Raw genomic sequence first — 56,003 nt, 5'->3', positions numbered from 1 at the left:
GAGTGATCTCGTCGACCTCGACGAAGGACGTCACCTTCTGTGCCTCGGTGTCGTCGCGGCTGTAGCAGACCTTCGGTGTCACCTGGAGCGCGCCGAACTGCACGGTCTCGCCGATATAGACGTCGAAATTGGTGATGCGGCCAGTGATCTTGTCGATGCCGGAGAAGACGGCGACCGGGTTCTCGACGCGGGCGGCTTCCGCAGCCACAGGCAACAGCGCCGCGCCTGCGGCGGCCACGGCAAGCGCGGCGACAAGAAGCCGCCGTCCGGCGTTTGCCGAGAAAAACCCTGATGTCATGAATGCCGTCTCCTGCGAACCGCTCCGGCGTTCGCCGGTCGCTTGGAGCTAGCGGCGAAATGTGGCCAAATCGGTATCAGTTGCCCGGCGTCCAGGCGTCGTAGTCGCCCGTCACGCGCGGACGTTCGCCGGCGGCGGCAAGCGAGCCCGGCGGACGATAGGCCTGGGCGGTGCCGGTCGGGTTCTGGCGGTGTGGCTTTTCCCAGTCGCGGGCCTGATACTTTTCATCGGCCGGGGAAACATCGGTGCGATGGTGCATCCAGCCGTGCCAGCCCGGCGGGATGGCGGAGGCTTCGGCATACCCGTTGTAGATCACCCAGCGGCGCGTGCGCCCTTCGGAATCCTTCGCGCCGCCCTGGTAGTAGACATTGCCGAGTTCGTCCTGGCCGACCCGGGTGCCGAAGCGCCAGGTGTGAAAACGGGTGCCGATCGTCTGACCGTTCCACCAGGTAAAAATCTGCTTGAGAAGGTTCATGGGCTGGCGTCCTTGGCAGGGCCGTGCCGGAAGCGCGGCCCGAGACTGTTGGGCCGCCCGCAGAAAGCGGGCGATCTTTCTTCCGCTTATGGCGCGGCAGCGCTGGAATGTCCAGCGATTCCCGCCCCTTCGCCCACGGCTTTTCGCCGCGGATCAGCCGCCGAGCGGCTTCTCATAGACATCCAGCGGCACACCGGAGATGTTGTCGGCGGTGTGCTGCGCCTCGCCGACCTTGGCAAAGCCGTGCGCGTAGTAGAAGGCGACCGCCGCATCGTTGCGCGGGTCGACCTCCAGCAGCATCGTCGTGGCATCCGGGAAGCAGGTTTCGAGTTCCGCGAACATGTCGCGGCCGATGCCCTGGCGCTGATAGCGCGGCAGCACGTAGAGCTGGTGCAGGAACGCCACCTTCGGCCGATCCCTCGCCATGGCGACATAGCCCATGCCGGCAAGCTCCTTGCCGTTGTCGGCGACGACGAACTCGCTGTCCTTGCGCTCCAACCGGGCCTTCAGCGCCGGCACGGAATGCCAGCGCGCGGTAATCTCGCGCACCTTGTCCGCGCCGTAGAGCGCGTCATAGGTGGCGTGCCACGTCTCGGCCAGAAGCGCGCTGACCTTGGCCAGGTCGCGTTCGGAGGCCGTGCGGACGAAGAACATGGGAAGTTCCTTTGTTTTGAAGCAGTTCCAGACGGAAAACCGCTTCACATTTTTCCTGGAATTGCTTCCTAGTCCTCGATTCCCAGCTTGGCCTTGACGAGGGCCTGCACGGCCTGCGGGTTGGCCTTGCCGCCCGTCGCCTTCATCACCTGGCCGACGAACCAGCCGGCAAGCGTCGGCTTGGCGAGAACCTTGGCGACCTGATCGGGATTGGCGGCGATGATTTCATCGACGGCCTTCTCGATGGCACCGGTGTCCGTCACCTGCTTCATGCCGCGGGATTCGACGATGTCGGCCGGGTTGCCGCCTTCGGTCCAGACGATTTCAAAGAGGTCCTTGGCGATCTTGCCGGAGATGGTGCCGTCCTTGATGAGATCGATGATGCCGCCGAGCTGGGCGGGCGAAACCGGAGTCTCTTCAATGGCTTTGCCGTCCTTGTTCAAGGCACCGAGCAAGTCGTTGATGACCCAGTTGGCGGCCGTCTTGCCGTCGCGGCCGGCAGCCACGGCCTCGTAATAGTCGGCAATCGCCTTCTCCGAGACGAGCACCGAGGCGTCGTAGACCGAAAGGCCGAGATCCTTGACGAAGCGGATCTTCTTGTCATCAGGCAGTTCCGGCAGGTCGGCGAGCAGCTTGCCGACGAATTCGTTGTCGAACTCCAGCGGCAGCAGGTCCGGGTCGGGGAAGTAGCGGTAGTCGTGCGCGTCTTCCTTCGAGCGCATGGAGCGCGTCTCGCCCTTGCCCGGATCGAAGAGGCGGGTTTCCTGGTCGATCGAACCGCCATCCTCCAGAATGCCGATCTGGCGGCGGGCTTCGTATTCGATCGCCTGGCCGATGAAGCGGATGGAGTTGACGTTCTTGATCTCGCAGCGCGTGCCGAAACCTTCGCCAGGGCGGCGCACGGAGACGTTGACGTCGGCGCGCATGGAGCCCTCGTCCATGTTGCCGTCGCAGGTGCCAAGATAGCGCACGATGGAGCGCAGCTTCGTCATATAGGCCTTGGCCTCATCAGACGAGCGCATGTCCGGCTTGGAGACGATCTCCATCAGCGCGACGCCCGAACGGTTGAGGTCGACATAGGACATGGTCGGATGCTGGTCGTGCATCGACTTGCCGGCGTCCTGCTCCAGGTGCAGGCGCTCGATGCCGATCTCGATGTCTTCAAAATTGCCCTGGCGGTCGGGGCCGAGCGAGATGACGATCTTGCCCTCGCCGACGATCGGGTCCTTGAACTGCGAGATCTGGTAGCCCTGCGGCAGGTCCGGATAGAAGTAGTTCTTGCGGTCGAAGATCGAGCGGTGGTTGATCTGCGCCTTGAGGCCGAGGCCGGTGCGCACGGCCTGCCGGACGCATTCCTCGTTGATCACAGGCAGCATGCCGGGCATGGCCGCATCGACGAGCGAGACGTTGGCATTCGGCGCCTTGCCGAATTCGGTGGAGGCGCCGGAGAACAGTTTCGAATTCGAAAGGACCTGCGCGTGCACCTCCATGCCGATGATGACTTCCCAATCGCCGGTGGCGCCGGGGATGAAGCGTTTCGGATCGGGGGTACGGACGTCGACGAGGGTCATTTTCGGCTCTTGCTGTGGTGTCTTCGGTGCTGTCTCGGTAGAACATATGGGCAGGCGGTGCAAGGTTTTCAGCGCATGAGGCCGACCCTCGTTAGCCAAGCCGCAAGGATGATCGACTAAACTGATGCCATGGGTACGACGACAACGCTTCTCATCATCTTCCTTCTCCTCAACGTCGTAACGTTCTGCCTCTACTGGTGGGACAAGGAAGCTGCGCGTGACGGCCATTGGCGCGTTTCCGAAGCGCGGCTGCTGCAGTTCGCCCTCTTCGGCGGCAGCCTCGGCGCCGTCGCCGCGCAACGGCTGCTGCGGCACAAGACGCGCAAGGAGCCCTTTCGCACGCAGCTGATGGCAATCCTGATTCTGCACGCGGCGCTCGTGCCGGCGACGCTGATTTTCGGCCCTGCCCTCGTCCGCACACTGCGCGCCGGCTGACACCTGCTTCGCCGGCATGTTGACAGACGACAAGATTCGTAACCATTATTGTTACATGAAAAGAAACAGCCGTCTTTCCGCCGTGCTCCACGCACTCATGCACATGGCCGAACGCGAGGCGCCGATGACCTCGGACGACCTTGCACTCTGCCTCGACACCAATGCCGTCGTCGTCCGGCGCACCATGGCAGGCCTTCGCGACACCGGTATCGTGCAATCCGGCCGCGGCCATGGCGGCGGCTGGCAATTTGCCCGGCCGCTTGCGGACATCTCGCTGCTCGACATCTACAACGCGCTCGGCGAGCCGATCGTCTTCCAGATCGGCCCGGCGACGGAAATGCCGGGCTGCGTGATCGAGCAATCCGTCAACCGGGTGATCGGCGACGCGCTGAAGGACGCCGAGGCGATCCTGATGGCGCGCTTCGCCGGCACGACGCTTGCCGACCTCGCCGCCGATTACCGGGTGGCGGCGAAACGCCGTCGGACCGATACCGGCTAAACGGGAACGCCTTCCCGATACTCCGCATCGAACGACCGATACCCATCGGGCGAACGATGCCGCGCGCTCCACAGAAAGGATGAACCATGACCGAAGATGCCATCATCATCGGCGGGGGCTTTGCCGGCCTTTCCGCCGCCCTGCAGCTTGCCCGCGCCCGGCGCCGCATCACCATTCTCGACACCGGCGAGCCGCGCAACCGCTTCGCCGCCCATTCGCACGGCTTCCTCGCCCAGGACGGCCGGCCGGGCCGCGACATCCTTGCCGATGCCCGCCGACAGCTGGCCGCCTACGCGACGGTCACCTTCCGTGACGTGCCGGCCGAACGGCTGGACGGGGAGAAGGACGCCTTCTCCGTCGTCACCGGCGACGGCGGGCGGATTGTGGCGCGCCGCGTGCTGCTTGCCACCGGCTTCGAGGACCAGTTGCCCGATATCCCGGGCCTTGCCGAGCGCTGGGGCAAGACGGTGCTGCATTGCCCCTATTGCCATGGCTACGAGGTGGGCGGTGGACCGGTCGGCGTGCTGGCGCGCACGGCCGAGGCGGCGCGCTTTGCGGCGGTGGTCGCCGACTGGGGCAATGTCACGCTCTTTACCAACATGGCGCCGGAGCCGGACGACGCGGCCCTTGCCGTGCTCGCCGAGCGCAATGTGAAGCTCCGGCCGGGCCGCGTCACCGCCATCGCCGACGGGCCGGATGGCCTCTTGTCCGTCGAGACCGGTCCGGGCATCCCGACCCTCGTGAAGGCGCTCTTCGTGATGCCGGAGGCGCGGGTGCGCAGCACCATCCCGGCCGGGCGCGGCCTGACGCTGAAGGAAACGCCGATCGGCAGCATCCTCCACACAGACGACACGGGCCAGACGTCCCTGCCCGGCCTCTATGCAGCCGGCGACATCGCGCTCGGGGCAGCCAACATCTCGCTCGCCTCGGCCAACGGCGTGAAGACCGCCGTCTTCCTGCACCATTCCCTGATCTGGCCGATGCATTGACCTTTGCGGATGCCCCGGCTATTCCGGGGCATCCGCAAATGGAGTTTTGATGTCTAACTCGTCTGAGACCTGCTGAAGACCCTGCCCGCGACAGCTTGCGCGCAGGGTCTGGAAAAACGATGAGCCCTGCCACCTCGTAGGTGGCGGAACGTTTTTTCGCGTTCATTCGAACGCCGGACGGATTCTCAAGACAATGGACATTTCGCGCGCCGAACAGCGCATTCTCCATCTGCTCGCCCAGGGCGGCAGGATCGACATCGAAAAAGACGACAACCGGAAGATCATGACGGTCGCCTGCATCACGCGGGACGGCTGGCGAGCGAGCGGCCTCGACATCGACCTCTTCCGGAAACTGAAACGCCGGCGGTGCATCGCCTCCTCCGGCGGCAGGCCCTACCGCATCACGCACCGCGGCCTGGAGCTGGTGCGGGCCCAGCTGGACAACCAGTAAACCGGCGGGAGGCGTGGCGAAAGCCCGCCTCCCCTCAGAACCCGCCCGGCCCGTAGCCGGGCGGCTCGTCCGCAACGAGCTGCCGGCGCAGGCCGACCGACTCGACATCGCGGTCGAGGCGTTCGGAATAGTCGATAGACAGCCAGTTCACGCTATAGCCGTGCTTCTGGAAGAAGCCGACGGCGGCCGTGTTGCGGGCATGCGTCTGCAACCGCGCCGCCTCGAAACCCGCTGCGACGATCTCCGCCTCCATGGCGGAGAGCAAGGCGGAGCCGAGCCCCTTCTTCTGCTGGGGCGGGTCGATCCAGAGGTCGCTGATCTCGTCGTCCAGCGCCTCGCGCGCCGCCCATCCGGCCGTCCGGCCCTCGGTTTCAGCGACGCTCACCCGCAACCAGTGGCGGGCAAGGAACTGCTGGAAGGCGTTGCGGGCATAGTCGCGCCGCACCTGCAGGTCGGCGACGCCGACGACGGCCTGTTCCCAGGCCCGAACGCCGATGTCGACGAGAGCGGGAACATCGTCCTCACGGGCATTGCGAACGGTGATCATGCGGGCGGCCCTTTCCGACACCATGAAAGCATTGCCGGAAAGGCTTGGCGAGGGAGACGAAGGACTATCCACGGAGATGATGGAGAGAGGGAAGCGAATACCCGCCGAAACGGAACCGCCCGGCCTTCCGGCCGGGCGATCCCCTACTTGTCGCGAAGCTGGACGAGGTCGTTCATCAGGCCCGCCGTTCCGTTGTGGATCGTCAGGCGCTCGACCTTGCCGGCGATGGCCTCCAGCGCTTCCAGCTCCTTCAGCCGCAGCATGACCGGGTTCTCCGCCATCACCTTCGCCGTGTTGAGGAGCGAACGGGTGGCGTTCGTCTCCTCGCGGCGGCGAATGACATTGGCCTCGGCCTGCTTTTCAGCGGCGACAACCTGGTTGAGGATGTCGCGCATCTCGCCCGGCAGGATCACGTCCTTGAGCTCGATGGCCGAGACCTCGACCCCGATCGCCGCCATGTCGGTGCGAACCTTCTCGGCCGCCTCCGCATGGACCGTCCCCTTGCGCTCAAGGATCTGGTCGAGCGTCAGCGTGCCGAGCGTCTGGCGGAAGGCGAACTGCAGCGCCCGGTAGAGGGCATCCGCAAAATCCTTGACCTCCGAGACGGCCTTCAGCGGTTCGACGACGCGGTATTCGGCAGCGATGTTCACCCGGATCGTGACCTTGTCGCGGGTGAGCAGCTCCTGACCGGTGACGTCGAGCGACTGGCGCTTGAGATCGACCACGCGCACCTGGATCGTCCGGCCGACATTCCAGAAGGCGTGGACACCCGGCTCCAGCATGCGCTGGTGCGTTCCGTCGATGACAAGCAGGCCGACCTGCCCGTCATTGACCAGGAAGGCCGTGACGAGTTCCAGGCGACGCGCCCGCGTCAACCGGCGCATCAGCTCCGGATCGACATCGAGCCCGCCGGCCAGGTCGACACGCGTCTCCGTCCACGGACCTGCCGCGTTCCAGACCACAAGCTTCTGGTTCGGTGCAAGAACGGCGTGAAGCTCACCGTCACGTTCGACGACAGCCACCTCGCGGGCATTCGTGCGAAAGACCGTCAGCTCGCGCTGCGCGACCGCCGGGAGCCCATCGAACAACGGCTTCTCGTAGGCCGAGACGAAGGTCGGCCGGTTCACGTCGTGACGTTCCAGCTCCAGCATGCCACGGCGGTTCGGCAGGCTGTGTTCACCCGCGCCGAATATGCCGAGGACTTCTCCCCTGTAGAGGGCGAGCACCCGTTCGTTTGCCTTCACGAGGACGCGTGTGCGCCCCAGGATCGTATCGAGAAATATCGTCATCGTTCTGCTCCTTCGGTCATACGCTACGTCATGAACCGATCGTCCTTTCGTCGTTGGTTTCTGTTGGCATCGGCGGCGGGATGGTGCGGACCACAAACACGGTTCCGGTTCCGTTTCCCTTGCCAGTTCCCGGTGAGCCCCTTTTCGCCCGGGGAACCTGCGGGCGGGGTATGTTTCAACAGGCATGATCCGGGAACCGGCTGACGGCCATCGGCGGCGGGTTTTCGGGAGAGGGCCGCGCGGCCTTCAAGCGGGCTTGGATGCCGCGGCACCCTTGCCGGCCGGAAGGCGGCTTGACCGTCACCGCGAACCGGACCGCGAATGTCCGGCGTCGGGTTTTCCACAAACGCGCCTTTCGGCCCACTTGCGGTCTACCGTCCGCAGTCCGGTCCCCGGACCGGAGGTAAGACAGCTTGGAAGGCTGTCGCTGATTTTGAGTCAGCGCTTTGGAGAAGGATTCGAACCTTCCACAGTCAGAGTAACAATCTGATGCTCTACCACTGAGCTATCCAATGGAGCAGACAACGGGAATCGAACCCGCGACCTCCGGAGGAACATCCGGTGCTCTACCGCTGAGCTAGGTCCGCAATACCAGTCTTCTCGGTGCGGCATCCGTACACGGCGACGGCAGGGCCGCCTCGCGCGGGAGGAGCGGAAAACTCCATCCGTTGACATCCGCACCGGCTGAACGACCGGGACGGCGCGTTTATTCTCGACTTCGGAAGGGATCAAGCAAAAAAGACGCGGACACGCCTGTCGTAACGGCAGGTGTTGCCGTTACGACACGATCTGGCGATTGAAACCGTACGCCCGCAGTGCAGGCAGAAGGGGCTGAAGGCCCCTTACCACCACCTGGCCGGCGTGAAGCGGCCGGCGGCCTTTTCGATGACATGCGCCGTCTTGAAGAGGACCTCCTCCTCGAAGGGCTTGCCAATGAGCTGGAGGCTGAGGGGCAGGCCCTTGTGGTCGAGACCGGCGGGCACGGAAAGGCCCGGCAGGCCGGCCATGTTCACCGTGACGGTAAAAATGTCCTGCAGGTACATCTTGACCGGGTCGGATGCGAGATCCTCGTCGGCGATGCCAAAGGCGGAGGACGGCGTCGCCGGGGTCAGGATCGCGTCAACACCGGCGTTGAAGGCGAGCTCAAAGTCGCGCTTGATCAGCGTGCGAACCTTCTGCGCCTGGAGGTAGTAGGCGTCGTAGTACCCGGCCGACAGCACGTAGGTGCCGATCATGATGCGGCGCTTGACCTCCTGGCCGAAACCGGCAGCGCGCGTCTTCTCGTACATGTCGACGATGTCCTTGCCGTCGACGCGCAGGCCGTAGCGCACGCCGTCATAGCGGGCGAGGTTCGACGAGGCTTCGGCGGGCGCAACGATGTAATAGGCCGGCAGCGCGTACTTGGTGTGCGGCAGGGAAATGTCGACGATCTCGGCACCGGCCTCCTTCAGCCAGGCGATGCCCTGCTGCCAGAGCGCCTCGATCTCCTCCGGCATGCCCTCGACACGGTATTCGCGCGGGATGCCGATACGCATGCCCTTCAGCGACTGGCCGAGCGCGGCTTCGTAGTCCGGCACCGGCAGATCGACGGAGGTGGTATCCTTGGCGTCGACGCTTGCCATGGACTTCAAGAGGATCGCCGCATCGCGCACGTCGCGGGCGATCGGGCCGGCCTGGTCGAGCGAGGAGGCGAAGGCGACGATGCCCCAGCGCGAGCAGCGGCCATAGGTCGGCTTGATGCCGACGGTGCCGGTGAAGGCGGCGGGCTGACGGATCGAGCCGCCGGTGTCCGTCGCCGTCGCACCGGCGCACAGGAACGCGGCAACGGCCGCGGCCGAACCACCGGACGAACCGCCCGGGACGAGATCGGCGTTGGATCCGTTCGCGCGCCACGGGTTCTTGACCACGCCGTAATAGGAACTCTCGTTGGAGGAGCCCATCGCGAACTCGTCCATGTTCAGCTTGCCGAGCATGACGGCGCCATCGGCCCACAGGTTCCCGGTGACCGTCGATTCGTATTCCGGCCTGAAGCCGTCGAGGATGTGGCTGCAGGCCTGGGTATGCACGCCCTCGGTCGCAAACAGGTCCTTGATGCCGAGCGGGATGCCCTCAAGCGCACCTGCCTTGCCGGCGGCGATGCGGCCATCGGAGGCCTTCGCCATATCGCGCGCCTTTTCCGGCGTCACGGCGACATAGGCGTTGATGACAGGGTTCGCCGCCTCGATCGCGCCGAGATAGGCGTCCGTCAGCTCGACGGCGGTGATCTCCTTGGCGCCGAGCTTTTCGCGGGCTTCGGCAATGGTCAGGCGGGTCAGATCGGTCATGGGTGCGGTCACTTCGGGTCAGGCAGCAGGAAGCTGCTTTTGATAGAATATGGAATAGGGTGAATCCGGATAGTCGAGCACGGGGCCGCAGCGGGTGAACCCGGCCTTCTCGTAGATCGCCCAGGCAGCCGGGTGCTGGTCGCCTGTTTCGAGCACGAGCGTTTCCAGCTTCTCCCGTTCGGCGGCAGCCTGGATCTCGCCAAGGATGCGCCGGCCGATGCCCTGCCCCTGCCAGTCCGGCCGGGTGAACATGCGCTTCACCTCGCCCACCGCCGCGGAATGGCGCTTCAGCGCACCGCAGCCGACGACGGTTCCCTCGTCACGGGCGATCCAGACCGTCACGGCCGGCTCGGCCATCTGCTCGACGGTCAGGTGGTAGCAGGCCTCCGGCGGCGAGAGCGCGAGCAGCACGATGTTCAGTTCGGCGACCAGCGCGCGAACCTCATCGCTAAGCGGGCTCTCGATGGCGAGGGTGACGGCCAAGGATTACTCCATCACCTTCGGAACCTGGAAGAAATTACGGTCGGTGGCCGGCGCATTGGCAACGATGGCATCCGCCTTGTTGCCGTCATTGACGACATCCTCGCGCTTCTTCATCTCCATCGGCGTGACGGAGGTCATCGGCTCGACGCCGTCGACATTGACTTCGGACAATTGCTCGACAAAGCCGAGGATGCCGTTCAGCTCGCCGGTCATGCGGTTTGCCTCTTCCTCGCTGACGGCGATGCGGGCAAGACGCGCGACGCGCTTCACGGTGGCTAGATCTACGGACATGGGTGGTCTCCGCTCAGAAATTTCTACCCGCTATACTGACCAAGCCCAAGGGGCGCAACGGGGGAATGGTCCCTTCCACGCCCCCTCGCCCGTTTTCCGGCCGCTCAGCGCGAGACGACACCGCCGGCGCCCGGCACCTCGATCTTGGCCGAAGCACCGTCCATCGCCTGCACGAAGAGGTCGGCCGTCGGCGCGATGATGCCGAAGGAACCGTAGTGGCAGGGGATGACCGTATCGAAATTGAAGAAGCGCTGGCAAGCGAGCGCGGCGACGGCGCCGCCCATGGTGAAGCGGTCGCCGATCGGCACAAGGCCGATTTCCGGCTGGTGCAATTCGTGGATCAGCGCCATGTCGGAGAAGATGTCGGTATCGCCCATGTGATAGAGCGCCGGCTCGTCTTCGAAATGCAGCACAAGGCCATTGGCGTTGCCGAGCGAATGGGAGACACCGTCCTCGGTGATCTGCGCGGAGGAATGCAGCGCATTGACGAAGGTGGTGGAGAAACCGTCGAAATGCACGGTGCCGCCGGTGTTGCCCATATCGACCTTCTCCACGCCCTTGGCGCCGAGCCAGGCGGCAAGGTCCGCGTTGGCGAGCACGGTCGCGCCGGTCTCCTTCGCGATCTGGATCGTATCGCCGACATGGTCGCCGTGGCCGTGGGTCAGCAGGACATGGGTGAGGCCCGCCACAGCGTCCTTGCGGGTGGCCTCGTCGAACGCGGGATTGCCGGTGAAGAACGGGTCGATCAGGATTCTGGCTTTCGCCGTTTCGATCCGGAAGGCGGAGTGGCCGAGCCAGGTGATTTTCATGCTTGTTCTCCCGTTGGGGTCCTTGGCGCAATATAGAACCGACGAAGGCCGTTTCCATCCATCGCCGGATCGTTATAAGCGTGGCTTTCGAGATGGAGCAACATGCAAGGAGCCGTCATGAGCGACGACGACTATATCTATGACGAAGCAACCGGCGAATGGCGGCCGGCATCCGAAATCGCCGCGGAAAAGGCCGCCCGGAGCCAGGTGCGGGACGCCAGCGGCACCGCGCTTGCGGATGGCGATTCGGTCGTGCTCATCAAGGACCTGAAGGTGAAGGGTGCCGGCCAGACCCTGAAGCAGGGTACGGTGATCCGGTCCATCCGCCTCACCGACAATCCGGACGAGATCGACTGCCGGCACGAGACGATCAAGGGTCTGGTCCTGCGCACGGAATTCGTGCGCAAGCGCTGAGAGGCTACCCCATGGCGACGCTGACACTGGAAGACCTGGCCGAAACCCTCGCCCCCGGCCAGCCGATCGCCGGCCTCGACCTCGGCACCAAGACCATCGGACTTTCGGTGTCCGATCTCGGCCGTCGGCTGGCGACGCCGCGACCGGTGCTGAAGCGCGTGAAGTTCACCCAGGATGCCGAGTTGCTGCTCGCCTTCGCGGCGAAGGAGAAGGTCGTCGCCTTCGTCATCGGCCTGCCCATGAACATGGACGGCAGTGCCGGGCCGCGCGTCCAGGCGACGCGCGCCTTCGTGCGCTCCATGGCCGACAAGACGGACATCCCCTTCGTCTTCTGGGACGAACGGCTGTCGACGGTGGCGGCGGAGCGCACGCTGATCGAGATGGACGTGTCGCGCAAGAAGCGCGCCGAACGCATCGATTCGGCGGCCGCCTCCTTCATTCTTCAGGGGGCGCTCGACAGGCTTTCGTCCCTGGCAAGGGCGGCGGACGCCGACTGACGGCGCGCCTGCCACCAGGCAAAAATCTTCTTGCGGCGCCGGAAGGCGATGAGGCCCAGCACCAGGAAGCTGTCCACGACGATGGCGCGCAGCACCAGTGGCGGCAGGTCTTCCGGCGGAATGCCGAGGATATGGCCGTAGATCTGGAACACCAGGTCATGCGCATCGCGCGTCAGCATGAAGATGCCGAAGCTCATGTCGTAGTAGGAAAGCCCGTACCAGCTGCCGAGCAGCGCGATCGGGCCGGCCCAGAGGATCAGGAACCACTTCATGCCACCCTCCTCTTCGGCGCGAGAAGATCGCCGGTTGCAAAGACGATCTCGCTGACCGCCACGCCCGTGGCGATGACGAGGAGCGGGACGACGATATCCACCGCCGCAAAACAAAACAGGGTCGTCATGACCGAAATCCGGGCCGTTCTGGCCATAGGCTGCACTCGCTCGCATGGTTAACACCAGGTAAACGGAACCTTCGCCCGTTAACTCTGTGCACGCAACGTAAACCCTCCATTAAGGTTAATTTCCACACGGGCCGCACGGCAGCGCAGGCTTGCAAGCCTGCGCAAGGCGTGGAATGAGCAGCCACCATTCCTCGCCCGCCCGGTTCCCATGCTCGCCATCTTCGAAAGCATTCTCCCCGTCTTCCTGCTCGTTGTGCTCGGGGTCTTCCTCAAGCGCTGGCGGCTGATCGACCGCGACATGTGGAACGGGCTCGAGCAGCTCGGCTTCTTCGTGCTGTTTCCCTGCCTGCTCTTCACGACGCTCGCCAAGGCGGAATTCTCGGGCATCGCAGCCGGCAGCGTGGCGCTCGGCTCCATCGGCTCGGTGACGCTCATCGCAGCGATTCTGGCGCTCTCCTGGCCGCTTTTTCGCGCCGCGCAGGTTTCAGGCGCGTCGTTTACTTCGGTTTTCCAGACCTCGACACGCTGGAACGCCTTCATCGCACTCGCCATCGGTGAAAAACTTTACGGCCCGGGCAGCCTTGCCCTCGTCGCCCTCGTGGCGACGCTGATCATCATTCCCCTGAATTTCTACAATATCGCCGTTCTCGTCTGGTTCGGCGGCGGCACGCGCAGCCTGAAGACCTTCGCCCAGAAAATCGTCACCAACCCGATGATCATCGGCTCGGTGCTCGGTGTCGCCGTCAACCTTCTGGAAATCCCGATCTACGCGCCGCTGATGCAGGCGACGGAACTCGTCGCGGACACCTCGCTCAGCCTTGGCCTCATCATGGTCGGCGCCGGGCTGAAGCTGGCCGATGCGCTGAAACCCCGGCCGCTGGCGCTGCTGCCGGTCGCCCTGAAGCTCCTGTTCATGCCGCTGGTCATGACGGCGGCGGCCTATGCGCTCGGCATGCGCGGCGAGCCGCTCCTGACGATCGCCATGGGGGCGAGCGTGCCGACAGCGATGAACGGTTACGTGCTGGCCAAGCAGATGGGCGGCGACGCGCCGCTCTATGCCGCCGTCGCCACGCTGCAAACGATCGCCTCGTTCTTCACGATCCCGGTCGTATTGGCGGCAACCTCCTATCTTGCCGGCGGATAGAGCAGGTCGACGATGTAGGCCGAATCGAAGCGCGAATCGAGCATGCCGTAGGTCGAGCGCCAGCCCGAGGCGAGGCGCGTTTCGAGGAAGGCATCGGCGATGCGCCCGGCACCGGCGCGGTAGAGTTCGGCCGCGGCAGCGGCGAGCGCCAGCTGCTCCACGAGCATGCGGGCCGCTCCCTCGTCGCGCTCGCAGAGCGAGAGCGCCGCACGCAGCACGTCGACCGTCTTCTTGCCAGCCGGACCGAGATCGCGGGCAAGCCCGGCAAACAGCATCTCGAACAGGTCCCTGCCCCGGCTGGTGACGCGCATCAGATCGAGCGCCATGACGTTGCCCGAGCCTTCCCAGATCGCATTGACCGGCGCCTCGCGGTAATGCCGCGCGATCGGCCGCTCCTCGACATAGCCGCTGCCGCCGATGCACTCCATCGCTTCGTAGATCAGGGCGGGCGCGATCTTGCAGCACCAGTATTTCGTCACGGGCGTCATGATACGGGCGTAAGCAGCGTCCTCGGCGCTGTCGCGCGCCTTGTCGAAGGCCTCCGCCAGGCGCAGGGAGAGCGCGGTCGCGCCCGCAACGTCGAGCGCCATGTCGGCGAGCACGCGCGTCATAATCGGCTGGGCGACCAGCGGTTTGCCGAAGACGCTGCGGCCGCGCGTATGGTGCACCGCTTCGGCGAGCGAGGCGCGCATGATGCCGGACGAGGCCAGCGCACAGTCAAGCCGCGTCAGGGTCACCATGTCGAGGATGGTGCGGATGCCGGCATCGGGCGTGCCAAGCAGGAAGCCGAACGTTTCGGAGAACTCGACTTCCGAGGAAGCGTTGGAGCGGTTGCCGATCTTGTCCTTCAGGCGCTGGAAGCGCAGGCCGTTGCTGGAGCCGTCCTCCAGCAGGCGCGGCACGAGGAAGCAGCCGACTCCCTCGCGGGTCTGGGCGAGCATGACGAACCCGTCGCTCATCGGTGCCGACATGAACCATTTGTGGCCGGAGAGCCGGTAGATGCCCTCGCCGACGCGCTCGGCGGTGGAGGTGTTGGCGCGCACATCCGTGCCGCCCTGCTTTTCCGTCATGCCCATGCCGATAGTGACGGCACTCTTCTGCATGGCGGGCTTGTTCGTGCTGTCATATTTGCGCGACAGGATCTTCCGGCCCCATTCGCGCTGCACCTGCGGCGAGACGGACAGGGCCGCGACCGAGGCGCTCGTCATGGTCAGCGGGCAGAGATGGCCGCATTCGAGCTGAGCGGTCAGGTAGAAGCGCACGGCACGCGCCTTGTGCGCCCTGCCCTTCTCCTCCGGCACATTCTCCCAGAGCGAGGAATGCAGGCCGCTCGCCATGGAGCGGCGCATCAACGCGTGCCAGGCGGGATGATAATCGACGACGTCGAGGCGCTCGCCACGCGGGCCGTGGGTGCGCAGCTGCGGCACGCCCTCGTTCGCCATGCGGGCGAGCTCCTGCGCTTCCGGCGAGGTCACGTAGCGGCCGATCGCGTCGAACTCGTCGCGCAGCCCCTTGGGCATGGCGTCGGTTGCATCGACCAGCAGCGGGTCGGAGCGATAGGCATTGATGCCCGACCAGAGCGGCGGCTGGTTGAGATCGGCGAGTTTCTGTTCGGTCGTCTTGTCGCGAGTCATGAGCGGGTTCTAGCCCAAGTCGCGGCGGGGCGAAACGGGGCCGTGCGGTTGCCGGCGCGCTCGGCTTCACAAAAGCGTGGGAATGCGCGGCCTTGCCGCCGCTTCGCCTTGCCGCGGGGGAACCGACACTCTATAGACCCCGCGTATCCACGACAGTTGAGGCGGAGTTTCATGGACTTCTTTCCGCATCGCCACCTTCTCGGCATCAAGGGTTTGACCGAGCAGGAGATCACACACCTGCTCGACCGCGCCGACGAGGCGGTGAAAATCTCCCGGCAAAGGGAGAAGAAAACGTCGACCCTCCGGGGCCTGACACAGATCAACCTGTTCTTCGAAGCCTCCACCCGCACGCAATCCTCCTTCGAGCTTGCCGGCAAACGCCTTGGCGCCGACGTGATGAACATGTCAGTCGGCAATTCCTCGGTGAAGAAGGGCGAAACGCTGATCGACACGGCGATGACGCTGAACGCCATGCACCCGGACGTGCTGGTCGTGCGCCATTCCTCCGCCGGCGCCGCCGCGCTTCTCGCACAAAAAGTCTCCTGTTCGGTGGTCAATGCCGGCGACGGTCAGCACGAGCATCCGACGCAGGCCCTGCTCGACGCGCTGACCATCCGCCGCGCCAAGGGCAAGCTCTCGCGCATCATCGTCGCCATCTGCGGAGACGTACTGCATTCGCGCGTCGCCCGCTCGAACATCCTGCTGCTCAACGCCATGGGTGCCCGCGTGCGCGTCGTGGCGCCCGCAACGCTGCTGCCGTCGGGCATCGCCGACATGGGCGCTGAGGTCTACCATTCGATGGCCGAAGGCCTGAAGGATGCCGATGTCGTGATGATGCTGCGCCTGCAGCGCGAACGCATGTCCGGCGCCTTCGTGCCGTCGGTGCGCGAATATTTCCACTATTACGGGCTCGATGCGGAAAAGCTGAAGGCAGCGAAGGAGGATGCGCTCGTCATGCATCCCGGACCGATGAACCGCGGCGTGGAGATCGCCTCCGAGATCGCCGACGGGCCGCAGAGCGTCATCGAGCAGCAGGTCGAGATGGGCGTTGCCGTCCGCATGGCCGTGATGGAAACGCTTCTTGTTTCGCAGAACCAGGGTGTTCGCGCATGACCCGCACCACCGTCCTGAAGAACCTCCGCATCCTCGACCCCTCCCGCAACCTCGATGAAATGGGCTCCATCGTCATCGAGAACGGCAAGATCGCCGCCATCGGCAGCGGCGCGCAGAACCAGGGCGCGCCCGAGGGCGCCGAAATCGTCGATGGCCGCGGCCTCATCGCCGCTCCCGGCCTTGTCGATGCCCGCGTCTTCGTCGGTGAGCCCGGCGCCGAGCACCGCGAGACGATCGAATCGGCCTCGCGCGCCGCGGCGGCCGGTGGCGTCACCACCTTCATCACCATGCCGGACACCGATCCCGTCATCGACGACATCGCGCTTGTCGAATTCGTGCTGAAGAACGCCCGCGACAAGGCGATCGTCAATATCCATCCGGCCGCAGCCCTCACCAAGGGCCTTGCAGGCGAAGAGATGACCGAGTTCGGCCTCCTGAAGGATGCCGGCGCCGTCGCCTTCACCAATGGCCGCAACCCGCTGCACAATGCGCAGGTGCTGCGCCGGGCGATGACCTATGCCCGCGAATTCGGCAGCGTCATCGCGCTCGAAACCCGCGACAAACATCTCGGTGCCGGCGGCGTGATGAACGAGGGGCTGCTCGCCAGCTGGCTCGGCCTTTCCGGTAGCCCGCGCGAGGCCGAACTGATCCCGCTCGAACGGGACCTGCGCATCGCCGGCCTGACGCGTGGCAAGTACCATGCCGCACAGATCTCCGTGCCGGAATCGGCCGAGGCCGTGAAGACCGCCAGGGAACGCGGTGCAAACGTCACCTGTGGCGCCTCGATCAACCACCTGACGCTGAACGAGAACGACATCGGCGAATACCGCACCTTCTTCAAGCTCTCCCCGCCGCTGCGCGGGGAGGACGACCGCAAGGCCATGGTCGATGCGCTCGCCCGCGGCGAGATCGACATCATCGTCTCCTCGCACGATCCGCAGGACGTCGACACCAAGCGCCTGCCCTTCGCGGATGCCGCCGACGGCGCGATCGGCCTCGAGACCATGCTGGCGGCAGCGCTCCGGTTGCACCACAGCGGCGAGGTTCCGCTGATGCGGCTCCTCGATGCGCTCTCGACGCGCCCGGCGCAGATCTTCGGCCTCGACGCCGGCACGCTTGCGCCCGGTGCACGCGCCGACATCGTGCTGATCGACCCCGACGAGCCGTGGCTTGCCACCAAGGACCGCTTCGTCTCGCGCTCGAAGAATACGCCCTTCGAAGATGCCCGCTTTACGGGACGCGCGATTAGCACCTATGTTGCCGGAAAACGGGTCTATTCGCTGGACTGAAAGGGACGTCGGTCCAGCGAGCCCATGGGTGGACGCTCAGGCCAAGCCAGAGGATCCACCACCATGGATGCAGAATAACGGAACGGGGGAACTGACGTGTCCGACATCTTCACCTGGCAGCTCGGCGCCTTGCCGACGCTCGCCGCCCTCGCCTTCGGCTACCTTCTCGGTTCCATTCCCTTCGGCCTGATCCTCACCCGCATGGCCGGTCTCGGCGACGTGCGCCAGATCGGCTCCGGCAATATCGGCGCGACGAACGTCCTGCGCACAGGCAACAAGAAGCTTGCCGCGGCCACCCTGCTGCTCGATGCCCTCAAAGGCACCGCTGCCACCGCCATCGCGTCGCGCTGGGGGCTCGATGCCGGCCTTGCGGCAGGCTTTGCCGCCTTTCTCGGCCATCTCTTTCCCGTCTGGCTCGGCTTCAAGGGCGGCAAGGGGGTCGCGACCTATGTCGGGCTGCTGCTCGGCCTCGTGCCCGTCATGCTCGCGGTCTTTGCCGTCGTCTGGATCGGCCTTGCCTATCTGACGCGCTATTCGTCACTCTCGGCCCTGGTTGCAACTGCCGTATCTCCGGTTGTATTGTGGTTCCTCGGTCACGAGAAGGTGGCGGTCCTCTTCCTGCTGCTGACGCTCATCACCTGGTGGAAACACAGTGCCAACATCAGTCGTCTCCTGAACGGCACGGAAAGCAAAATCGGCAGCAAGGGATAGCGATGGACGACCACAGCGCAAGGACACGAGGAATTGCGCTGACGGAACGACAGAGGATCGCCTGGCTGCGCCTCATCCGCAGCGACAATGTCGGGCCGGTCACCTTTCGCGAGCTCATCAATCACTTCGGCAGCGCGGAAACGGCGCTGGAGATGGTGCCGGAACTCTCGCGCCGTGGCGGCGCTTCGCGCGCCATCCGCGTCGCCAGCCAGGCGGAGGCCGAGCGCGAACTCGCCATTGCCGACCGGCACGGCGCCGCCTTTGTCGGCATCGGCGAACCCGACTATCCCTTTCTCCTGCGCCAGATCGACGGCGCGCGGCCGCTGCTCGCCGTCAAGGGCAACCGGGCTGTCGCGGCGGCACCGGCCGTCGGCATCGTCGGCGCGCGGAACGCGTCTCTCTCGGGTACCAAGTTCGCCGGCCTGCTGGCACGCGAGATCGGGAGGGCGGGTTACACGATCGTTTCGGGCCTTGCCCGCGGCATCGATACGGCCGCCCATCGCGCCAGCCTCGACACCGGCACCGTCGCGGCCATGGCAGGCGGTCTCGACAAGCCCTATCCGCCGGAAAATATCGGCCTTCTTGCCGAACTCACCGAGGGGCACGGCCTTGCCATCAGCGAAATGCCCTTCGGCTGGGAGCCGCGGGCGCGGGATTTTCCGCGCCGCAACCGGCTGATCGCCGGCATGTCACTCGGCTTGGTGGTGGTGGAGGCGGCAGTGCGCTCCGGCTCGCTGATCACCGCGCGCAATGCGGCGGATTTCGGCCGGCTGGTCTTCGCCGTGCCGGGCTCCCCGCTCGATCCGCGCTGCGAGGGCACGAACGGCCTCCTGAAGGATGGGGCGACGATCACCACGACGCCGGAGGATGTGCTGGAAAGCCTGCGCCCGCTGTCCGAGCCCGACCTTTTCACTCCCCGCCCCGGCGCCGGCGAACCCGCAGAGGACACGCCGCCCGCGCTGCGTCTGCCGCCGGGCGACGGCGAACGGGAACGCATCACCGATGCATTGAGCCAGGTACCGGCCGAAATCGACGAGATCATCCGCCATACCGGCATCACCGCGGCAACCGTCTATCTCGTTCTTCTAGAGCTTGATCTTGCCGGCCGGCTTCAACGGCATGCCGATGGCCGGGTCTCGATGACCCCGGACTGAAAGTGGCCGCAGGCCAGCCAGAATGTCCCCCGCCTCCACATAGGCCATCTCGATCAGATAGCCCAGCATGTCCGCCCCCTCGGTGTTCACGACCGTGCGCAGCTCGCCCAGCATCTGCCGGGTGTAGGCAAGGTTCTCCTCTGCGGTATGGGGCGGGAGGGCGGACTTGGCTGGTTTCGGGTTCATAGCGCTTCCGTTGCATCTACATTTCGGAATCACCGTCAGGTTGCAATTCCTAGACCTAGGAAAAGATACAACGATTATTCATAATTGCAATCTCCGATTAATCTCGCCATGGTTGTATCGCGTTGCATCCCACTAATTTCACCCCTACCTCTTGACCGGAACGCTTTGTCTGTTCATGTCGAGACACGACTTTTCGGCGCAAGGCGCCCGTTTCGCCGCGCTTCCAAGGGTGCGGCGCCCGTACTCAGAGAAAAATGACGATGAATGTTGTAGTTGTGGAATCGCCTGCCAAGGCCAAGACGATCAACAAGTATCTCGGCCCCGGCTACACGGTGCTCGCCTCCTTTGGCCACGTGCGCGATCTGCCCGCCAAGGACGGCTCCGTGCGCCCGGACGAAGACTTCGAGATGTCCTGGGAAGTGGACAGCGCCTCGGCCAAGCGTATGAAGGACATTGCAGACGCGGTGAAATCCTCCGACGGCCTCATTCTCGCGACCGACCCGGATCGCGAAGGCGAAGCCATCTCCTGGCACGTACTCGACGTCCTGAAGAAGAAGCGTGTCATCGGCGACAAACCGGTCAAGCGCGTCGTCTTCAACGCCATCACCAAGTCGGCCGTGCTCGACGCCATGCGCAACCCGCGCGACATCGACATCGCGCTGGTCGATGCCTATCTCGCCCGCCGTGCCCTCGATTATCTCGTCGGCTTCAACCTCTCGCCGGTTCTCTGGCGCAAGCTGCCGGGCGCCCGCTCGGCCGGCCGCGTCCAGTCGGTGGCGCTGCGCCTCGTCTGCGACCGGGAATCCGAAATCGAGCGTTTCGTCTCGGAGGAATACTGGAACCTCTCCGCCCTCCTGAAGACGCCGCGCGGCGACGAATTCGAGGCGCGCCTCGTTTCGGCCGAAGGAAAGCGTCTCCAGCCAAAGGCGATCGGCAACGGCGAGGAGGCGAACCGCCTCAAGGCGCTGCTCGACGGGGCGGCCTACCGCGTCGAAAGCGTCGAGGCCAAGCCCACCAAGCGCAATCCCTCGCCGCCCTTCACCACCTCCACCCTGCAGCAGGCCGCCTCCTCCAAGCTCGGCTTCTCCGCCTCCCGCACCATGCAGGTGGCGCAGAAGCTCTATGAGGGCATCGACATCGGCGGCGAGACGGTCGGTCTCATCACCTACATGCGTACCGACGGCGTGCAGATGGCGCCGGAGGCGATCGACGCCGCCCGCAAGGCCGTTGGCGAGCAGTTCGGCGCACGCTATGTGCCGGAAAAGGCCCGCATCTACTCCACCAAGGCGAAGAACGCCCAGGAGGCCCACGAGGCGATCCGCCCGACCTCCTTCGACCGCACACCCGACCAGGTGAAGCGCTATCTCGATCCGGACCAGCTGAAACTCTACGATCTCGTCTGGAAGCGCGGCATCGCCAGCCAGATGGCCTCGGCCGAGATCGAGCGCACGACGGTCGAGATCGAGGCGGACAACGGCGGGCGCAAGGCAGGCCTGCGCGCCACCGGCTCGGTCATCCGCTTCGACGGCTTCATCGCCGCCTATACCGACCAGAAGGAAGATGGCGAACAGTCGGACGACGGTGACGACGACGGCCGCCTGCCGGAGATCAACGCCAACGAGACGGTCGCCAAGCAGAAGGTGAATGCCAGCCAGCACTTCACCGAGCCGCCGCCGCGCTACTCGGAAGCCTCGCTCATCAAGAAGATGGAAGAGCTCGGCATCGGTCGTCCGTCGACCTATGCCGCAACGCTTGCGACGCTGCGCGACCGCGAATACATCATCATCGACAAGCGCAAGCTGATCCCGGAGGCCAAGGGTCGCCTCGTCACGGCCTTCCTCGAGAGCTTCTTCACCCGCTATGTCGAATACGACTTCACCGCCGGCCTTGAAGAAAAGCTCGACAAGATCTCGGCCGGCGAACTCGACTGGAAGCAGGTTCTCCGCGATTTCTGGAAGGACTTCTTCGCGCAGATCGAGGACACGAAGGAACTGCGCGTCACCAACGTGCTCGATGCCCTCAACGAGGAGCTCGCCCCGCTCGTCTTCCCCAAGCGCGAGGACGGCAGCGATCCGCGGATCTGCCAAGTCTGTGGCACTGGCAAGCTCTCGCTGAAGCTCGGCAAGTTCGGCGCCTTCGTCGGCTGCTCGAACTATCCGGAATGCAACTTCACCCGTCAGCTTTCCGCCGACAACGGTTCGGATGCGGAGGCCGCGGCCTCCAACGAGCCGCAGAGCCTCGGCAAGGATCCGCATACGGGCGAAGAGATCACGCTGCGTAACGGCCGCTTCGGGCCGTATGTGCAGCGCGGTGACGGCAAGGAAGCCAAGCGCGCCAGCCTGCCCAAGGGCTGGACGCCGGCGAGCATCGATCACGAGAAGGCGCTCGCCCTGCTTTCGCTGCCGCGCGATATCGGCCAGCATCCGGAAACCGGCAAGATGATTTCCGCCGGCATCGGTCGCTACGGCCCGTTCCTGCTGCATGACGGCGGCTATGCGAACCTTGAAAGTGTCGAGGACGTGTTCTCGATCGGCCTCAACCGCGCCGTTTCTGTCATTGCCGACAAGCAGTCGAAGGGCCCCGGCGGCCGCTCGCGCGGCACGCCTGCGGCCTTGAAGACGCTCGGCGACCATCCGGACGGCGGCCCCATCACGGTGCGGGACGGCAAGTACGGCCCCTACGTGAACTGGGGCAAGGTCAACGCCACACTGCCCAAGGGCAAGGCCGCTGACAGCGTGACGCTGGAAGAGGCCCTCGTATTGATCGCCGACAAGGCCGGCAAGACGCCCGCCAAGGGCAAGGCCAAGGCGACGAAGACCACCAAGGCGGCGAAGTCGGACGATGCCAAGGCCGCAAAGCCGAAGGCAGCGCCCAAGGCCAAGACCGCAACCAAGGCAAAGAAGGCCTGACGGCATGACGAGAGAACCACGCGGCCGGGCAGGACGATCCATGCGGCCGGGCCGCGCGGGCCATGACCTGCCGCCGGCAGACGATACCCCGATTATCCATGGTGCCATCCCGCCGCGCGACGTGCTGCTGCGCTTCATCGCCGACCACCCGGAACAGGCCTCGAAGCGCGAGATCGCCAAGGCCTTCGGCTTGAAGGGCGAGGCGCGCGTCGAGCTGAAGGCGCTGCTGAAATCCTTCGAGGAAGACGGGTTTCTGGAAAAGCGCCGCAAGTCACTGGTGCGGCCCGGCGCCCTTCCTCCGGTCACCGTGCTCGACATCACCACGCGGGACGTCGATGGCGAACTGATCGGCCGCCCGGCGGAATGGCTCGACGATGCCGGCGTCGCGCCCGCCGTCTTGATCCGCCAGTCGGGCGGTGCGCGCAAGGACAAGGCGCCCGTTGCCGGGCTCGGCGACCGGGTGCTGGCCAAGATCTTCCCGGCGAAGGAGCGCGGCGGCCCGGCCTATACGGCGCGCATCATCAAGGTGCTCGACAAGAAGAAGAATTCCGGCATGGGCGTGTTCCGCTCCATGGCAGGCGGCGGCGGACGCATCATGCCGATCGACCGGCGCGGCGAGGAGATGGAGGTCGACGCGGACTTCACGGCAGGCGCCAAGGACGGCGACCTCGTCGAGATCGACGTCGTGCGTATGGGCCGCTATGGCCTGCCGCGTGCGCAGATCAAGGGCGTGGTCGGCTCCGTCGCCTCGGAAAAGGCGATCTCGATGATCGCCATCCACGCCCATGGCATTCCCTACATCTTCCCCGATGCCGTCATCCGCGAGGCGGAGGCCGCCGGGCCCGCCACCATGGCGCACCGCGAGGACTGGCGCAGCCTGCCGCTCATCACCATCGACCCGGCCGACGCCAAGGACCATGACGACGCCGTCTTCGCAGAGCCCGACCCGTCGCCCGACAATCCCGGCGGCGTGATCGTCACCGTCGCCATCGCCGATGTGAGCTACTATGTGCGGCCGAAATCGGCGCTCGACCGCGAGGCGCTGAAACGCGGCAACTCGGTCTATTTCCCGGATCGCGTCGTGCCCATGCTGCCGGAGCGCATCTCCAACGACCTCTGCTCGCTGAAGGAAGGCGTCGACCGCCCGGCGCTCGCCGTGCGCATGGTCTTCTCGCATGAGGGCCGCAAGGCGGGCCACACCTTCCACCGCATCATGATGAAGAGCGCGGCAAAGCTCTCCTACCAGCAGGCGCAGGCCGCCATCGACGGCGCACCCGACGACAAGACCGGCCCGATCCTCGAGACGATCCTGAAGCCGCTCTGGGAAGCCTACCGCATCACGACGGTCGGCCGGAACCGCCGCCAGCCGCTCGAACTCGACATGCCCGAACGCAAGATCCTCCTGAAGGAGGACGGCACGGTCGACCGCGTCGTCGTGCCGCCGCGGCTCGATGCGCACAAGCTCATCGAGGAGATGATGATCCAGGCCAACGTCGCGGCCGCCGAGACGCTGGAAAAGAAGAAGCAGGTCCTGATCTACCGCGTGCACGACGCGCCTTCGCTCGCCAAGCAGGAGGTGCTGCGCGAGTTCCTGCAGACGCTCGACATATCCCTGGTGAAGGGCGGCAACATGCGCTCCAACCATTTCAACGGCATCCTGGCGAAGGCCAAGGACAAGCCGTTCGAGCAGATGGTGAGCGAGATGGTGCTGCGCTCGCAGAGCCAGGCGATCTACAGCCCCGAAAACATCGGCCATTTCGGCCTGAACCTGATGAAATATGCCCATTTCACCTCACCGATCCGCCGCTATGCGGACCTCATCGTGCACCGGGCGCTGGTGGGCTCGCTCGGCCTTGGCGAGGGCGGCATCACGCCGGACGAGGAAGCGGTGCTCGACGATATCGCGGCCGAGATCTCGACCTTCGAGCGGCGCGCCATGGCGGCCGAGCGCGACACGGTCGACCGGTTGATCGCCCATCACCTGGCCGGGCGCATCGGCGAGGAATTCGACGGGCGTGTTTCGGGCGTCACCAAGGCGGGACTTTTTGTCACCCTGCCGGCATATGGTGCCGATGGTTTCGTGCCTATATCTATGCTCGGACGCGACTACTTCATCTACGACGAGGCGCATCAGGCCCTGTCCGGCGAAAAAACCGGGCTCGGCTATCGACTCGGCGACGAGGTGCGCGTCAAACTCGCGGAAGCGGTGCCGCTTGCCGGTTCGCTCCGGTTCGACATGATCAGCGAGGGACGCAAGATGCCGACGGCGGTGCGCTCCTTCCACAAGTCGGGCCGGCGCAAGGGCAGCGCCCCGCGGCACCAGCCGGGTACGCGCCCGCCCCGCGGCAGACGCTGAGCGGTATCGCGCCGCCCCCGGCGCGAAGAGAAATGGCCGGCGCGAAGTGCCGGCGGGAAGGACAGGACATGCAGGCGAACGAAACCAGCGGCAACACGCAGCATTTCGGCGACAGCCCGGCCGCCCGGCCGGTGGAGCGCCCGCTCGGCCGTGCCATCAAGCGCGGCATACTAAACCGCTGCCCCGCCTGCGGTTCCGGCCGCCTGTTCAAGTCCTTCGTCAAGCCCGTGGAAAACTGTGCCGCCTGCGGCGAGGACTACACGCACCAGCGTGCCGACGACCTGCCGCCCTATCTCGTCATCACCATCGTCGGTCATATCGTGGTCGGCGGCTACATGGCGACGGACCTCGTCTGGCCGCTCACCACCTGGCAGCACCTCGCCATCTGGACCCCGATCACGCTCATCCTGTCGCTCCTTCTGCTGCAGCCCATCAAGGGCGGCGCCATCGGCCTGCAATGGGCGCTGAAGATGCACGGCTTCGGCGACAAGCCGGAAGAGAGGGAAGTGGACACGGCGTCCGCCTACGGCGACCGGACGGCATGACACCCGTCCGACCCGTCGATGCAGCCTCGATCCTGCTTCTCGACCGGTCGGGCGAGCGCATGCGGGTGCTCGTCGGCCGGCGCAGCAGCAAGCATGTCTTCATGCCGGATGTCTATGTCTTTCCCGGTGGCCGGCGCGATGCGACGGACCGCCTCGTTCCCGTCTCCCATCCATTGAACCCGCTGGCCTGCGAACGGCTGGCGCTGCGCAGCGGCACCCGCTGCTCCGATTCGCGCCTGCGAGCGCTGGGCGTTGCCGCGTTGCGGGAACTCTACGAAGAGGCCGGTATTTCCGTCGGCACGTCGATCGAGGCTGCCTCACAAAACGCCCTGCCCTTCCGCCCCGACCTTTCCAACCTGCGTTTCCTTGCCCGCGCCATCACGCCGGCCGGCATGGTCCGGCGGTTCGATACGCGCTTCTTCGCGCTCTTTACCGACGAGGCGGGCATCGACCCCGCCGGCGCAACGGCGAGCCATGAGCTGGAAGACCTGCGCTGGGTGAATATTTTTGACCGCGGCGGCATCGAGATGCCCGACATAACCGTATTGATCCTTGAAGAGCTTCAAAAAAGCCTTCAGGAAGACAAGTCTCTGCCCTTCGGAAGAACCGTGCCGCTGTATCACACCCAGCGCGGGCGCTTCCTTCGGGACCTTCTTTGAGGATCGATCGCATATGACGCAGCCGCAATCCGGCACCTCGGGCCCGGTGGAGAGCATCCACTGGCGGTCTCTCTTTGCAGCCGTCGCCGCCATTTCCGCCGTCGGCATCGCCATCGGCCTCGGTCTTCCGCTGCTCTCCATCATCATGGAGAAGCGCGGCATTTCCCCCACCATGATCGGCATCAACTCTGCCATGGCCGGCGTCGCCGCCATGGCTGCCGCCCCCTTCACCACGCGCCTTGCGCATGCCTGGGGCACCTCGACGATCATGATCGCCGCCATCATTCTGGCGGCGATCAGCGGCCTCGGCTTCTACTACATCCAGAATTTCTGGCTGTGGTTCCCGCTTCGCCTGGTCTTCCACGGCGCGATCACCACGCTCTTCATCCTCTCCGAATTCTGGATCAACGCCGCTGCCCCGCCCCGCCGGCGCGGTCTCGTGCTGGGCATCTATGCCACGGTGCTGTCGCTCGGCTTCGCCGCCGGTCCCCTGCTCTTCTCGCTTCTGGGCAGCGACGGCGTGCTGCCCTTCACGGTGGGTGCCGCCATCATCCTTCTGGCCGCCGTTCCCATTTTCATCGCCCGCGGCGAAAGCCCTGATATCGACGAGAAGCCCGAGCTGCATTTCATGCGCTACATCCTTCTCGTACCGACGGCGACAGCGGCGGTCTTCATCTTCGGCGCGGTGGAGGTCGGCGGCCTTTCGCTCTTCCCCATCTACGCGACGCGGGCCGGCTTCAGCGAGCCGCAGGCCGCCCTGCTGCTGACCGTGATGGGTATCGGCAACATGGCGTTCCAGATCCCGCTCGGCATGCTTTCCGACCGCATGAAGGACCGCAGGCGCCTCCTGACGATCATGGCGGTCATCGGCCTCGTCGGCGCGCTCTGCCTGCCCCTCATCTCGCACAGCTGGGTGCTGATGGCGACCGTGCTGTTCCTGTGGGGCGGCTGCGTCGCCGGCCTCTACACGGTCGGCCTCAGCCACCTCGGCTCGCGCCTCGTCGGCGCGGACCTCGCGGCGGCCAATGCCGCCTTCATCTTCTGTTATGCCGTCGGCACCGTCGTCGGTCCGCAGGCCATCGGCGCGGCGATGGATGTTTCCGGCAATGACGGTTTTGCCTGGGCGATCGTCGGCTTCTTCGGGTTTTACCTCGTACTTTCTCTCGCCCGGATGGTTTTCCGGCCGAAACGGGGTTGACTTTTCGGGCGCGTTTTGTAGTTTCCGCCCAGATTTAAGCCGTAGAGCAGACTGGCTGTCCGCGGCTTCGTTTTTGATAAAGGCAGGACGACCATGGCCAAGGCTACCACCATCAAGATCAAGCTGCTGTCGACGGCCGACACCGGTTTCTTCTACGTGACCACGAAGAACAGCCGTACGATGACGGACAAGATGACCAAGACGAAGTACGACCCGGTCGTCAAGAAGCACGTCGAATTCAAGGAAACCAAGATCAAGTAATCTTGGGAGCCGCTTCGGTTCGCAAAGGCGCTGGACGGAAACGTCCGGCGCCTTTTCTTTTTGTCGGCAGCCTTCGTGTCGCCTGCCCCGAATCAAAAACGCCGCTCCCCTGAGGGAGCGGCGTTGAATGGGGGTCGGTCAGACACGACGACGGCACGAGGATTCCGTATTTGTCGTAGCTGACCGACCGACCCCACGACCCAGGAGATGCGGCGGACCTAGCATCATGGGGTAACCGGTTGTGCGGCCTCGTTTGCCGCGCATGAGTTGAGCATCGCGCGAAAAAGAAAAAAAATCAACGAATTCTTAACGCTCCCCCGCCGGCGCCTTGTCTCATAGTTAACCGCACCGAGGAGACGTGTACCATTGAGCAGCGGTTCCGTCATGGATCGCAACAATGGTTGGCAACGCCAATTTCAACCATTGCGAGAGAAGTATGCAACCATGACAAAATACCCGGTTGACGTACGGGAAGGCGATACACGACACAACCCATTGATAGGCCTCACCAAAGTCGAATAGTACGACTTATAGCCAATTTTCACCACGTGACCGGATTCTAGGGGCGGCGCGGTTCACGTACGGTCAGCAACCGGCACGAACCGTGCAACCTGCGGATTTCCAAGTCAAATGCCCGAAATATGAATTCGCCTGTGGACAACCTCGCGGCGAATCGGCCGCCTCACGCGGCGGCAGCCACGACCCGGTTTCGGCCGGAGCGCTTTGCCTCATAAAGCGCGGTATCGGCGCGCTTCAACAGGGCTTCCGGACTGTCTCCGGCCGACAGCGCACTGGCAAGGCCGAGCGAAGCGGTGATGGACAGGAAGACGTCCGTGCCGGGCACGCGGAACGGTTCCCGTTCGACGATCGTGCGGAGGCGCTCCGCGACACCTGCCGCCATGTCGGCAGAGGTATCCGGCATCACCAGAACGAACTCCTCCCCGCCGTAACGGCAGGCAAGGTCGGCGCCGCGCACGGCCGAGCGCACGCGGCTGGCGAATTCGCGCAGCACCGCATCGCCGGCATCGTGGCCATAGGTGTCGTTGACCAGCTTGAAGCGGTCGATATCCGTGATGCAGACCGACAGAGGCCGGCCCCGCGCCGTCGCGCGGTCGATCAGCAGCTTCATGTGGTTGTCGAGATAACGACGGTTGTGCAGACCTGTCAGACCGTCCGTGACGGCCAATTCGATCGTCTGGCGCACGCTGGCGCGCAGGCGGTCGTTGCAGCGCTTGCGGCGGATCTGGGTGAGGCTGCGGGCGATCAGCTCGTTCGGGTCGATCGGCCGCATCAGATAGTCCGTGACGCCGAGATCGAGTGCGCGCACCACCATGTCGTCGTCACCCTGCTCCGCGATCAGCAGGATCGGCAGAAAGCGGGTGCGTTCCAGCGAGCGGAGCTGCGAGCACAGGCGCAGCGGATCGTAGTCCTCGAAATTGGCGTTGACGATCACCAGCTCGAAATTGCTTTCGGCCGCCTGGAAGAGTGCAGCCTGCGGATCGGACATCGAGGTGACCTCGGCGATCGGCTTCAGCGCGCGGGTGATGCGCTCCTGGGAGCTGGCGCGGCCATCGACGAGGAGGATATCGCCCGGCTCGTCGCCGAGATTGCTGTCCAGCCCCTCCTCCAGGGAAATGGCGCGGGCGGTGGCCGCGCGCATGCGCAGCTCGTCCGTCAACGTCTTCAGCCGCACGAGGCTCTTCACCCGTGACATGAGTTGCAGGTCGTTGACCGGCTTGGTGAGAAAATCGTCGGCGCCGGCCTTGAGGCCGCGCACGCGGTCGGAGGGCTGGTCGAGCGCCGTCACCATGACAACAGGGATATGGGCCGTGCGCGGATTGGCCTTCAACCGTTCGCAGACCTCGAAACCATCGATGCCGGGCATCATGATGTCGAGCAGGATGAGATCCACCTGCGTGCGTTCGCACATGGCAAGCGCATCATAGCCATTCTCGGCCGTCAGCACGTCGAAATACTCCGCGAGCAGCCGCGCCTCGAGCAGCTTTACGTTTGCCGGAATGTCGTCGACGACGAGAATGCGCGCTGTCATGGCCCTGACCTCCGACTCATGCGTCGCCGAGATAGGTTTTGATGGTTTCGATGAATTTCGGAACGGAGATCGGCTTGGAGACATAGGCCTCGCAGCCGCCCTGGCGGATTCGCTCCTCGTCGCCCTTCATCGCGAAGGCTGTGACGGCAATCACCGGGATGACATGCAGCTCGTCGTCTTCCTTCAGCCACTTGGTGACTTCGAGGCCGGAGACCTCGGGAAGCTGGATATCCATCAGGATCAGATCCGGACGGTGTTTGCGGGCAAGATCAAGGGCTTCCATACCATTCCGGGTCTGGATGGTCGTATAGCCGGACGCCTCGATGAGATCCCGGAAGAGCTTCATGTTGAGCTCGTTGTCCTCGACAATCATCACCTGCTTGGGCATCGTGCGTCCCTGTTCCTCTCGCCGGCCTTGCAACCTTCCGGTGGATCGATAAGTTGCGGCAAAGCCGAAATCACCCAGCTTGTCCGCATCGACGTTAGCGCGACTTGGTTGATTAAAAGGTAAATTTCCCGAGGAAAAACGATGAAAAGCCAAAAAGATACACCCGCGGTTGCCGATGCCGAGGCAACCGCCGTCGCCATCCTCGGCTGGCTGGCCGGAGAACCCGAACTGCTCTCGCGTTTCCTCTCGCTCACCGGCGTCTCACCTTCGGATGTGCGCAATGCCATCGACGATCCCGGCTTTCTCGCCGGCCTCGTTGCTTTCCTGATGGAACACGAACCGACGCTCCTTTCTTTCAGCACCGCGACAGGTGTCACGCCGGAGGCGGTGGTGCACGCCCACGCCGTCCTCAGCGGGCCGGGCGGCAGCGACGATTTCTGAGCGGGCGGTAAGCGGGGGTCTCCACGCGCTTGCCTGTGCGTCGTCATGCCTTCACCTCCCGCAGCGCTTGAGACTCGTGAATTTAAGCGGTGATGTCGCGATGTTCAATATTTGTTCCGCATGATGAGCACAGCCGAATCGCGTTTTCCGGGCTTCTGCCGCGACTGCCTTGCCGGGCAGCCTGTGAACCTGCGCCGTTGTCGCGCATGCGGCAGCCCCCGCCTCGTCTATCATGCCGAACTCTATGGCCTGACGCTCGCCCATATCGACTGCGACGCCTTTTATGCGGCGATCGAGAAGCGCGACAATCCTGACCTTGCGGACAAGCCGGTCATTATCGGCGGTGGCAAACGCGGCGTCGTCTCCACCGCCTGCTATGTCGCACGGATCCACGGCGTGCGTTCGGCCATGCCGATGTTCAAGGCGCTGGAGGCCTGTCCCAACGCCATCGTCATCAGTCCGAACATGGAGAAATACGTCGCCGTCGGCCGGCAGGTGCGCGCGATGATGCAGGACCTGACGCCGCTCGTTCAGCCGCTTTCCATCGACGAGGCCTTTCTGGAGCTCAAGGGCACCGAACGCCTGCACCACGATCCACCTGCCCGTGTGCTCGCCCGATTTGCCCAACGCGTCGAAAACGAAGTCGGCATCACCATCTCGATCGGCCTTTCCTACTGCAAGTTCCTCGCCAAGGTGGCTTCGGACCTCAACAAGCCGCGTGGTTTTTCCGTCATCGGCGAAGCCGAGGCGCTCGACTTCCTGCGCGAGAAGCCGGTGCTCCTCATCTGGGGCGTCGGCAAGGCCTTTGCCGAGACGCTGGAGCGCGACGGCATCCGCACTGTCGGCCAGCTGCAGACCATGGAGGAAACCGACCTGATGCGCCGCTACGGCGTCATGGGCAAACGGCTCTTCAACCTCTCCCGCGGGCAGGACGACCGGGAGGTGCATGCGAACGATCCGGCCAAGAGCGTATCGGCCGAAACCACCTTCTTCGACGACATTTCAAGCTATGACGAGCTGGTGGCGCACCTGCGCCGTCTCAGCGAGAAGGTCGCCACGCGCCTGCGCAAGTCGGGCATCGCCGGCCACACCGTCGTCCTGAAGCTGAAGACGGCCGATTTCAAAGGCCGCACGCGCAACCGCAAGCTGGAAGACCCCACCATGCTCGCCGACCGCATCTTTCGCACCGGTATCGAGCTTCTGCGCAAGGAGGTGGACGGCACGAAGTACCGGCTGATCGGCATCGGCGTCAGCGATCTTGCCGATCCCGGCCGCGCCGACCCGCCCGATCTCGTCGATCCCGCCGCCAGCCGCCACGCCGCCGCCGAGGCCGCGATGAACACCCTGCGCGACAAGTTCGGCAAGGCGAGCGTGGAGACCGGCTACACGTTCGGCAAGAACGGCCCCAACCGGTTTCACGAAAAATTGACATTCAAGACCGCCGGAAAAATCGACGGACCCACCGAATAAATCCCGGCAAGCCAGCGTTCTTGACTGCATCGGGATGGCACAGATCGGGGGATCGTCTGCGTGCATCAAGCCTTCCTTAAATCGGATGCACTACGCTTCCTGCCGGTTTGTATTGCGTACGGATGGGTCACATGAAGTTTCGCCTCGTTACCGGCATGAGCATAGTGGGCCTGATGCTGAGCTGCGCCACCGCGCTCGGCGGCACGCTCGAAGGTCCGCTCCAGATCATGGTGTCGAAGGACCTGCAGGAGTTGAAGGTCTATGACGGCGGCGTGGTCGTCGCCACATCGCGCGTTTCCACCGGCAAGGCGGGACATTCCACGCCGACCGGCATCTTCTCGATCCTCGAAAAGAAGCGCACACATTTCTCGAACCTCTATGACAGCGCGCCGATGCCTTTCATGCAGCGGCTGACCTGGTCGGGCATCGCGTTGCACGCCTCCAACAGCGTGCCCTCCTACCCCGCTTCGCACGGCTGCGTGCGCCTGCCGAACGACTTTGCGAAACTGCTGTTCAGCACGACGCGCCGCGGCGGTCATGTCCTCGTCACCGACCGCGAGATCACGCCGCAGCGCATCGTGCATGCCGCGCTGTTCAAGCCTGTCGTCGTCGTTCCGGATACGCCGCTGCTCTCCGAGGCCGGCCTTCGCCCCGCGCTCATCGAAGCCGGCGAGAAGAGCGTCGAGGTGGCGATGACCGATCCGAAGCCGGAGGTCATCACGCCCATCGTACAGAGAACAGAGCAAGACCCGATCCGCATCCTGATCACCCGCCGCGGCGAGCGCGAGATGCTGATGGATCTGCAGACGCTGCTGACGACGCTCGGCTATGACGCCGGCGTGCCGGATGGCCTGCACGGCAAGCAGACCGTTACCGCCATCCGCGCCTTCCAGCTCGCGGAAGGGCTGAAGGAAGACGGCATGATCTCTCCGGAGTTTGTCGCCGCCGTCTACGCCAAGGCCGGCAAGGGGGCGCCGCCGAATGGGCAGATCCTCGTGCGGCAGAAATTCAAGCCCGTCCTCGAAATGCCGATCACCATCCGCAACCCCGAAATCGCCCTTGGCACGCATTTCCTGCTGGCCCGCGAGGTCGATGCCGACAAGGGCAAGGCGGAATGGTACGGCGTCAGCATGGACAACCAGCTTTCGCAGGCGACGATGAAGCGCCTCGGCATCACCACCGAAGCCGATGCCGCTGCCCCCGAGGTGCTGGCAAAAACCCTCGACCGGCTCGATATTCCGGAGGACATGCGCCTGCGCATTTCCGGCCTGATGGGCGAAGGCGCCTCCCTCTCCATCTCCGACACCGGGCTCGGCCCGGAAACCGGCGACGGCACGGACTTCATCACCGTGACGCGCAAGGTGCAGAAAGCCGATGCAGGAGCGGTACAGAGCGGCAAGACATCGAAGAAAAAGAAGAAGGCATCGATCACCGTCGTGAACTGACAGGCAGCTGTGGCCTGCCTTGCAGCAGGCCATCGATACCGCCTGCCGGCGAATGTCTCGACGTGGGCGCCGTCCATGACATGATGCCCCTCACTGCCTCTCCTCTTCAAAGGTGTCTGAATGACCTTTGGAAAACGCGTGACGCCACCCCAGCCGGCCCCTGTCGTCCCGATCCCTCATGCGCTTGCCAAGGATAGTCCCGGCAACGCGTCCGAGCTCGTTGCGATCGTCGTCGATTTCGTCAACCATCTCTTTTCGGCAGGCCTTTACCGCGCCGACGAGGTGCCGCATCGGCTGATCCAGCTCTACCACGCCGATTTCTACATCGCGCAGGTGCTGAACGGCGGGCACAGCCAGTTCGTTCACAATTGCGGAACACGAAGGCAGGCCATTCTTGCCAACGCCATGGCAGGGTTGTCCGCCATGGGCGCGCCCCACCATGCCGCACTGCTGGGTGAGCTCGGCCTCTGGATTGCCGCCAACCCAGACCAGGCGGATGCGCAGACCGGCTTTTCCGGCGGCCGGGACGGCGCGCTCGATGCGCTGGACAAGCGTTTCGAGGAGGCAGAACGCCTCAGGCCGGCAACGGACCAGGCGGCTGCCTGGATCAAGGCATGGCCCGACATCCGCTATCTCGATCCTGCCGGTTTCGAAGCGGCCTGGGAACAAGGTGCCCTTTCCAATCCCCGGCGTGCGCTCCGGCTGTCGAAAGCCCGCATCGAAGCCTTCCGGCAATCTCTTTCCGACCCTCTGCTCCTCGCTTTGGGGCTCGCGGCCGATGCGGCGGACGAGACCCTGATTGATCCGGGAACCACAGAGGTGATCGACATCGGCGGCCGCCGCGAAGAGGTCCGGCTCGTCCAGACGAGCTTCGGACTGCGTGGCGCAGCCTGCGCCGGCGGCTGTGTCCGCCTCTACGCCTTGCAGCTCGGCGAACGGGACGTGACCTGGACGGCCGTCTCCCTGATCGGCATCGCGGAGCGGACGGACGTCGACGCCATCACGGCCTTCGTCAGACACGAACCTGTCGCCGCAGCGGCCGACCTCCTGCTCCGCCGCGCCCGGCCCGCCGCAACCCATTGCGCGATCCAGCCCGCTGCGATGGCCGACGGCATTCCCCACCCGATTTTCCGGATCTCGATTGCCGACGACATGCTGATGCTGACAAAGGCAGGCTCGGGCTACGTCCTGGCGGGGCGCGCGCCGGGCGACACCCATGGCCCCGTCTCCTTCGCGCAAATCGCGGTGCACGAACGGGAAATCGACGGCCACGCAGGCTGAAAGGCCCCTCTTCACCGCTGCCGTCTTGAGACATGCCAGGCGACGAACATCACCGGCAGAATATCCCACGCCGCCGCCTAAGCGCTGCGTGCTGCGATTTCCTCCAGGGAAACCGTGCCGCGGGCCTCGGTGACCGCACCATCGACGATCCAGATGGCCTTGCCGAAACAGGCGACCCTGCCCTCATGCACGACCGCGCCGTCCCCATCATTGCAGGCAAGAATGGGACGCCGCGTGTGCCTGCTGTAACGAAGGAGCGCGGGGAGATAGGCCGCGTCGTCATCGAGATGCGGGAAGAATTCCAGCGGCATCAGATTGAGGGCTTCGCCCTCCACATCCTCCGGCCGTTCCCCAAGGAAGAGCGCGTCGGTCGCGATCGTCGGCGCCATGAGAATGGCGCCGGCGCTGACACCGATCAGGACACCGCCGCCTCGTGCCCAGTCCCGCAGGGGCGCGAGCAGCGCACTGCGCTTCAGCCGCATCAGGAAATCGCCGGTATGCCCGCCGGAAAGGTGAATGGCATCGCAGGCGAAGAGCCGGGCGACGTCCATGGCATCCCGGGTGAGGTCCAGGTCGTGATAGAGACAGAGATCAAGGCCAAGCCGCGCGTAATAGGCCCTGCCCGCCTGAAAAAACGTACGCTCCGGATCCGGGCCCGACGCAACGTAACCGACCCGGGCGCCGCCGCGCCGCTCACGAAGGAGGCCCAAGAGACAGGCATCGATCTCCGCGCCCTCGCCCGCGGTCTGGTCGCTGTAGAGGACGAGGTTGACCAAGACACTCCGTCTCCCGTGCCTCAGACCAGTTCCACGTCCAGCACACCCGGCGTCGAGCGCATGGCGGCGGCGATTTCCGAGGAAATGCGGAAGCGTTCATTGAGCTCCACCTCGATTTCCCGCTGGCCGTTGTCCTTGATCACGATGAAGGAGACGAGGCCGTCGCCCTTCGTGTTGAGATGGGCGGCGATGGAGCGAAGCGGGCCGCTGTCGCGCACGTAGACGCGCAGCGCCTTCTGCGTCTGCAGCGATTCTTCCTCCAGCGAGCGCAGCGTCTGGATGCGCAGGCCGATGCCTTCCGGCCGCTCTTCCGCCTGCACGGTCAGGACCAGCGACTTGCCGGGCTCCAGCAAGTCGCGGTACTGGTTCAGCATTTCGGAGAACAGCACTGCCTCGAACTGGCCGGACGAATCGGAAAAGGCGACGATGCCCATCTTGTTGCCGGTGCGCGTCTTGCGCTCCTGCTTGGAGGTCACCGTGCCGGCGAGGCGACCGGCGGTCGCGCCGCGCTTCACCGCCGCGGCGAAGTCACCGAAGGTCTGCACGCGCATCTTGGAGAGGATCGGCGCATAGGTGTCGAGCGGGTGGGCCGACAGGTAGAAGCCGAGCACCTGAAATTCGCGGTGCAGTTTTTCCGAGGCGAGCCAGGGCGTGTAGGACGGAAGCGTGATGACCTCCGGCCCCGTTGCCGCGCCCATGCCGAAGATATCGCCCTGCCCGCTCGTCTTGTTTTCCTGCGCGCGCTGGGCGGCGCCGAGAAGCCTGTCGAGGCCGGCGATCATCGCCGCGCGATCATGGCCGAAACAATCGAAGGCGCCGGCGACGATCAGGCTTTCGAAGACCCGGCGGTTGACGAACTTGGGGTCGATGCGCACGCAAAAATCTTCCAGACTCTTGAACGGCGCCGTACCGCGCACATCGACGATATGCTGCACCGCGGCCCCGCCGACGCCCTTGATGGCGGCAAGCGCATAGTAGATGCGGTTTTCCCCGGTCTCGAAATGAGGGAACGAGGTCTGCACCGAGGGCGGGATGACCTCGATACCGAGCCGGCCGGCATCCTGCCGGAAATCGTTCAGCTTGTCCGTGTTGGACATATCGTAGGTCATCGACGCGGCGAGGAACTCGACCGGGTAATGCGCCTTGAGATAGGCCGTCTGGTAAGAGACGATGGCATAGGCGGCGGCGTGCGACTTGTTGAAGCCATAGTTCGCGAACTTGGCGAGCAGGTCGAAGATGAGATCCGACTGCGGCTTCGACACGCCGTTCTTGACGGCGCCATCGACGAAGCGGGCGCGCTGCTTGTCCATTTCCTCCTTGATCTTCTTGCCCATGGCGCGGCGCAGTAGATCGGCTTCGCCGAGCGAATAGCCAGACAGGACCTGGGCGATCTGCATCACCTGTTCCTGGTAGACGATAACGCCCTGCGTCTCCTTGAGGAGATGGTCGATCATCGGGTGGATCGATTCGATCTCCTCCTCGCCGTGCTTGCGGGCGTTGTAGACCGGGATGTTCTCCATCGGGCCCGGGCGATAGAGCGCCACCAGCGCGATGATGTCTTCGATGCAGTCGGGCCGCATGCCGATCAGCGCCTTGCGCATGCCCGCGCTTTCCACCTGGAACACGCCGACCGTCTCACCGCGCGACAGCATCTCGTAGGTCAGCTGGTCGTCGAGCGGCAGGCTTTCGAGCTTTACCTCGATTGCGCGCTTGCGGATGAAATCGACCGCCGTCTTCAGCACCGTCAGCGTCTTCAGGCCGAGGAAGTCGAACTTGACGAGGCCGGCCTGCTCGACCCATTTCATGTTGAACTGGGTGACCGGCATGTCGGAGCGCGGATCGCGGTACATCGGCACGAGCTGCGAGAGCGGACGGTCGCCGATCACGATACCGGCGGCGTGCGTCGACGCGTGGCGGTAGAGGCCCTCGATCTTCTGGGCGATGTCGAGCAGGCGCGCGACCACCGGCTCCTTCTCCGCCTCTTCCTGCAGTTTCGGCTCCTCTTCGATCGCCTTGTAGAGCGGCGTCGGGTTGGCCGGATTGTTCGGCACGAGCTTGCAGATCTTGTCGACTTGGCCATAGGGCATTTCGAGCACGCGGCCGACGTCGCGCAGCGCCGCGCGCGCCTGCAGCGACCCGAACGTGATGATCTGCGCCACCTGCTCGCGGCCGTATTTCTGCTGCACGTAGCGGATCACCTCTTCGCGGCGGTCCTGGCAGAAGTCGATGTCGAAGTCCGGCATCGAGACGCGTTCCGGATTGAGGAAGCGTTCGAAGAGCAGCGAGAAGCGCAGCGGATCGACGTCGGTGATCGTCAACGCATAGGCGACGAGCGAGCCCGCGCCCGATCCACGCCCCGGGCCGACGGGGATGTTGTGCTGCTTGGCCCATTTGATGAAGTCGGCAACGATCAGGAAGTAGCCGGGGAACTTCATGCGTTCGATGACGCTGAGCTCGAAGTCCAGCCGCTCGCGATAGTCCTGTTCCGTATAGCCCGGTGTCAGGCCGAGCAGTTCCATGCGGCTTTCCAGCCCCTCCACGGACTGGCGCCGCAGTTCCGCGGACTCCGCGCGCTCCGCCTCCTCCGGATCGTCCGTCGCGCCGGTGAAACGCGGCAGGATCGGCCCGCGTGTCTGCAGCACGAAGGAGCAGCGCCGGGCGATCTCGATCGTGTTCTCCAGCGCCTCCGGCAGGTCGGCGAAGAGCTTCGCCATGTCCTTGCGGCTCTTGAGATAATGGTCCGGTGACAGGCGGAAACGGTTGTCGTCCGACACCATCGCATTGTGCGCCACCGCCATCAGGGCGTCATGCGCATCGTAGTCGTCGGGGGCCGGGAAGAACGGCTCGTTGGTCGCGACCAGCGGCACGTCCTCCGCATAGGCGAGCTCGACCATGCGCCGTTCATGCTGCCTGTCAAAGCGGCCGTGCCGCTGCAATTCGATATAAAGCCGGTCGCTGAACACCTGCTTCAGCGCGTGAAGCCGCGCCCGTGCGACGACCGGCTGGCCGGCGAGGAAGGCCATGTCGACGGGGCCGCCGAGCGCACCGGAAAGCGCGATCAGTCCTTCCGCTCCCTCTTCCTGCAGCCAGCTATAGGCAATGCGGATCGCCTGGCTGCCTTCGCCGCCGAGATAGGCACGGCTGACAAGCGCGACGAGCCGGGCGTAGCCCGCATCCGTCGCCGCGAGAAGGACGATCGAAGGCAGCTTTGCAAGCTGGGCCTGCCCGCCGCGACGCTCGCCTTCCCCCTCGTCTTCCATGTCGATGGACAGCTGGCAGCCGATCAACGGCTGAATGCCGTCGCCGACTGCCTTCTGCGAGAATTCGAGCGCCGCGAACAGATTGTTCGTATCAGTGATCGCGATCGCCGGCTGCTGGTCGGACATCGCCTTGCCGATGATCTTCTTGATCGGCAGGGCGCCTTCGAGCAGCGAGAAGGCCGAATGGACGCGCAGATGCACGAATTCCGGCGTCTCTTCGATTGTCACGCCATCCGTCTTCTGCGCCGCGTCCGCCATGCCATCATCCTTCCGATCAGGAAGGGAAGCTTAAGCGGATTCGCACCCCTCCCGTCCAGACCGTTCTTGGCGTTGCACCCGCTTTCCACGCATGCAACACCGACCGGACGCGGACATACAGTCAGATGCCGAAGAGGATGACGGAGAAGCTGGCGACGAACATGGCCATGGAGGTGAATGCTGCAAGATCACGAAGAAAATCGGTCATTGTGGCTCCCTTTCCTTTTATGTTTTTATTTTGTTCTATTATTGTTCTCATGTCAACCCTTATCCACAGGCCCTCTGGACCGGCATTGCGCGGCACAATAAGGTCGCGTCGATCACATGGAGGAAATGAGATGAAGTCGTTGAGTGCCGCCCTTCTGCTGTCGCTTGCCCTGCCCCTTGCGGCCGAGGCCGCGGACTTTCCGGCCGAGCGCGTCGCAGCCATGGCGAGCGGCGACTGGAACAAGGACGGCGTGGCCGATCTTGTCCTCGTCGCAACGCCGGGCGACAACAGCGGCGAGGACAACGGGCTTTACGTCTATATCGCCAAGCCGGAAGAGAACCGCCTGACGCTCGCCCTCACGCTGCCCAACACCATCTGGGGAAACCTCGCCATGTATGGGCAGGAGCCGGAGCTCGCCGCGCTCGCCAACGGCTCGTTCACGCTGACGACGAAGAACGATTCGGTCGGCCGTGACCGCTGGCGGCAATCACTGACCATCGCCTACCGCAATTTCGATTTCATCGTCGCGGGCTATACGTTCTCGTCCTACGACACGCTCAATCCGGACGCCGGCAGCGAATGCGATCTCAACGTGCTGACCGGCAAGGGCAAGGCCCGCGGCCAGCCGATTGCCGGCAGGGCGCAGTTCGTGCTGCTCAAGGATTGGCAGGACGATGTCGGCCGCTCGATCTGCGGCCTCGACAACTGACAGGAAAAACCGGGACCGGCCTCAGGCGAGTTCGCGCACGAGGCCGTCCTCGATCGTCACGCGACGATCCATCAGGCCGGCAAGCTCGTGGTTGTGGGTCGCGATAAGCGCGGCAAGGCCGGACTGGCGGGCGAGCGCCTCCAGCGCCTCGAAGACATAACCCGCAGTCTCGGGGTCAAGATTGCCGGTCGGCTCGTCAGCCAGCAGAAGAAGCGGCGCATTGGCGACGGCGCGCGCGATGGCGACGCGCTGCTGCTCCCCGCCGGAAAGTTCCGAGGGGCGATGGTCTGCGCGATGGCCGATGCGCATGTAGTCGAGCAGCTGGGCGGCGCGCTCGCGCGCCTCCGCCTTGGTGAGGCCGGAGATGAGCTGCGGCATCATGATGTTTTCCAGCGCGCTGAATTCCGGCAGCAGGTGATGGAACTGGTAGACGAAGCCGATCTCGCTGCGGCGAATTGCCGTGCGCTGGTCATCGGCGAGCGTCGCGCAGGAATGGCCGTTGACGAAGACATCGCCGGCATCCGGCTTCTCGAGAAGGCCGGCGACATGCAGCAGGGTCGACTTGCCGGTGCCGGACGGGGCGACGAGCGCAACGGTCTCGCCGCTCTTCAGCGTGAAATCGGCTCCCTTCAGGATCGACAGCAGGGTCTCGCCCTGGCCGTAGTGCCGTTCGATGCCCTTCAGTTCCAGAGCGACGCGCGCATTCATGCGTTTATCCTATTCGTACCGCAGGGCCTGGACGGGATCGAGCTTGGAGGCACGCCAGGCAGGGAAGATCGTCGCGAGGAAGGAGAGCGCCAGCGCCATGACGATGACCGAGACCGTCTCGCCGGCATTCATGTCCGCCGGAAGCTGGCTGAGGAAATAGAGCTCCGGATTGAACAGCGTCGTGCCCGAGAGCCACGAGAAGAACTGCCGGATCGATTCGACATTGAGGCAGACGACAACCCCGAGCAGCACGCCCGCAAAAGTGCCGACCGTGCCGATCGCCGCGCCCGTCATGAAGAAGATGCGCATGATCGAGCCTGACGTCGCCCCCATGGTGCGCAGGATCGCAATGTCGCTGCCCTTGTCCTTCACCAGCATGATGAGGCCGGAGATGATGTTGAGCGCGGCCACGAGCACGATCAGCGTGAGGATCATGAACATGACGTTGCGCTCGACCTGCAGGGCCGAGAAGAAGGTGCGGTTGCGCTGGCGCCAATCGGTGATGAAGATCTGGCGTTCGGCGGCGGCCTCGATCGGCTGGCGCAGGTCGTCGACATCGTCGGGGTTGGCGACGAACAGTTCGATCGACTGCACGATGCCTTCGGCATTGAAATAGAGCTGTGCTTCTTCGAGCGGCATATAGATGATCGACGCGTCGTATTCCGACATGCCGATCTCGAAGATGGCCGAGACGGTGTAGGTCTTCACGCGTGGATTGACGCCGAGCGGCGTGACGTCGCCCTCGGGTGCGACGAGCGTGATCTGGCCGCCGGCGCTGAGGCCGAGCTGTTCGGCCATACGCGAGCCGATCGCGACGCCGCTGCCGGCGGCAAAGCCCACGAGGTCGCCTTCCTTGATGTTGTCGGAGACGGCCTTCATCTTGGCAAGGTCGTCGGCGCGCACGCCGCGCACCAGCGCGCCGGTCCCCGCGCCCGCAGTGCCGGAGGCCAGCGTCTGGCCCTCGACGAGCGGGATCGCCATGGTGATGCCCGGGACAGCGGAAAGCCGCTCGGCGAGCGCGGCATAATTGTTCAGCGGCGTATCGATCGGCTGGACGATCATGTGGCCGTTGATGCCGAGGATGCGCGAGATCAGCTCGGTGCGGAACCCGTTCATGACGGCCATGACGATGATGAGCGTCGCGACGCCCAGCATGATGCCGATGAAGGAGAACCCGGCAATCACCGAGATGAAGGCTTCCTTGCGCCGGGAGCGCAGGTAGCGCCAGGCGACCATCCGCTCGAAGGCGGAGAACGGGCGGCTCTTGTTGAAGGCCTGCGCCCCGGTTGCAGATGCACCGCTCGCTGCGTCAGCCATGATTCCTCCCGTTGCCGCCTGCGCCTGCGGGCATCAGTTGCCGGATGTCAGGCGGTTGATCGCCGCCTCGATGGTCAGCGTCTCGCGCTCGCCGGTCTTGCGGTCCTTGATCTCAACCTCACCGTTCGCAATGCCCCGCGGACCTGCAATGACCTGCAACGGCGCGCCAATGAGGTCGGCGGTCGCAAACTTCGCGCCGGCACGTTCATCCTTGTCGTCGTAGAGCACATCGATGCCGGCGTTCAGCAGTGCGCCGTAGATCTGCTCGCAGGCCGCGTCGCAGGCGGCATCGCCCGACTTCATGTTGATGACGACGACTTCGAACGGCGCGACGGCCTTCGGCCAGATGATGCCGTTCTCGTCATGCGAGGCTTCAATGATGGCGGGCACGAGGCGCGTCGGGCCGATGCCGTAGGAGCCCATGTGCACGGTGTGTTCCTTGCCGTCAGGGCCCTGAACCTTGGCACCCATGGCTTCGGAATATTTCGTACCGAAATAGAAGATGTGGCCAACCTCGATGCCGCGGGCCGACAGGCGTTCGCCTTCCGGAATCGCCTCGAAGGCGGGCGCGTCGTGCATCTCGGAAGTGGCCGCATAGCGCGAGGTCCACTTTTCGAAAATGCCCTTGAGGCCTGCGACGTCCTCAAAGTTGGTGTCTTCGCCGGGAACGTCGAAGTTCAGGAAGTCCTTGTGGCAGAAGACTTCGGATTCGCCGGTATCGGCGAGGATGATGAATTCGTGGCTGAGGTCGCCGCCGATCGGGCCGGTATCGGCGCGCATCGGAATGGCGCGCAGGCCCATGCGCGAGAAGGTGCGCAGATAGGCCGTGAACATGCGGTTATAGGCGTGCACGGCGCCCTCGCGGTTGAGATCGAAGGAATAGGCGTCCTTCATCAGGAACTCGCGCGAGCGCATGGTGCCGAAGCGCGGACGGATCTCGTCGCGGAACTTCAGCTGGATATGATAGAGGTTGAGCGGCAGGTCCTTGTAGGACTTCACAAACGAACGGAAGACGTCCGTGATCATTTCCTCGTTGGTCGGGCCGTAGAGCATCGGGCGCTCCTGGCGATCCTTGATGCGCAGCATCTCCTTGCCGTAGGCGTCGTAGCGGCCGCTTTCCTGCCAGAGCTCGGCGGACTGCAGCGTCGGCATCAGCAGCTCGACGGCGCCGGAACGGTTCTGTTCCTCGCGGATGATGGCGTTCACCTTGTCGAGGACGCGCTTGCCCAGCGGCAGCCAGGTATAGATACCCTGGGACTGCTGCTTGACCATGCCCGCACGCAGCATGAGCCGGTGGGAGACGATCTCGGCCTCCTTGGGGTTTTCCTTGAGGATGGGCAGGAAGAAGCGGGAAAGGCGCATATCGGGTTCCGGAGTGACTGATCCGCCCTATTTCGGGAATCGGGCAAAATGACGTTGATTTTGATGCGTTCATAAACGCTTCGCCACAGGAAGGAAACCCGGCAGCCCGAGGCGGAACACCGACTCAGGCGAGCCGTCCACCGCCCGAGCGATCCAAAGAAATGTGGCAGAAAAATGGGGCCGCCAATAACAGAAATTGCGCGCGCCTTGTCAATGGAAAAATTTTATTCCACTGTAGCAAAAATGCAAAAAAAGCGGATGACAACGCCTAACGTTTGGGCTAGTTTCAGGCCACAAAACAGGCAAGAAGTGCAAATTCTTGCCATTTTCGCGGTCAAGTCTTGGGAGGATCAGATCTTTGGCGCGCGCAGACGCTGCCACCGCACAACGGATAAAGATCACGCGATACCTGTAAAACAAGGCTTTCAGCCTTGTTTTTTTTTGCCTTTTATCGACGACGCTTCCGCCTCTAGCAAATTCGCCGGGAAGGTCCATGCGTCAAAGACGCACACCGCGCGCGCTCCGCGACACTCCGCCTCACCCGAAGGGATGCAAATCCCTCGGCATGCACATGACTCGGCGTCAGAGGTCCGCTCCGCCGGCAATTTCCTGAAAAATGGGAGAGACGCCCAGGGGAAGACTTTTCCTGAACAGCCCGGGACACCTGGAATGGCTTGCCCCTGGCCCCGGCGGGCGCGTTAACCTTTGTGGCAGCCGCCTATCTGAAACTCGGCATGAACTGCGGAATGGAATCGATGCCGTAGCCGAGGCGCACCGACAGGACGTACCAGGTGCCGTAAATGATGGCGGAAACGATCGTCGTCGTCAGAACGATGCGGCCACCGCGGAACCGTGCCGGCGCGCTTTCCACCGTACCGGGCACCACCTCCTCCGCCTCCGCCTGCGTCCTCAGCCCGAAGGGCAGCACGGCAAAGAGCGTCATCCACCAAACGATGAAATAGACGGCGAAGTAGGAAAAGATCTGCATGGGCGGCCTCTCGTGCGACAACGGCTCTTTTACGCTTGTCGCGAACGAAGTTCAAACGGCGCAAGGGCGGCGTGCTGTCACACCCGTTTCGGCGGTGCCGTGCGTCCCCGCCGCGCCTGTGGCGACGGGGATGAATGCGCCTGTACCTGCCTCGTCAGACCTTTGTCAGGAAAACGGTGACGACGGGCTTCTTGCCCCAGATCTCGTTCGCCGTGGAGCGCACCGCGCGGCGCACGGCCTCGCGCACCATCTCAAGGTCCTTGCGGCGCGCACGCGGGATGCTTTCGACGGCGCCGAGCACGGCGTCATAGAGCGTATCACCCATGTCCTCGCCCTCGTCGTCGAACTGCGGCAGGCCGAAGGGCTCCACCTCGGGATCGCCCTGGAAGTCGTAGCGGCTGTCGAGCAGGATGCTGACGGCGACATGGCCGACGAAGGCGAGCTTGCGGCGGTCGCCGATGCCCATCTCGTCATAGTCGCCGATGAGATTGCCATCCTTGAAGATACGGCCGAAGGGCGCGTGATCGACGACCTCGGGCTCACCCGGCGCCAGCCTCAGGATATCGCCGTTGCGCACGCGCGGCACGTCGGCGATGCCCGACTGTTCGGCAAGCTCGGCATGGGCTGTGAGATGTGCAGCCTCGCCGTGCACGGGCACGACCATCTTCGGCCGCGTCCAGCCGTACATCTGCTGCAGTTCGTGGCGGCGCGGGTGGCCGGAAACGTGCACCAGCGCCTCGCTGTCGGTGATGACGTTGATGCCCTGCTCCACCAGCCCGTTCTTGATGTCGTTGATCGCCTTCTCGTTGCCCGGAATGGCGCGCGAGGAGAAGATGATCGTGTCGCCATCGGTGAAGGCGACGTTGCGCATCTCGTCGCGGGCGATCTTGGCGAGGGCCGCGCGCGGCTCGCCCTGGCTGCCGGTCAGGATGACGACGACCTTGTCGCGCGGGATATAGCCGAACTCGTCTTCCGCGATGAAGGGCTTCAGGCCTTCCATGAGGCCGATGTCGCGGGCGACTTCCGTCACGCGCTTCATGGAACTGCCGAGCAGAAGCACCTCGCGGCCGGCAGCTTCGGCAGCCTGGGCGATGGAGCGGATGCGGCCGACATTCGATGAGAAGGTGGTGATGCCCACCCTGCCCTCGGCGGCCTCGATGATCTTGGTGAGGCTTTCCGACACTTCACGCTCGGAGGGCGAAACGCCATCGCGCAGCGCATTGGTACTGTCGCAGATCAACGCCAGCACGCCCTCGTCGCCGAGTTTGCGGAAACGCGTCTCGTCCGTCAGGGGGCCGAGCGAGGGATCAAGGTCGATCTTCCAGTCGCCGGTGTGGATGACGGTGCCGAGCGGCGTCTTGATCGCCAGCGACATCGGCTCGGGAATGGAGTGGTTGACGCCGATCGCCTCGATCTCGAACGGGCCGACATTGATACGGTCGCCCTGCTTGAAAATCGTCACCGGGATTTCGGTGCGGCTCCTCTCGTAGTCGCGCTTGGCCTCCAGCATACCTGCGGTGAAGGGCGAGGCATAGACCGGCACATTGAGACCCGGCCACAGCTCGTTCAGCGCGCCGTAATGGTCCTCGTGCGCATGGGTGATGATGATGCCCTTGAGATTCTTGCGCTCCTCGGCGAGGAAACGGATATCGGGCAGCACGAGATCGACCCCCGGCAGGTCCGGCCCCGGAAAGGTGACGCCGCAATCGACCATGATCCACTGGCGGTTCTTCTTCGGGCCGTAGCCGTAGAGCGCCAGGTTCATGCCGATTTCGCCGACGCCGCCAAGCGGCAGGAATACCAGTTCGTCTTCTTTTGCCATCGGCTTCTAAAATTCCTATCCAAAAAACACGTCGCCGGCCGCGATCAATCGCGTGCCGCCGTCATCCGTCTCCAGTTTCAGGAGACCTGTATCATCAATTCCGGAAAAGCGCCCGGAAATAGAACGGTCGGGCAGATTGACCGTGATGTTTTCCCCGATGCCGCCCGCCACCCGTTTCCAGCGCTCCATGATGGCGACAATGCCCTGTCCGCCGTCCCACAGCGACAGGGTCGTCGCCATCGACTGGAAGAGATGGGCGAACAGCTCCTCCGGCGAAGCAGTGGCGCCGAACTCGCGCAGCGTCGCCACGGGGTAGAGCCCGGCATCCGGCGCGACGGCGACATTGATCCCGATGCCGATGACCAGCCCGTGGCGCCCGTCGGGAAGCGTCTCCCCCTCGATCAGAATGCCGCAGACCTTGCGGCGATCGACGAGGATGTCGTTCGGCCACTTGATCAGCACATCGGGCGCATCGAGCGGCATGATGCGGCTCACCCCGTCCTGCACGGCGACGGCGACGGCGAGCGGCAGGGAGCCGAGCCGGTCCATCGGCGCAGGATCGATCAGGAGCAGCGAAGCGTAGAGATTGCCGGGCTCGGAAAACCAGGCGCGTCCGCGCCGGCCGCGACCGCCCGTCTGCCGCTCCGCCGTGATCCAGAGACCGGAAAGCGCGCCCTTTCGGGCGCGCTCCAGGCATTCCGTATTGGTCGAGCCCACTTGCGCGAGCGCCTCATGCCGGAAGTCGTCCAGCGACATCCGGCGGTGCGTGCCGGACCCGCTCAAAAGAACGTCCGGGCCGCAGCTTCGGCGGCAGCGCCGATCGGCCCGCCGATCAGCACGTAGCCGACGACGAACAGGCCGGAAAGGCCGAAGACCAGCTTCAGTTCGCCGGCCGTGCGGGCGAACTCACCCGTCGGCTCGTCGAACCACATCACCTTGATGATGCGCAGGTAGTAGTAGGCGCCGACGACCGAGGCGAGCACGCCGATGATGGCGAGCGCATAGAGATGCGCCTCGATGGCCGCCATGAAGACGAAGTACTTGGCGAAGAAGCCTGCCATCGGCGGGATGCCGGCGAGCGAGAACATCAGGATCGTCAGAACGGTCGCCATGAACGGGTTGGTCGAGGCAAGGCCCGCCAGGTCGTCGATGTCCTCGACATTGCCGCCTTCCTTGCGGCGCATGGCGAGGATGATCGCGAAGGTGCCGAGCGTCATGACCATGTAGATCAGCATATAGAGCGCAACGCCGCGCACGCCCGCCATGGAGCCGGCGGCAAGGCCAACCAGCGCATAGCCCATGTGGCCGATCGAGGAATAGGCCATCAGGCGCTTGATGTTGCGCTGGCCGATGGCCGCGAAGGCACCGAGCAGCATGGAAGCGATCGAAATGAAGACGATGACCTGCTGCCAGTCGGCAACGACGGGCTCGAAGGCTTCGATGACGATGCGCACGAGCATGGCCATAGCGGCGACTTTCGGCGCAGCGGCGAAGAAGGCCGTGACCGGGGTCGGCGCACCTTCATAGACGTCCGGCGTCCACATATGGAACGGCACGGCCGAAATCTTGAATGCGAGGCCGGCAAGAATGAACACCAGGCCGAAGACGAGACCGAGCGAGCGGCCCTCGGCGGTCAGCGCGGCGGCGATCTCCTGGAAGCCGATATGGCCGGTGAAGCCGTAGACCAGCGACATGCCGTAGAGCAGCATGCCGGAGGAGAGAGCGCCGAGCACGAAGTACTTCAGGCCCGCTTCCGTCGAACGCAGGCTGTCACGGTTGATCGCGGCGACGACGTAGAGCGCCAGCGACTGGAGCTCCAGCGCGAGATAGAGCGACAGAAGGCTGTTGGCCGAGATCATCAGCAGCATGCCGAGCGTCGACAGCACGATGAGCACCGGAAACTCGAAACGGTCGAGCTGCTCCGAGCGGGCGTGGCCGACCGTCATCACCATGGCGGTGATCGAGCCGATCAGCGCCAGCACCTTCATGAACTTGGCGAAGGGATCGGAGACGAAGGCGCCGCCATAGGCCTGGCCCTCGCCCGTGGCGAGCCCCAGCCAGAGGCCGGAGATGATGAGCAGCGCGACGGCAAGCCCCGTGACGGTCGTGCCCGAGCGTTCGCCCGAGAACACGCCGATCATCAGAAGGGCCAGAGCGCCGACGGCAAGAATGATCTCGGGGGTCGAGAGTTGAAGGCTGGCAAGGATCGTATCAGCGGTCATGTCTTCGAGTCCCGTCGTCAGTTCGCCGAAAGCGCAACGGATTGCGCCGCCTGCAGAGCCGCGGAGTAGTTATTGAGCAGCGCGTCGACCGAAGCCGCCGTCGCATCGAATACCGGCGCCGGATAGACACCGTAGAAGATCGTCAGGATCAGGAGCGGATAGAGCAGCAGCTTCTCGCGCAGATCAAGATCGAGCAGCGACTTCAGGCTTTCCTTCTCGAGCGCACCGAAGATCACCCGGCGATAGAGCCAGAGGGCGTAGGAGGCCGAGAGGATGACGCCGGTCGTTGCGAAGAGCGCGACCCAGGTGTTGGCGCGGAAGATGCCGATCAGGGTCATGAACTCGCCAACGAAACCCGAGGTGCCCGGAAGGCCCACATTCGCCATGGTAAAGATCATGAAGGCGACCGCGTATTTCGGCATGTTGTTGACGAGGCCGCCATAGGCCGCGATCTCGCGGGTGTGCAGCCGGTCATAGACGACGCCGACGCAGAGGAAGAGCGCGCCGGAGACGATGCCGTGCGACAGCATCTGGAAGATAGCGCCCTGAAGGCCCTGCGCATTGGCCGCGAAGATGCCCATCGTGACGTAACCCATATGGGCGACCGACGAATAGGCGATCAGCTTCTTGATGTCGTCCTGCATCATCGCGACCAGCGAGGTGTAGATGATGGCAATGACCGACAGCGCGAAGACGAACGGAGCAAAATAGTCCGAAGCCAGCGGGAACATGGCGAGCGAGAAACGGATGAAACCGTAGCCGCCAAGCTTCAGGAGAACGCCGGCCAGGATGACCGAGCCTGCCGTCGGCGCCTGAACGTGTGCGTCGGGAAGCCAGGTGTGGACCGGCCACATCGGCATCTTCACCGCGAAGGAGGCGAAGAAGGCGAGCCACAGCCAGGTCTGCATATGGGCCGGGAAGTTGTAGGCGAGCAGTTCCGTGATGTCCGTCGTGCCGGCCTGCCAGTACATCGCCATGATGGCGAGCAGCATCAGCACCGAGCCGAGCAGCGTGTAGAGGAAGAACTTGTAGGACGCGTAGACGCGATCCTTGCCGCCCCACACGCCGATGATGATGAACATCGGAATGAGGCCTGCTTCGAAGAACACGTAGAACAGCACGATGTCCAGCGAGACGAAGACGCCGACCATGAACACTTCCAGAAGCAGGAAGGCGATCATGTATTCGCGCAGGCGCTTCTCGATCGAATGCCAGCTCGCGAGCACGCAGAACGGCATCAGGAACGTCGACAGGATGACGAACAGCATGGAGATGCCGTCGACGCCGAGATGATAGGAGATGCCGGTGCCGAGCCATTCGGTCTTCTCGACCATCTGGAAACCGGGGTTCGAATTGTCGAAGCCGATCCAGATGAAGAGCGAGAGCACGAAGGTGAAGACCGTCGTCAGCAGCGAGACGTTCAGGATATTGCGGCGGCCATACGGGCTGTCCTCACGGGTCAGCAGCAGAAGCGCCACGCCGACGAGCGGGAGGAAGGTGACCGCTGAAAGAATGGGCCAATCGGTCATCAGAGGGAGCTCCCGAGCATCATCCAGGTAACGAGTGCTGCAATACCCAGCAGCATCGAGAATGCGTAGTGATAGAGGTAACCAGTCTGGAGGCGAACGACGCGTTCGGTGACATCGGCCACGCGGGCGGCGATACCGTTGGGGCCGAGGCCGTCGATGACGGCGCCATCACCCTTCTTCCAGAGGAACTTGCCGACCCACATGGCAGGACGGACGAAGATGAAGTCGTACAGTTCGTCGAAGTACCACTTGTTGAGCAGGAACTGGTAGAGACCGCGGTGCTGCTCGGCGAGGTACTTCGGCGTTTCCGGCGAGCGGATGTACATGTACCAGGCGGTGACGAAACCGAGGGCCATGGCCGCGAACGGGCTCCACTTCACCCATTTCGGAACGTGATGATACTCGTTGACGAGGTCGTTGCCCGGCAGCGTGAACAGGGCGCCCTGCCAGAATTCGGCATAGTGGTGGCCGAAGAAATACTCGACGAAGATCACGCCCGCGACGACCGCACCGGTGGCCAGCAGATAGAGCGGGATCAGCATCACGGCCGGCGACTCGTGCACGTGGTGCATGACGTCGGCAGAGGCGCGCGGCTTGCCGAAGAAGGTCATGAAGGCCAGGCGCCAGGAGTAGAAGCTCGTGAAGAGTGCGGCGATGACCAGGAGCACGAAGGCGAAACCGGCGACCGGGCTGTGCGAGGCGAAGGTCGATTCGATGATCGCATCCTTCGAGAAGAAGCCGGCAAAACCGATGACCGTACCGGGAATGCCGACGCCGGTCAGGGCGAGCGTGCCGATCGTCATCATCCAGAAGGTGATCGGGATGTGCTTGCGAAGACCGCCCATGTAACGCATGTCCTGCTCGCCATCGACGGCGTGGATCACCGAGCCGGCGCCAAGGAACAGAAGCGCCTTGAAGAAGGCGTGCGTGAAGAGGTGGAAGACCGCCGCACCATAGGCGCCGATGCCGAGCGCGACGAACATGTAGCCGAGCTGCGAGCAGGTCGAATAGGCGATGACGCGCTTGATGTCGTTCTGCACGAGGCCGACCGTCGCCGCGAAGAAGGCGGTGATGGCACCGACCAGCGTCACGACCATCAGGGCGGTGTGCGACAGTTCGAAGATCGGCGACATGCGGGCGACGAGGAAGACGCCGGCCGTGACCATGGTCGCGGCATGGATGAGCGCCGAAACCGGCGTCGGGCCTTCCATGGCGTCCGGCAGCCAGGTGTGCAGCAGGAACTGCGCCGACTTGCCCATCGCGCCCATGAAGAGCAGGAGGCAGGTTGCGGTCAGCGCATCCGCCTTATCGAGGCTCATGCCGAACAGCGTGATGACGGGGGCTGCGGCATCCGCGGCGCCTTCGGCCGGCAGATAGGTCGCGGCCGTCGCGAAGATCGTCTCGAAGTTGATCGAACCGAAGAGCACGAAGACGCTGGAAATGCCGAGGATGAAGCCGAAGTCACCGACGCGGTTGACGATGAAGGCCTTCATGGCGGCAGCGCAGGCCGACGGCTTCTTGTACCAGAAACCGATCAAGAGGTAGGACGCAAGGCCCACGCCTTCCCAGCCGAAGAACATCTGCAGCAGATTGTCCGACGTCACCAGCATGAGCATGGCGAAGGTGAAGAGCGAGAGATACGCGAAGAAGCGCGGCCGATGCGGGTCGTGGTGCATGTAGCCGATGGAATAGACATGCACGAGCGTCGAGACGGAGTTCACGACGACGAGCATGACGGCCGTCAGCGTATCGACGCGGAACGCCCACTCGACGTCGAAGCCGCCCGACTGGATCCAGCGCAGCACGCTGACCTTGACCATCTCCGTCTCGCCCATGGCGACGTCGAAGAAGACGATCCACGACAGGACTGCCGCCAGGATCATGAAGCCGGACGTGACATATTCGGACGCCTTGGCGCCGATGGCATTGCCACCGATGCCGGCGATCAGGAAGCCGATCAGCGGAAGGAAGACGATTGCCTTGATGATGGTATCCATGACCCGATCAGCCCTTCATCATATTGACGTCTTCGACGGCGATCGAACCGCGGTTGCGGTAGAAGACGACGAGAATTGCAAGACCGATGGCCGCTTCCGCAGCCGCGACGGTCAGAATGAACAGCGCGAAGACCTGGCCGACGATGTCGTTCAGGAAGTGCGAGAATGCGACCATGTTGATATTGACCGACAAGAGGATGAGTTCGATCGACATCAGGATGACGATGACGTTCTTCCGGTTCAGGAAGATACCGAAGACGCCGAGGGTGAAGAGGATGGCGCTGACGGTGAGATAGTGGGAAATACCGATTTCCATGATGCTTTTCCTTGGTCTCGCGCTGCCTCAGATGCCCTGACCGGGCTTCACCTTGACGATCTCGACGGCGGTCTCCGGCGTGCGGGCGACCTGGGTCGGAATGTCCTGGCGCTTGATATGCGGCTTGTGGCGCAGCGTCAGCACGATCGCGCCGATCATGGCGACGAGCAGCACGAGGCCGGCGATCTGGAAGTAGTAGACGTAGTGGGTATAGAGCACGTCGCCGAGGGCGGCCGTGTTCTGGCGCTCGGCGACCGGCGGGATCGGCATCGAGGCGTTGCTGGCGATTTCCGGCGAGAGCGTGGAGCCCCCGACGACGACCACGAGCTCGATCGCAAGGATCAGGCCGATCAGCGCACCGACCGGCGCGTATTCCAGGGCACCTGCCCTCAATTCGGCGAAATCGATGTCGAGCATCATGACGACGAAGAGGAAGAGGACCGCAACCGCGCCGACATAGACGACCAGCAGGATCATCGCCAGGAACTCGGCGCCCGTCAGAAGGAACAGGCCCGCCGAGTTGAAGAAGGTGAGGATCAGGAACAGCACGGAATAGACCGGGTTCCTGGACGCGATCACCATGAAGGCGGACGCCACCGCCACGAAGGCGAACAGATAGAAGAATAGAGCCTGCAGACCCATTTTGGTGCCTTTTCGTCTTCCCCGGAGAAGGTTCCCCCTCCCCCGTCGAAGCCTGACGACCGCTCGTCAGGCACTTTACATTCGTTATGCCTTCCGCCTGAAATCAGCGGTAAGGCGAATCCATAGCGATGTTGCGGGCAATTTCCCGCTCCCAGCGATCGCCGTTCTCGAGCAGCTTCTGCTTGTCGTAGTAGAGCTCTTCGCGCGTTTCCGTCGAGAACTCGAAGTTCGGGCCCTCGACGATGGCGTCGACCGGGCAGGCTTCCTGGCAGAAGCCGCAATAGATGCACTTCACCATGTCGATATCGTAACGCACCGTGCGGCGCGTGCCGTCGTTGCGGCGGGGGCCCGCCTCGATGGTGATGGCCTGAGCCGGACAGATGGCTTCGCACAGCTTGCAGGCAATGCAGCGCTCTTCACCGTTCGGATAACGGCGCAGCGCGTGCTCGCCGCGGAAGCGCGGAGAGACCGGGCCCTTTTCGAAGGGATAGTTCACCGTCGCCTTGGGGCGGAAGAAATAGCGCATCGACAGGAAGAACGCGCCGACGAATTCCTTGAGGAACAGCGAATTTACGGCTTGCGAAAGACTAGCCATGCTTAAGCTCCAATGCTGCTGAGGTCGCGGGCGGTCATGCGGACCAGCCCGTAAGCTTCAGCACGAATGCAACGATGACGACCATGGCGAGCGAGATCGGAAGGAAGACCTTCCAGCCGAGACGCATGAGCTGGTCGTAGCGGTAGCGCGGCACGAAGGCCTTCACCATCGCGAACATGAAGAAGACGAAGCACGCCTTCAGGACGAACCACACGATGCCCGGGACCCAGTTGAGGAACCAGACGTCGACCGGAGGCAGCCAGCCGCCGAGGAAGAGGATCGTGGTCAGCGCGCACATCAGGCAGATGGCGGCGTATTCACCGAGCATGAACATCATGTACGGGGTGGAGCCGTACTCCACCATGAAGCCGGCGACGAGTTCGGATTCGGCTTCCGGCAGGTCGAAGGGCGGGCGGTTCGTTTCGGCGAGCGCCGAGATGAAGAACACCACGAACATCGGGAACAGCGCCAGCCAGTGCCAATCCAGGAAAGAACCGGGCAGGCCGATCATCGTGCCGACGCCGTCACGCTGCGAATTGACGATATCCGTCAGGTTCAGCGAGCCGACGCAGAGCAGAACGGTGACGATGACGAAACCGATCGACACTTCGTAGGAGACCATCTGCGCGGCGGAGCGCAGCGCGCCAAGGAACGGATACTTCGAGTTCGAAGCCCAGCCGCCCATGATGATGCCGTACACTTCGAGCGAAGAGATCGCGAAGATGTAGAGGATGCCGACATTGATGTTGGCGATCACCCAGCCTTCGTTCAGCGGAACGACCGCCCAGGTGGCAAGCGCCAGCGTCACGGAGACGAGCGGCGCGAGAAGGAAGATCACCTTGTTGGCCGTCGCCGGGATCACCGGCTCCTTGAAGACGAACTTCAAGAGGTCGGCGAAGGACTGGAAGAGACCCCAGGGGCCGACGACGTTCGGGCCGCGGCGCAGCTGCACGGCCGCCCAGATCTTGCGGTCGGCCAGAAGCACGTAGGCGATGAAGACCAGGAGCGCGACGAGCAGCAGCAGCGACTGCGCCACCATGATCACGCCGGGCCAGACATAGGTCGAAATGAAAGCGTCCATTACCGTCTATTCCTTCGCGCTCATTCCGCCGCGGCTTTGAAATTGTTGCGGGCAAGCGCCGAGCATTCGGCCATGACCGCGGAGGCGCGCGCTATCGGGTTCGTCAAATAGAAGTCTTTGATCGGAGACGCAAACCCGGAATTCGCCATCGTCCCGCCTTTTTTCGCAAGTGCGGAAAGATCAGCGGTTTCACCCGCCGCAATCTCGTCGATCGCAGCGAAATGCGGGTAGGCCTCGTAGAGTTTCGCCCGGAGCTGGACGAGCGAATCGAAAGGCAGTTTCTTGCCGAGCACGTCGGAAAGCGCGCGCAGGATCGCCCAGTCCTCGCGGGCGTCGCCCGGCGCAAAACCAGCGCGGTTGCTCATCTGGACACGGCCTTCGGTGTTGACCCACGTACCGGATTTTTCGGTGTAGGTCGCGCCCGGCAGGATGACGTCGGCGACATGCGCCGCATTGTCGCCGTGCGAGCCGATATAGACGGTGAAGGCGGTCTTGCCGGCAAAGTTCATTTCGTCCGCGCCGAGCAGGAACACGACGTCCGTGCCGGTGAGCATGTCGGCCGCCGTCTTGCCCCCCTCGCCCGGCACGAAGCCGAGGTCGAGGCCGCCGACGCGCGCGGCTGCGGTGTGGAGAACGGCAAGACCGTTCCAGTCCGCCTTCACCGCACCGACCTTCTCCGCCAGCGCGGAGACGGCCGAGAGGACGGCGAGGCCGTCGGGACGCGACAGCGCGCCCTGGCCGACGATGATCATCGGGCGCTCGGCCTTCTTCAGCTTGGCGGCGAACTTGACCGAGCCGTCGAGAAGGCCGGAGAGCGTCTCCGTGCCGGCGCCCAGATAGTCGTAGCCGTAGCGCAGCTCGCCCTGTTCGCCGATCACGCCGATCGGGAAATTGTCCATGCGCCAGCGCTTGCGGATGCGGGCATTGAGCACGGCGGCTTCAAGGCGCGGATTCGAGCCGACGATGAGCAGCGCGTCGGCCTGTTCGATGCCTTCGATGGTGGGATTGAACAGGTAGCTGGCGCGGCCGAGCGACGGATCGAGCTGCGAACCATCCTGGCGGCAGTCGATATTGGTCGAGCCGAGCGCGGTCATCAGTTCGCGCAGGGCGTACATCTCTTCCACCGAGGCGAGGTCGCCGGCGATGGCGCCGATACGGTCTCCCGAGGTGCCGGAAACGGCGGCCTTGACGGCGCCGAAAGCGTCGGCCCAGGTGGCAGGCTGCAGGCGGCCGTCCTTGCGGACGTACGGGCGGTCGAGACGCTGGGTCTTCAGGCCATCCCAGATGAAGCGGGTCTTGTCGGAGATCCACTCTTCGTTGATCTCTTCATTGACGCGCGGCAGGATGCGCATGACTTCGCGGCCGCGGGTATCGACGCGGATCGCCGAGCCGACGGCGTCCATGACGTCGATCGATTCGGTCTTGTTCAGTTCCCACGGACGGGCCGTGAAGGCGAAGGGCTTGGAGGTCAGCGCGCCGACCGGGCAGAGGTCGACCACGTTGCCCTGGAGCTCGGAGGTCATCGCCTGTTCGAGATAGGTGGTGATCTCGGC

Annotated in this window: 54 protein-coding genes and 2 tRNA genes (2 of these 56 running past the window's edge); 22 read left to right on the top strand and 34 right to left on the bottom strand. The window is 64.2% G+C overall.

The annotated features are described in order from the left end of the window. The 4 genes from EXZ48_RS07665 to gatB form a co-directional block, all read right to left on the bottom strand. Positions 1-298 carry the 5' portion of a DUF2155 domain-containing protein gene (locus EXZ48_RS07665; RefSeq protein ID WP_023514048.1) on the bottom strand. It extends 158 nt beyond the left edge of the window, so only the first 298 of its 456 coding nucleotides appear in the window; it begins with the start codon at positions 296-298; the stop codon falls past the left edge of the window. A 76-nt stretch (positions 299-374) separates the two neighbouring features. Further along, complete coding sequence (locus tag EXZ48_RS07660) at positions 375-773, bottom strand: NADH:ubiquinone oxidoreductase subunit NDUFA12 (RefSeq protein ID WP_023514047.1); 399 nt, start codon at positions 771-773, stop codon at positions 375-377. Positions 774-926: 153 nt separating this feature from the next. Beyond that, positions 927-1,427, bottom strand: a complete 501-nt coding sequence (locus EXZ48_RS07655; RefSeq protein ID WP_130515112.1) for a GNAT family N-acetyltransferase — start codon at positions 1,425-1,427, stop codon at positions 927-929. Between the two features lie 68 nt (positions 1,428-1,495). Continuing rightward, entirely contained in the window at positions 1,496-2,998 is a 1,503-nt protein-coding gene (gene gatB / locus EXZ48_RS07650) for an Asp-tRNA(Asn)/Glu-tRNA(Gln) amidotransferase subunit GatB (protein WP_023514045.1), read from the bottom strand. A gap of 129 nt (positions 2,999-3,127) precedes the next feature. Here gatB and EXZ48_RS07645 point away from each other — a divergent pair, with 129 nt between their 5' ends. The 4 genes from EXZ48_RS07645 to EXZ48_RS07630 all read left to right on the top strand — a co-directional run bounded on the left by EXZ48_RS07645 (position 3,128) and on the right by EXZ48_RS07630 (position 5,372). Continuing rightward, entirely contained in the window at positions 3,128-3,433 is a 306-nt protein-coding gene (locus tag EXZ48_RS07645; protein WP_130515110.1) for a DUF1294 domain-containing protein, read from the top strand. 55 nt (positions 3,434-3,488) lie between these two features. Then, positions 3,489-3,932 carry an Rrf2 family transcriptional regulator gene (locus EXZ48_RS07640; protein ID WP_130515108.1) on the top strand — a complete coding sequence of 148 codons (444 nt, stop codon included), beginning with the start codon at positions 3,489-3,491 and terminating at the stop codon, positions 3,930-3,932. A gap of 86 nt (positions 3,933-4,018) precedes the next feature. Then, positions 4,019-4,921 (top strand): NAD(P)/FAD-dependent oxidoreductase, encoded by a 903-nt coding sequence (locus tag EXZ48_RS07635; protein WP_130515106.1) that lies wholly within the window; start codon positions 4,019-4,021, stop codon positions 4,919-4,921. A gap of 193 nt (positions 4,922-5,114) precedes the next feature. Continuing rightward, a complete protein-coding gene (locus EXZ48_RS07630) occupies positions 5,115-5,372 on the top strand; it encodes a YjhX family toxin (protein ID WP_023514041.1) in 258 nt (85 codons plus the stop codon). 34 nt (positions 5,373-5,406) lie between these two features. Here the strand turns inward: EXZ48_RS07630 and EXZ48_RS07625 are convergent, their stop codons facing one another. From EXZ48_RS07625 to EXZ48_RS07590, 8 genes are all read right to left on the bottom strand, one after another. After that, positions 5,407-5,919 (bottom strand): GNAT family N-acetyltransferase, encoded by a 513-nt coding sequence (locus EXZ48_RS07625; RefSeq protein WP_024270875.1) that lies wholly within the window; start codon positions 5,917-5,919, stop codon positions 5,407-5,409. Positions 5,920-6,062: 143 nt separating this feature from the next. Continuing rightward, positions 6,063-7,208 (bottom strand): slipin family protein, encoded by a 1,146-nt coding sequence (locus EXZ48_RS07620; protein WP_130515104.1) that lies wholly within the window; start codon positions 7,206-7,208, stop codon positions 6,063-6,065. Positions 7,209-7,650: 442 nt separating this feature from the next. Then, positions 7,651-7,727 (bottom strand) — tRNA-Asn (locus tag EXZ48_RS07615). Beyond that, positions 7,722-7,795, bottom strand: a tRNA-OTHER gene (locus tag EXZ48_RS07610). The genes EXZ48_RS07615 and EXZ48_RS07610 overlap by 6 nt, the downstream gene beginning before the upstream one ends. Before the next feature lie 255 nt (positions 7,796-8,050). Next, positions 8,051-9,532, bottom strand: coding sequence for an Asp-tRNA(Asn)/Glu-tRNA(Gln) amidotransferase subunit GatA (gene gatA, locus EXZ48_RS07605; RefSeq protein ID WP_050743062.1), 1,482 nt, complete (start codon positions 9,530-9,532; stop codon positions 8,051-8,053). An 18-nt stretch (positions 9,533-9,550) separates the two neighbouring features. After that, positions 9,551-10,015 carry a GNAT family N-acetyltransferase gene (locus EXZ48_RS07600; protein WP_130515103.1) on the bottom strand — a complete coding sequence of 155 codons (465 nt, stop codon included), beginning with the start codon at positions 10,013-10,015 and terminating at the stop codon, positions 9,551-9,553. A gap of 3 nt (positions 10,016-10,018) precedes the next feature. Further along, on the bottom strand, positions 10,019-10,306 hold the full coding sequence (gatC, locus tag EXZ48_RS07595) for an Asp-tRNA(Asn)/Glu-tRNA(Gln) amidotransferase subunit GatC (protein WP_130515101.1): 288 nt from the start codon (positions 10,304-10,306) through the stop codon (positions 10,019-10,021). 104 nt (positions 10,307-10,410) lie between these two features. Next, the gene (locus tag EXZ48_RS07590) at positions 10,411-11,115 is read right to left on the bottom strand and encodes a metal-dependent hydrolase (protein WP_050743060.1); all 705 of its coding nucleotides are present in this window, start codon (positions 11,113-11,115) and stop codon (positions 10,411-10,413) included. Between the two features lie 117 nt (positions 11,116-11,232). Between EXZ48_RS07590 and EXZ48_RS07585 the strand changes: the two genes are divergently transcribed. Together EXZ48_RS07585 and ruvX are read left to right on the top strand one after the other, a co-directional pair. Further along, positions 11,233-11,529 carry an alkylphosphonate utilization protein gene (locus tag EXZ48_RS07585; RefSeq protein ID WP_130515099.1) on the top strand — a complete coding sequence of 99 codons (297 nt, stop codon included), beginning with the start codon at positions 11,233-11,235 and terminating at the stop codon, positions 11,527-11,529. Between the two features lie 11 nt (positions 11,530-11,540). After that, positions 11,541-12,026: a Holliday junction resolvase RuvX gene (gene ruvX / locus EXZ48_RS07580; RefSeq protein ID WP_050743059.1), complete on the top strand. Its 486-nt coding sequence runs from the start codon at positions 11,541-11,543 to the stop codon at positions 12,024-12,026. Here ruvX and EXZ48_RS07575 read toward each other — a convergent pair. Continuing rightward, the gene (locus EXZ48_RS07575; protein WP_130515097.1) at positions 11,972-12,298 is read right to left on the bottom strand and encodes a DUF6105 family protein; all 327 of its coding nucleotides are present in this window, start codon (positions 12,296-12,298) and stop codon (positions 11,972-11,974) included. The two genes, ruvX and EXZ48_RS07575, sit on opposite strands and share 55 nt — an antisense overlap. Then, positions 12,295-12,426: a hypothetical protein gene (locus EXZ48_RS35765; protein ID WP_023512779.1), complete on the bottom strand. Its 132-nt coding sequence runs from the start codon at positions 12,424-12,426 to the stop codon at positions 12,295-12,297. The genes EXZ48_RS07575 and EXZ48_RS35765 overlap by 4 nt, the downstream gene beginning before the upstream one ends. 208 nt (positions 12,427-12,634) lie before the next feature. Between EXZ48_RS35765 and EXZ48_RS07570 the strand changes: the two genes are divergently transcribed. Then, positions 12,635-13,570 (top strand): AEC family transporter, encoded by a 936-nt coding sequence (locus EXZ48_RS07570; protein WP_130515095.1) that lies wholly within the window; start codon positions 12,635-12,637, stop codon positions 13,568-13,570. On the opposite strand, the gene EXZ48_RS07565 is transcribed toward EXZ48_RS07570, so the two are convergent. After that, the gene (locus tag EXZ48_RS07565) at positions 13,552-15,204 is read right to left on the bottom strand and encodes an acyl-CoA dehydrogenase family protein (protein WP_023512781.1); all 1,653 of its coding nucleotides are present in this window, start codon (positions 15,202-15,204) and stop codon (positions 13,552-13,554) included. The genes EXZ48_RS07570 and EXZ48_RS07565 overlap by 19 nt on opposite strands. A 171-nt stretch (positions 15,205-15,375) precedes the next feature. On the opposite strand from EXZ48_RS07565, the gene EXZ48_RS07560 reads away from it, so the two are divergent. The 4 genes from EXZ48_RS07560 to dprA all read left to right on the top strand — a co-directional run bounded on the left by EXZ48_RS07560 (position 15,376) and on the right by dprA (position 19,471). Next, positions 15,376-16,317 (top strand): aspartate carbamoyltransferase catalytic subunit, encoded by a 942-nt coding sequence (locus tag EXZ48_RS07560; protein WP_023512782.1) that lies wholly within the window; start codon positions 15,376-15,378, stop codon positions 16,315-16,317. After that, on the top strand, positions 16,314-17,606 hold the full coding sequence (locus tag EXZ48_RS07555) for a dihydroorotase (RefSeq protein ID WP_023512783.1): 1,293 nt from the start codon (positions 16,314-16,316) through the stop codon (positions 17,604-17,606). The genes EXZ48_RS07560 and EXZ48_RS07555 overlap by 4 nt, the downstream gene beginning before the upstream one ends. Before the next feature lie 105 nt (positions 17,607-17,711). Next, positions 17,712-18,317: a glycerol-3-phosphate 1-O-acyltransferase PlsY gene (plsY, locus tag EXZ48_RS07550; RefSeq protein ID WP_088016403.1), complete on the top strand. Its 606-nt coding sequence runs from the start codon at positions 17,712-17,714 to the stop codon at positions 18,315-18,317. Between the two features lie 2 nt (positions 18,318-18,319). Next, positions 18,320-19,471, top strand: coding sequence for a DNA-processing protein DprA (gene dprA / locus EXZ48_RS07545; protein ID WP_130515094.1), 1,152 nt, complete (start codon positions 18,320-18,322; stop codon positions 19,469-19,471). On the opposite strand, the gene EXZ48_RS07540 is transcribed toward dprA, so the two are convergent. Then, positions 19,403-19,657: a hypothetical protein gene (locus tag EXZ48_RS07540; protein WP_130515092.1), complete on the bottom strand. Its 255-nt coding sequence runs from the start codon at positions 19,655-19,657 to the stop codon at positions 19,403-19,405. The two genes, dprA and EXZ48_RS07540, sit on opposite strands and share 69 nt — an antisense overlap. A gap of 260 nt (positions 19,658-19,917) precedes the next feature. Between EXZ48_RS07540 and topA the strand changes: the two genes are divergently transcribed. The 6 genes from topA to rpmG all read left to right on the top strand — a co-directional run bounded on the left by topA (position 19,918) and on the right by rpmG (position 27,585). Next, complete coding sequence (gene topA / locus EXZ48_RS07535; protein ID WP_023512787.1) at positions 19,918-22,566, top strand: type I DNA topoisomerase; 2,649 nt, start codon at positions 19,918-19,920, stop codon at positions 22,564-22,566. Between the two features lie 4 nt (positions 22,567-22,570). After that, entirely contained in the window at positions 22,571-24,922 is a 2,352-nt protein-coding gene (gene rnr, locus EXZ48_RS07530; protein WP_130515090.1) for a ribonuclease R, read from the top strand. Between the two features lie 68 nt (positions 24,923-24,990). Continuing rightward, positions 24,991-25,467: a DUF983 domain-containing protein gene (locus tag EXZ48_RS07525; RefSeq protein ID WP_130515088.1), complete on the top strand. Its 477-nt coding sequence runs from the start codon at positions 24,991-24,993 to the stop codon at positions 25,465-25,467. Then, positions 25,464-26,126 (top strand): NUDIX hydrolase, encoded by a 663-nt coding sequence (locus EXZ48_RS07520; protein ID WP_023512790.1) that lies wholly within the window; start codon positions 25,464-25,466, stop codon positions 26,124-26,126. The genes EXZ48_RS07525 and EXZ48_RS07520 overlap by 4 nt, the downstream gene beginning before the upstream one ends. A gap of 13 nt (positions 26,127-26,139) precedes the next feature. Next, positions 26,140-27,324, top strand: a complete 1,185-nt coding sequence (locus EXZ48_RS07515) for an MFS transporter (protein ID WP_130515086.1) — start codon at positions 26,140-26,142, stop codon at positions 27,322-27,324. A 93-nt stretch (positions 27,325-27,417) separates the two neighbouring features. Next, positions 27,418-27,585: a 50S ribosomal protein L33 gene (rpmG, locus tag EXZ48_RS07510; protein ID WP_023512792.1), complete on the top strand. Its 168-nt coding sequence runs from the start codon at positions 27,418-27,420 to the stop codon at positions 27,583-27,585. Positions 27,586-28,267: 682 nt separating this feature from the next. Here the strand turns inward: rpmG and EXZ48_RS07505 are convergent. After that, the gene (locus EXZ48_RS07505; protein ID WP_050743053.1) at positions 28,268-29,635 is read right to left on the bottom strand and encodes a PleD family two-component system response regulator; all 1,368 of its coding nucleotides are present in this window, start codon (positions 29,633-29,635) and stop codon (positions 28,268-28,270) included. A 16-nt stretch (positions 29,636-29,651) separates the two neighbouring features. Then, on the bottom strand, positions 29,652-30,023 hold the full coding sequence (locus EXZ48_RS07500; RefSeq protein WP_003547430.1) for a response regulator: 372 nt from the start codon (positions 30,021-30,023) through the stop codon (positions 29,652-29,654). Between the two features lie 141 nt (positions 30,024-30,164). On the opposite strand from EXZ48_RS07500, the gene EXZ48_RS07495 reads away from it, so the two are divergent. From EXZ48_RS07495 to EXZ48_RS07480, 4 genes are all read left to right on the top strand, one after another. Further along, on the top strand, positions 30,165-30,464 hold the full coding sequence (locus EXZ48_RS07495; RefSeq protein ID WP_130515084.1) for a DUF3572 domain-containing protein: 300 nt from the start codon (positions 30,165-30,167) through the stop codon (positions 30,462-30,464). Between the two features lie 123 nt (positions 30,465-30,587). Then, positions 30,588-31,934, top strand: a complete 1,347-nt coding sequence (locus EXZ48_RS07490) for a DNA polymerase IV (protein WP_130515167.1) — start codon at positions 30,588-30,590, stop codon at positions 31,932-31,934. A gap of 131 nt (positions 31,935-32,065) precedes the next feature. Next, positions 32,066-33,379, top strand: coding sequence for a L,D-transpeptidase family protein (locus tag EXZ48_RS07485; RefSeq protein WP_023514967.1), 1,314 nt, complete (start codon positions 32,066-32,068; stop codon positions 33,377-33,379). 138 nt (positions 33,380-33,517) lie between these two features. Further along, positions 33,518-34,660: a DUF4375 domain-containing protein gene (locus EXZ48_RS07480; RefSeq protein WP_165909299.1), complete on the top strand. Its 1,143-nt coding sequence runs from the start codon at positions 33,518-33,520 to the stop codon at positions 34,658-34,660. Between the two features lie 77 nt (positions 34,661-34,737). Here the strand turns inward: EXZ48_RS07480 and EXZ48_RS07475 are convergent, their stop codons facing one another. Both EXZ48_RS07475 and dnaE read right to left on the bottom strand, forming a co-directional pair. Beyond that, entirely contained in the window at positions 34,738-35,436 is a 699-nt protein-coding gene (locus EXZ48_RS07475; RefSeq protein WP_165909298.1) for a Type 1 glutamine amidotransferase-like domain-containing protein, read from the bottom strand. A gap of 20 nt (positions 35,437-35,456) precedes the next feature. Then, entirely contained in the window at positions 35,457-38,954 is a 3,498-nt protein-coding gene (dnaE, locus tag EXZ48_RS07470; RefSeq protein WP_130515077.1) for a DNA polymerase III subunit alpha, read from the bottom strand. A 338-nt stretch (positions 38,955-39,292) separates the two neighbouring features. Here dnaE and EXZ48_RS07465 point away from each other — a divergent pair, with 338 nt between their 5' ends. Continuing rightward, positions 39,293-39,871 carry a hypothetical protein gene (locus EXZ48_RS07465; protein WP_050743048.1) on the top strand — a complete coding sequence of 193 codons (579 nt, stop codon included), beginning with the start codon at positions 39,293-39,295 and terminating at the stop codon, positions 39,869-39,871. Between the two features lie 21 nt (positions 39,872-39,892). On the opposite strand, the gene EXZ48_RS07460 is transcribed toward EXZ48_RS07465, so the two are convergent. The 14 genes from EXZ48_RS07460 to nuoG all read right to left on the bottom strand — a co-directional run. After that, on the bottom strand, positions 39,893-40,579 hold the full coding sequence (locus tag EXZ48_RS07460) for an ABC transporter ATP-binding protein (protein WP_130515075.1): 687 nt from the start codon (positions 40,577-40,579) through the stop codon (positions 39,893-39,895). A 9-nt stretch (positions 40,580-40,588) separates the two neighbouring features. Then, the gene (locus EXZ48_RS07455) at positions 40,589-41,896 is read right to left on the bottom strand and encodes a lipoprotein-releasing ABC transporter permease subunit (protein ID WP_023515965.1); all 1,308 of its coding nucleotides are present in this window, start codon (positions 41,894-41,896) and stop codon (positions 40,589-40,591) included. Positions 41,897-41,929: 33 nt separating this feature from the next. Further along, complete coding sequence (gene proS, locus EXZ48_RS07450; protein WP_130515074.1) at positions 41,930-43,258, bottom strand: proline--tRNA ligase; 1,329 nt, start codon at positions 43,256-43,258, stop codon at positions 41,930-41,932. A 718-nt stretch (positions 43,259-43,976) separates the two neighbouring features. Further along, positions 43,977-44,246, bottom strand: a complete 270-nt coding sequence (locus EXZ48_RS07445) for a DUF1467 family protein (protein ID WP_023512038.1) — start codon at positions 44,244-44,246, stop codon at positions 43,977-43,979. A 154-nt stretch (positions 44,247-44,400) separates the two neighbouring features. After that, positions 44,401-46,068, bottom strand: a complete 1,668-nt coding sequence (locus tag EXZ48_RS07440; protein ID WP_023512039.1) for a ribonuclease J — start codon at positions 46,066-46,068, stop codon at positions 44,401-44,403. 15 nt (positions 46,069-46,083) lie between these two features. Beyond that, positions 46,084-46,824 carry a biotin--[acetyl-CoA-carboxylase] ligase gene (locus tag EXZ48_RS07435; RefSeq protein WP_130515165.1) on the bottom strand — a complete coding sequence of 247 codons (741 nt, stop codon included), beginning with the start codon at positions 46,822-46,824 and terminating at the stop codon, positions 46,084-46,086. Between the two features lie 23 nt (positions 46,825-46,847). Continuing rightward, positions 46,848-48,290, bottom strand: a complete 1,443-nt coding sequence (gene nuoN, locus EXZ48_RS07430) for an NADH-quinone oxidoreductase subunit NuoN (protein WP_130515072.1) — start codon at positions 48,288-48,290, stop codon at positions 46,848-46,850. A gap of 17 nt (positions 48,291-48,307) precedes the next feature. Then, positions 48,308-49,819 carry an NADH-quinone oxidoreductase subunit M gene (locus EXZ48_RS07425; protein WP_024270870.1) on the bottom strand — a complete coding sequence of 504 codons (1,512 nt, stop codon included), beginning with the start codon at positions 49,817-49,819 and terminating at the stop codon, positions 48,308-48,310. Next, on the bottom strand, positions 49,819-51,816 hold the full coding sequence (nuoL, locus tag EXZ48_RS07420; RefSeq protein ID WP_024270869.1) for an NADH-quinone oxidoreductase subunit L: 1,998 nt from the start codon (positions 51,814-51,816) through the stop codon (positions 49,819-49,821). Before nuoL ends, EXZ48_RS07425 begins: the two co-directional genes overlap by 1 nt. Positions 51,817-51,823: 7 nt before the next feature. After that, positions 51,824-52,132 (bottom strand): NADH-quinone oxidoreductase subunit NuoK, encoded by a 309-nt coding sequence (gene nuoK / locus EXZ48_RS07415; protein WP_024270868.1) that lies wholly within the window; start codon positions 52,130-52,132, stop codon positions 51,824-51,826. Positions 52,133-52,159: 27 nt separating this feature from the next. After that, a complete protein-coding gene (locus tag EXZ48_RS07410; protein ID WP_023513862.1) occupies positions 52,160-52,774 on the bottom strand; it encodes an NADH-quinone oxidoreductase subunit J in 615 nt (204 codons plus the stop codon). 103 nt (positions 52,775-52,877) lie between these two features. After that, positions 52,878-53,369 (bottom strand): NADH-quinone oxidoreductase subunit NuoI, encoded by a 492-nt coding sequence (nuoI, locus tag EXZ48_RS07405; protein WP_023513863.1) that lies wholly within the window; start codon positions 53,367-53,369, stop codon positions 52,878-52,880. Between the two features lie 34 nt (positions 53,370-53,403). Further along, on the bottom strand, positions 53,404-54,450 hold the full coding sequence (nuoH, locus tag EXZ48_RS07400; RefSeq protein WP_023513864.1) for an NADH-quinone oxidoreductase subunit NuoH: 1,047 nt from the start codon (positions 54,448-54,450) through the stop codon (positions 53,404-53,406). Between the two features lie 20 nt (positions 54,451-54,470). Then, positions 54,471-56,003 carry the 3' portion of an NADH-quinone oxidoreductase subunit NuoG gene (gene nuoG / locus EXZ48_RS07395; protein WP_130515070.1) on the bottom strand. Its footprint extends 546 nt past the window's final position, so 1,533 of the gene's 2,079 nt are visible here — the last part of the coding sequence; its start codon lies beyond the right edge, outside the window; the stop codon is at positions 54,471-54,473.

It is taken from the genome of Shinella sp. JR1-6 (genome assembly GCF_004284735.1).
Taxonomy (GTDB): domain Bacteria; phylum Pseudomonadota; class Alphaproteobacteria; order Rhizobiales; family Rhizobiaceae; genus Shinella.
This window is presented reverse-complemented; position numbering and strand designations above follow the sequence as displayed.

Coding starts and splice junctions, on each gene's coding strand:
- EXZ48_RS07660 (WP_023514047.1), bottom strand. CDS start 773: ATGAACCTTCTCAAGCAGATTTTTACCTGGTGGAACGGTCAGACGATC.
- EXZ48_RS07655 (WP_130515112.1), bottom strand. CDS start 1,427: ATGTTCTTCGTCCGCACGGCCTCCGAACGCGACCTGGCCAAGGTCAGC.
- gatB (WP_023514045.1), bottom strand. CDS start 2,998: ATGACCCTCGTCGACGTCCGTACCCCCGATCCGAAACGCTTCATCCCC.
- EXZ48_RS07645 (WP_130515110.1), top strand. CDS start 3,128: ATGGGTACGACGACAACGCTTCTCATCATCTTCCTTCTCCTCAACGTC.
- EXZ48_RS07640 (WP_130515108.1), top strand. CDS start 3,489: ATGAAAAGAAACAGCCGTCTTTCCGCCGTGCTCCACGCACTCATGCAC.
- EXZ48_RS07635 (WP_130515106.1), top strand. CDS start 4,019: ATGACCGAAGATGCCATCATCATCGGCGGGGGCTTTGCCGGCCTTTCC.
- EXZ48_RS07630 (WP_023514041.1), top strand. CDS start 5,115: ATGGACATTTCGCGCGCCGAACAGCGCATTCTCCATCTGCTCGCCCAG.
- EXZ48_RS07625 (WP_024270875.1), bottom strand. CDS start 5,919: ATGATCACCGTTCGCAATGCCCGTGAGGACGATGTTCCCGCTCTCGTC.
- EXZ48_RS07620 (WP_130515104.1), bottom strand. CDS start 7,208: ATGACGATATTTCTCGATACGATCCTGGGGCGCACACGCGTCCTCGTG.
- gatA (WP_050743062.1), bottom strand. CDS start 9,532: ATGACCGATCTGACCCGCCTGACCATTGCCGAAGCCCGCGAAAAGCTC.
- gatC (WP_130515101.1), bottom strand. CDS start 10,306: ATGTCCGTAGATCTAGCCACCGTGAAGCGCGTCGCGCGTCTTGCCCGC.
- EXZ48_RS07590 (WP_050743060.1), bottom strand. CDS start 11,115: ATGAAAATCACCTGGCTCGGCCACTCCGCCTTCCGGATCGAAACGGCG.
- EXZ48_RS07585 (WP_130515099.1), top strand. CDS start 11,233: ATGAGCGACGACGACTATATCTATGACGAAGCAACCGGCGAATGGCGG.
- ruvX (WP_050743059.1), top strand. CDS start 11,541: ATGGCGACGCTGACACTGGAAGACCTGGCCGAAACCCTCGCCCCCGGC.
- EXZ48_RS07575 (WP_130515097.1), bottom strand. CDS start 12,298: ATGAAGTGGTTCCTGATCCTCTGGGCCGGCCCGATCGCGCTGCTCGGC.
- EXZ48_RS35765 (WP_023512779.1), bottom strand. CDS start 12,426: ATGACGACCCTGTTTTGTTTTGCGGCGGTGGATATCGTCGTCCCGCTC.
- EXZ48_RS07570 (WP_130515095.1), top strand. CDS start 12,635: ATGCTCGCCATCTTCGAAAGCATTCTCCCCGTCTTCCTGCTCGTTGTG.
- EXZ48_RS07565 (WP_023512781.1), bottom strand. CDS start 15,204: ATGACTCGCGACAAGACGACCGAACAGAAACTCGCCGATCTCAACCAG.
- EXZ48_RS07560 (WP_023512782.1), top strand. CDS start 15,376: ATGGACTTCTTTCCGCATCGCCACCTTCTCGGCATCAAGGGTTTGACC.
- EXZ48_RS07555 (WP_023512783.1), top strand. CDS start 16,314: ATGACCCGCACCACCGTCCTGAAGAACCTCCGCATCCTCGACCCCTCC.
- dprA (WP_130515094.1), top strand. CDS start 18,320: ATGGACGACCACAGCGCAAGGACACGAGGAATTGCGCTGACGGAACGA.
- EXZ48_RS07540 (WP_130515092.1), bottom strand. CDS start 19,657: ATGAACCCGAAACCAGCCAAGTCCGCCCTCCCGCCCCATACCGCAGAG.
- topA (WP_023512787.1), top strand. CDS start 19,918: ATGAATGTTGTAGTTGTGGAATCGCCTGCCAAGGCCAAGACGATCAAC.
- rnr (WP_130515090.1), top strand. CDS start 22,571: ATGACGAGAGAACCACGCGGCCGGGCAGGACGATCCATGCGGCCGGGC.
- EXZ48_RS07525 (WP_130515088.1), top strand. CDS start 24,991: ATGCAGGCGAACGAAACCAGCGGCAACACGCAGCATTTCGGCGACAGC.
- EXZ48_RS07520 (WP_023512790.1), top strand. CDS start 25,464: ATGACACCCGTCCGACCCGTCGATGCAGCCTCGATCCTGCTTCTCGAC.
- EXZ48_RS07515 (WP_130515086.1), top strand. CDS start 26,140: ATGACGCAGCCGCAATCCGGCACCTCGGGCCCGGTGGAGAGCATCCAC.
- rpmG (WP_023512792.1), top strand. CDS start 27,418: ATGGCCAAGGCTACCACCATCAAGATCAAGCTGCTGTCGACGGCCGAC.
- EXZ48_RS07505 (WP_050743053.1), bottom strand. CDS start 29,635: ATGACAGCGCGCATTCTCGTCGTCGACGACATTCCGGCAAACGTAAAG.
- EXZ48_RS07500 (WP_003547430.1), bottom strand. CDS start 30,023: ATGCCCAAGCAGGTGATGATTGTCGAGGACAACGAGCTCAACATGAAG.
- EXZ48_RS07495 (WP_130515084.1), top strand. CDS start 30,165: ATGAAAAGCCAAAAAGATACACCCGCGGTTGCCGATGCCGAGGCAACC.
- EXZ48_RS07490 (WP_130515167.1), top strand. CDS start 30,588: ATGAGCACAGCCGAATCGCGTTTTCCGGGCTTCTGCCGCGACTGCCTT.
- EXZ48_RS07485 (WP_023514967.1), top strand. CDS start 32,066: ATGAAGTTTCGCCTCGTTACCGGCATGAGCATAGTGGGCCTGATGCTG.
- dnaE (WP_130515077.1), bottom strand. CDS start 38,954: ATGGCGGACGCGGCGCAGAAGACGGATGGCGTGACAATCGAAGAGACG.
- EXZ48_RS07465 (WP_050743048.1), top strand. CDS start 39,293: ATGAAGTCGTTGAGTGCCGCCCTTCTGCTGTCGCTTGCCCTGCCCCTT.
- EXZ48_RS07460 (WP_130515075.1), bottom strand. CDS start 40,579: ATGAATGCGCGCGTCGCTCTGGAACTGAAGGGCATCGAACGGCACTAC.
- EXZ48_RS07455 (WP_023515965.1), bottom strand. CDS start 41,896: ATGGCTGACGCAGCGAGCGGTGCATCTGCAACCGGGGCGCAGGCCTTC.
- proS (WP_130515074.1), bottom strand. CDS start 43,258: ATGCGCCTTTCCCGCTTCTTCCTGCCCATCCTCAAGGAAAACCCCAAG.
- EXZ48_RS07445 (WP_023512038.1), bottom strand. CDS start 44,246: ATGCAGATCTTTTCCTACTTCGCCGTCTATTTCATCGTTTGGTGGATG.
- EXZ48_RS07440 (WP_023512039.1), bottom strand. CDS start 46,068: ATGGCAAAAGAAGACGAACTGGTATTCCTGCCGCTTGGCGGCGTCGGC.
- EXZ48_RS07435 (WP_130515165.1), bottom strand. CDS start 46,824: ATGTCGCTGGACGACTTCCGGCATGAGGCGCTCGCGCAAGTGGGCTCG.
- nuoN (WP_130515072.1), bottom strand. CDS start 48,290: ATGACCGCTGATACGATCCTTGCCAGCCTTCAACTCTCGACCCCCGAG.
- EXZ48_RS07425 (WP_024270870.1), bottom strand. CDS start 49,819: ATGACCGATTGGCCCATTCTTTCAGCGGTCACCTTCCTCCCGCTCGTC.
- nuoL (WP_024270869.1), bottom strand. CDS start 51,816: ATGGATACCATCATCAAGGCAATCGTCTTCCTTCCGCTGATCGGCTTC.
- nuoK (WP_024270868.1), bottom strand. CDS start 52,132: ATGGAAATCGGTATTTCCCACTATCTCACCGTCAGCGCCATCCTCTTC.
- EXZ48_RS07410 (WP_023513862.1), bottom strand. CDS start 52,774: ATGGGTCTGCAGGCTCTATTCTTCTATCTGTTCGCCTTCGTGGCGGTG.
- nuoI (WP_023513863.1), bottom strand. CDS start 53,369: ATGGCTAGTCTTTCGCAAGCCGTAAATTCGCTGTTCCTCAAGGAATTC.
- nuoH (WP_023513864.1), bottom strand. CDS start 54,450: ATGGACGCTTTCATTTCGACCTATGTCTGGCCCGGCGTGATCATGGTG.